General features: G+C 69.7%; 48 protein-coding genes, 1 tRNA gene, 1 pseudogene and 1 riboswitch (2 of these 51 only partly in view). Of the genes and pseudogenes, 24 read left to right on the top strand and 26 right to left on the bottom strand.

The window, feature by feature from the left end:
- Both ACGFH6_RS12960 and ACGFH6_RS12955 read left to right on the top strand, forming a co-directional pair.
- On the top strand, positions 1-1,451 hold the 3' portion of the coding sequence (locus ACGFH6_RS12960; protein WP_393383203.1) for a S10 family peptidase. It extends 37 nt beyond the left edge of the window; 1,451 of the gene's 1,488 nt are visible here — the last part of the coding sequence; its start codon lies off the left edge, out of view; it ends in the stop codon at positions 1,449-1,451.
- Positions 1,452-1,459: 8 nt separating this feature from the next.
- Positions 1,460-1,918 (top strand): GNAT family N-acetyltransferase, encoded by a 459-nt coding sequence (locus tag ACGFH6_RS12955; protein WP_393383201.1) that lies wholly within the window; start codon positions 1,460-1,462, stop codon positions 1,916-1,918.
- Here the strand turns inward: ACGFH6_RS12955 and ACGFH6_RS12950 are convergent.
- Together ACGFH6_RS12950 and map are read right to left on the bottom strand one after the other, a co-directional pair.
- Positions 1,906-2,289, bottom strand: a complete 384-nt coding sequence (locus tag ACGFH6_RS12950) for a GNAT family N-acetyltransferase (protein WP_393383199.1) — start codon at positions 2,287-2,289, stop codon at positions 1,906-1,908. The genes ACGFH6_RS12955 and ACGFH6_RS12950 overlap by 13 nt on opposite strands.
- A complete protein-coding gene (gene map, locus ACGFH6_RS12945) occupies positions 2,286-3,134 on the bottom strand; it encodes a type I methionyl aminopeptidase (RefSeq protein ID WP_393383197.1) in 849 nt (282 codons plus the stop codon). The genes ACGFH6_RS12950 and map overlap by 4 nt, the downstream gene beginning before the upstream one ends.
- A 53-nt stretch (positions 3,135-3,187) precedes the next feature.
- On the opposite strand from map, the gene ACGFH6_RS12940 reads away from it, so the two are divergent.
- On the top strand, positions 3,188-3,376 hold the full coding sequence (locus ACGFH6_RS12940; protein ID WP_360447853.1) for a hypothetical protein: 189 nt from the start codon (positions 3,188-3,190) through the stop codon (positions 3,374-3,376).
- A gap of 130 nt (positions 3,377-3,506) precedes the next feature.
- On the opposite strand, the gene ACGFH6_RS12935 is transcribed toward ACGFH6_RS12940, so the two are convergent.
- Positions 3,507-4,079 (bottom strand): histone H1-like repetitive region-containing protein, encoded by a 573-nt coding sequence (locus tag ACGFH6_RS12935; RefSeq protein WP_393383195.1) that lies wholly within the window; start codon positions 4,077-4,079, stop codon positions 3,507-3,509.
- A 292-nt stretch (positions 4,080-4,371) separates the two neighbouring features.
- Here ACGFH6_RS12935 and ACGFH6_RS12930 point away from each other — a divergent pair, with 292 nt between their 5' ends.
- Positions 4,372-5,121: a helical backbone metal receptor gene (locus tag ACGFH6_RS12930; protein ID WP_393383193.1), complete on the top strand. Its 750-nt coding sequence runs from the start codon at positions 4,372-4,374 to the stop codon at positions 5,119-5,121.
- Between the two features lie 63 nt (positions 5,122-5,184).
- Complete coding sequence (locus ACGFH6_RS12925) at positions 5,185-5,361, top strand: hypothetical protein (protein WP_393384846.1); 177 nt, start codon at positions 5,185-5,187, stop codon at positions 5,359-5,361.
- Positions 5,362-5,368: 7 nt separating this feature from the next.
- On the opposite strand, the gene ACGFH6_RS12920 is transcribed toward ACGFH6_RS12925, so the two are convergent.
- A complete protein-coding gene (locus ACGFH6_RS12920; protein ID WP_393383191.1) occupies positions 5,369-5,866 on the bottom strand; it encodes an NUDIX hydrolase in 498 nt (165 codons plus the stop codon).
- 157 nt (positions 5,867-6,023) lie between these two features.
- Here ACGFH6_RS12920 and ACGFH6_RS12915 point away from each other — a divergent pair, with 157 nt between their 5' ends.
- Positions 6,024-6,926, top strand: coding sequence for an aldo/keto reductase (locus ACGFH6_RS12915; protein ID WP_393383189.1), 903 nt, complete (start codon positions 6,024-6,026; stop codon positions 6,924-6,926).
- Here the strand turns inward: ACGFH6_RS12915 and ACGFH6_RS12910 are convergent.
- A pseudogene (locus ACGFH6_RS12910) lies at positions 6,923-7,600 on the bottom strand (DUF899 domain-containing protein). The gene ACGFH6_RS12915 and the pseudogene ACGFH6_RS12910 sit on opposite strands and share 4 nt — an antisense overlap.
- 112 nt (positions 7,601-7,712) lie before the next feature.
- Here ACGFH6_RS12910 and ACGFH6_RS12905 point away from each other — a divergent pair.
- Positions 7,713-8,846, top strand: a complete 1,134-nt coding sequence (locus ACGFH6_RS12905; RefSeq protein ID WP_393383187.1) for a hypothetical protein — start codon at positions 7,713-7,715, stop codon at positions 8,844-8,846.
- 2 nt (positions 8,847-8,848) lie between these two features.
- On the opposite strand, the gene ACGFH6_RS12900 is transcribed toward ACGFH6_RS12905, so the two are convergent.
- Complete coding sequence (locus ACGFH6_RS12900; RefSeq protein WP_393383185.1) at positions 8,849-9,343, bottom strand: GNAT family N-acetyltransferase; 495 nt, start codon at positions 9,341-9,343, stop codon at positions 8,849-8,851.
- 52 nt (positions 9,344-9,395) lie between these two features.
- Between ACGFH6_RS12900 and ACGFH6_RS12895 the strand changes: the two genes are divergently transcribed.
- On the top strand, positions 9,396-9,962 hold the full coding sequence (locus ACGFH6_RS12895; RefSeq protein WP_393383183.1) for a TetR/AcrR family transcriptional regulator: 567 nt from the start codon (positions 9,396-9,398) through the stop codon (positions 9,960-9,962).
- Here ACGFH6_RS12895 and ACGFH6_RS12890 read toward each other — a convergent pair.
- The 5 genes from ACGFH6_RS12890 to ACGFH6_RS12870 all read right to left on the bottom strand — a co-directional run bounded on the left by ACGFH6_RS12890 (position 9,951) and on the right by ACGFH6_RS12870 (position 16,121).
- A complete protein-coding gene (locus ACGFH6_RS12890; RefSeq protein ID WP_393383181.1) occupies positions 9,951-11,387 on the bottom strand; it encodes an RNB domain-containing ribonuclease in 1,437 nt (478 codons plus the stop codon). The genes ACGFH6_RS12895 and ACGFH6_RS12890 overlap by 12 nt on opposite strands.
- Before the next feature lie 42 nt (positions 11,388-11,429).
- Positions 11,430-12,554, bottom strand: coding sequence for a bifunctional RNase H/acid phosphatase (locus ACGFH6_RS12885; protein WP_393383179.1), 1,125 nt, complete (start codon positions 12,552-12,554; stop codon positions 11,430-11,432).
- A complete protein-coding gene (locus tag ACGFH6_RS12880) occupies positions 12,551-13,264 on the bottom strand; it encodes a zinc ribbon domain-containing protein (RefSeq protein WP_393383177.1) in 714 nt (237 codons plus the stop codon). The genes ACGFH6_RS12885 and ACGFH6_RS12880 overlap by 4 nt, the downstream gene beginning before the upstream one ends.
- Positions 13,265-13,326: 62 nt before the next feature.
- Positions 13,327-14,460 (bottom strand): Nif3-like dinuclear metal center hexameric protein, encoded by a 1,134-nt coding sequence (locus tag ACGFH6_RS12875; RefSeq protein ID WP_393383176.1) that lies wholly within the window; start codon positions 14,458-14,460, stop codon positions 13,327-13,329.
- Positions 14,461-14,489: 29 nt separating this feature from the next.
- Positions 14,490-16,121, bottom strand: coding sequence for a glycoside hydrolase family 13 protein (locus ACGFH6_RS12870; RefSeq protein WP_393383174.1), 1,632 nt, complete (start codon positions 16,119-16,121; stop codon positions 14,490-14,492).
- 112 nt (positions 16,122-16,233) lie between these two features.
- Here ACGFH6_RS12870 and ACGFH6_RS12865 point away from each other — a divergent pair, with 112 nt between their 5' ends.
- Positions 16,234-17,433 (top strand): ROK family protein, encoded by a 1,200-nt coding sequence (locus ACGFH6_RS12865; protein WP_393383172.1) that lies wholly within the window; start codon positions 16,234-16,236, stop codon positions 17,431-17,433.
- Here the strand turns inward: ACGFH6_RS12865 and nagZ are convergent.
- Complete coding sequence (gene nagZ, locus ACGFH6_RS12860; RefSeq protein WP_393383170.1) at positions 17,420-18,901, bottom strand: beta-N-acetylhexosaminidase; 1,482 nt, start codon at positions 18,899-18,901, stop codon at positions 17,420-17,422. The genes ACGFH6_RS12865 and nagZ overlap by 14 nt on opposite strands.
- 258 nt (positions 18,902-19,159) lie before the next feature.
- Here nagZ and ACGFH6_RS12855 point away from each other — a divergent pair, with 258 nt between their 5' ends.
- Both ACGFH6_RS12855 and ACGFH6_RS12850 read left to right on the top strand, forming a co-directional pair.
- Entirely contained in the window at positions 19,160-20,086 is a 927-nt protein-coding gene (locus ACGFH6_RS12855; protein ID WP_393383168.1) for an ROK family protein, read from the top strand.
- A gap of 346 nt (positions 20,087-20,432) precedes the next feature.
- Positions 20,433-21,053 carry a hypothetical protein gene (locus tag ACGFH6_RS12850; protein WP_393383166.1) on the top strand — a complete coding sequence of 207 codons (621 nt, stop codon included), beginning with the start codon at positions 20,433-20,435 and terminating at the stop codon, positions 21,051-21,053.
- A 91-nt stretch (positions 21,054-21,144) separates the two neighbouring features.
- Here the strand turns inward: ACGFH6_RS12850 and ACGFH6_RS12845 are convergent, their stop codons facing one another.
- From ACGFH6_RS12845 to ACGFH6_RS12825, 5 genes are all read right to left on the bottom strand, one after another.
- Positions 21,145-31,338, bottom strand: a complete 10,194-nt coding sequence (locus ACGFH6_RS12845) for an amino acid adenylation domain-containing protein (RefSeq protein ID WP_393383164.1) — start codon at positions 31,336-31,338, stop codon at positions 21,145-21,147.
- Between the two features lie 451 nt (positions 31,339-31,789).
- Positions 31,790-32,560, bottom strand: a complete 771-nt coding sequence (locus ACGFH6_RS12840) for a hypothetical protein (protein WP_393383162.1) — start codon at positions 32,558-32,560, stop codon at positions 31,790-31,792.
- Positions 32,561-32,660: 100 nt separating this feature from the next.
- Positions 32,661-32,732: transfer RNA gene (locus ACGFH6_RS12835), tRNA-Val, on the bottom strand.
- 26 nt (positions 32,733-32,758) lie between these two features.
- Entirely contained in the window at positions 32,759-33,226 is a 468-nt protein-coding gene (locus ACGFH6_RS12830; protein WP_393383160.1) for a peroxiredoxin, read from the bottom strand.
- Between the two features lie 7 nt (positions 33,227-33,233).
- Positions 33,234-33,677 carry a DUF3052 domain-containing protein gene (locus ACGFH6_RS12825; protein WP_393383159.1) on the bottom strand — a complete coding sequence of 148 codons (444 nt, stop codon included), beginning with the start codon at positions 33,675-33,677 and terminating at the stop codon, positions 33,234-33,236.
- 296 nt (positions 33,678-33,973) lie between these two features.
- Between ACGFH6_RS12825 and aceE the strand changes: the two genes are divergently transcribed.
- The 6 genes from aceE (at position 33,974) to ACGFH6_RS12795 (ending at position 41,094) form a co-directional block, all read left to right on the top strand.
- Complete coding sequence (gene aceE, locus ACGFH6_RS12820) at positions 33,974-36,703, top strand: pyruvate dehydrogenase (acetyl-transferring), homodimeric type (protein WP_393384814.1); 2,730 nt, start codon at positions 33,974-33,976, stop codon at positions 36,701-36,703.
- A 78-nt stretch (positions 36,704-36,781) separates the two neighbouring features.
- A complete protein-coding gene (locus ACGFH6_RS12815) occupies positions 36,782-37,303 on the top strand; it encodes a GNAT family N-acetyltransferase (RefSeq protein ID WP_393383157.1) in 522 nt (173 codons plus the stop codon).
- A gap of 108 nt (positions 37,304-37,411) precedes the next feature.
- Positions 37,412-37,732 (top strand): hypothetical protein, encoded by a 321-nt coding sequence (locus tag ACGFH6_RS12810; RefSeq protein ID WP_393383155.1) that lies wholly within the window; start codon positions 37,412-37,414, stop codon positions 37,730-37,732.
- On the top strand, positions 37,729-38,826 hold the full coding sequence (locus ACGFH6_RS12805) for a flavin-containing monooxygenase (RefSeq protein WP_393383153.1): 1,098 nt from the start codon (positions 37,729-37,731) through the stop codon (positions 38,824-38,826). The genes ACGFH6_RS12810 and ACGFH6_RS12805 overlap by 4 nt, the downstream gene beginning before the upstream one ends.
- Positions 38,827-38,860: 34 nt before the next feature.
- Positions 38,861-40,477 carry a LuxR C-terminal-related transcriptional regulator gene (locus ACGFH6_RS12800; RefSeq protein ID WP_393383151.1) on the top strand — a complete coding sequence of 539 codons (1,617 nt, stop codon included), beginning with the start codon at positions 38,861-38,863 and terminating at the stop codon, positions 40,475-40,477.
- A 74-nt stretch (positions 40,478-40,551) separates the two neighbouring features.
- Positions 40,552-41,094, top strand: coding sequence for a hypothetical protein (locus ACGFH6_RS12795; RefSeq protein WP_393383149.1), 543 nt, complete (start codon positions 40,552-40,554; stop codon positions 41,092-41,094).
- On the opposite strand, the gene ACGFH6_RS12790 is transcribed toward ACGFH6_RS12795, so the two are convergent.
- Positions 41,060-42,067: a pirin family protein gene (locus ACGFH6_RS12790; RefSeq protein ID WP_393383147.1), complete on the bottom strand. Its 1,008-nt coding sequence runs from the start codon at positions 42,065-42,067 to the stop codon at positions 41,060-41,062. The genes ACGFH6_RS12795 and ACGFH6_RS12790 overlap by 35 nt on opposite strands.
- Positions 42,068-42,097: 30 nt before the next feature.
- On the bottom strand, positions 42,098-43,141 hold the full coding sequence (locus tag ACGFH6_RS12785) for a PHP domain-containing protein (protein WP_393383145.1): 1,044 nt from the start codon (positions 43,139-43,141) through the stop codon (positions 42,098-42,100).
- A 40-nt stretch (positions 43,142-43,181) separates the two neighbouring features.
- On the opposite strand from ACGFH6_RS12785, the gene ACGFH6_RS12780 reads away from it, so the two are divergent.
- From ACGFH6_RS12780 to ACGFH6_RS12755, 6 genes are all read left to right on the top strand, one after another.
- A complete protein-coding gene (locus ACGFH6_RS12780; protein ID WP_393383143.1) occupies positions 43,182-44,387 on the top strand; it encodes a PucR family transcriptional regulator in 1,206 nt (401 codons plus the stop codon).
- Between the two features lie 78 nt (positions 44,388-44,465).
- Positions 44,466-45,659, top strand: a complete 1,194-nt coding sequence (locus ACGFH6_RS12775; protein WP_393383141.1) for an acyltransferase domain-containing protein — start codon at positions 44,466-44,468, stop codon at positions 45,657-45,659.
- The gene (locus ACGFH6_RS12770) at positions 45,656-46,651 is read left to right on the top strand and encodes a beta-ketoacyl-ACP synthase III (RefSeq protein WP_393383139.1); all 996 of its coding nucleotides are present in this window, start codon (positions 45,656-45,658) and stop codon (positions 46,649-46,651) included. Before ACGFH6_RS12775 ends, ACGFH6_RS12770 begins: the two co-directional genes overlap by 4 nt.
- Before the next feature lie 80 nt (positions 46,652-46,731).
- A complete protein-coding gene (locus tag ACGFH6_RS12765; RefSeq protein ID WP_130446978.1) occupies positions 46,732-46,980 on the top strand; it encodes an acyl carrier protein in 249 nt (82 codons plus the stop codon).
- A 126-nt stretch (positions 46,981-47,106) separates the two neighbouring features.
- A complete protein-coding gene (gene fabF, locus ACGFH6_RS12760; RefSeq protein ID WP_393383137.1) occupies positions 47,107-48,342 on the top strand; it encodes a beta-ketoacyl-ACP synthase II in 1,236 nt (411 codons plus the stop codon).
- A 78-nt stretch (positions 48,343-48,420) separates the two neighbouring features.
- Positions 48,421-49,851 carry an acyl-CoA carboxylase subunit beta gene (locus ACGFH6_RS12755; RefSeq protein WP_393383135.1) on the top strand — a complete coding sequence of 477 codons (1,431 nt, stop codon included), beginning with the start codon at positions 48,421-48,423 and terminating at the stop codon, positions 49,849-49,851.
- A 205-nt stretch (positions 49,852-50,056) separates the two neighbouring features.
- Here the strand turns inward: ACGFH6_RS12755 and ACGFH6_RS12750 are convergent, their stop codons facing one another.
- The 4 genes from ACGFH6_RS12750 to ACGFH6_RS12735 all read right to left on the bottom strand — a co-directional run bounded on the left by ACGFH6_RS12750 (position 50,057) and on the right by ACGFH6_RS12735 (position 53,688).
- On the bottom strand, positions 50,057-50,554 hold the full coding sequence (locus tag ACGFH6_RS12750; RefSeq protein WP_131350428.1) for a DUF3145 domain-containing protein: 498 nt from the start codon (positions 50,552-50,554) through the stop codon (positions 50,057-50,059).
- Positions 50,555-50,711: 157 nt separating this feature from the next.
- Positions 50,712-51,665: a VWA domain-containing protein gene (locus ACGFH6_RS12745; RefSeq protein WP_131350426.1), complete on the bottom strand. Its 954-nt coding sequence runs from the start codon at positions 51,663-51,665 to the stop codon at positions 50,712-50,714.
- A complete protein-coding gene (locus tag ACGFH6_RS12740) occupies positions 51,665-52,624 on the bottom strand; it encodes a DUF58 domain-containing protein (protein WP_393383133.1) in 960 nt (319 codons plus the stop codon). The genes ACGFH6_RS12745 and ACGFH6_RS12740 overlap by 1 nt, the downstream gene beginning before the upstream one ends.
- Positions 52,625-52,653: 29 nt before the next feature.
- The gene (locus tag ACGFH6_RS12735; RefSeq protein ID WP_131350422.1) at positions 52,654-53,688 is read right to left on the bottom strand and encodes a MoxR family ATPase; all 1,035 of its coding nucleotides are present in this window, start codon (positions 53,686-53,688) and stop codon (positions 52,654-52,656) included.
- 241 nt (positions 53,689-53,929) lie between these two features.
- On the opposite strand from ACGFH6_RS12735, the gene ACGFH6_RS12730 reads away from it, so the two are divergent.
- Positions 53,930-54,775, top strand: a complete 846-nt coding sequence (locus tag ACGFH6_RS12730; RefSeq protein WP_393383131.1) for a hypothetical protein — start codon at positions 53,930-53,932, stop codon at positions 54,773-54,775.
- Positions 54,776-54,811: 36 nt separating this feature from the next.
- Here ACGFH6_RS12730 and ACGFH6_RS12725 read toward each other — a convergent pair whose 3' ends face one another.
- The 3 genes from ACGFH6_RS12725 to ACGFH6_RS12715 form a co-directional block, all read right to left on the bottom strand.
- Positions 54,812-55,066: a hypothetical protein gene (locus tag ACGFH6_RS12725; protein WP_393383130.1), complete on the bottom strand. Its 255-nt coding sequence runs from the start codon at positions 55,064-55,066 to the stop codon at positions 54,812-54,814.
- Between the two features lie 20 nt (positions 55,067-55,086).
- Positions 55,087-55,154: riboswitch (guanidine-III (ykkC-III) riboswitch) on the bottom strand.
- A gap of 3 nt (positions 55,155-55,157) precedes the next feature.
- Entirely contained in the window at positions 55,158-55,994 is an 837-nt protein-coding gene (locus tag ACGFH6_RS12720; protein WP_393383128.1) for an aldo/keto reductase, read from the bottom strand.
- A gap of 184 nt (positions 55,995-56,178) precedes the next feature.
- Positions 56,179-57,187 carry the 3' portion of an alpha/beta fold hydrolase gene (locus ACGFH6_RS12715; RefSeq protein ID WP_393383126.1) on the bottom strand. 587 nt of this gene lie beyond the right edge of the window, so 1,009 of the gene's 1,596 nt are visible here — the last part of the coding sequence; the start codon falls outside the window, past its right edge; its stop codon occupies positions 56,179-56,181.

Genomic DNA, 57,187 nt, shown 5'->3' with positions numbered 1-57,187 from the left:
CGAGCGCGGAGAAGAAGCCGGCCACGCCGGTGGACGACCTGGTCACGTCGCAGCACACGCTGACCATCGAGGGGCGCGAGCTGCCGTACACCGCGACGACCGGGCGGATCGTGCTCAAGCAGGAGGTGCTGACCGACGGCAAGTTCGACGGGCATCAGGCGAAGGCCGAGGTCTTCCTGACCGCGTACACGCTGGACGGCGCGGATGCGGCCGAGCGGCCGGTGACGTTCGCGTTCAACGGTGGGCCGGGTTCGTCGAGCATCTGGCTGCATCTCGGACTGCTGGGTCCGCGCCGCGTGGTCTCCGGTGACGCGGGTGAGCTCGCGCCCCCGCCGTACGGGCTGGTGGACAACGCGGAGACCCTGCTGCAGCACAGCGATCTCGTCTTCATCGACCCGGTGTCGACGGGCTACTCGCGCGCGGTCGAGGGCGAGAAGCCGGGCGACTACCACGGCTTCACCCGCGACCTGGAGTCGGTCGGCGAGGTGATCCGGTTGTGGACGTCGCGCAACGGACGCTGGATGTCGCCGAAGTTCCTGGCCGGCGAGTCCTACGGTACGACGCGCGCCGCCGGACTCGCGTCGCATCTGCAGGAGCGCTACGGCATGTACCTGAACGGCGTGATGCTGATCTCCGCCGTGCTCGAGTTCGGCACACTCGACTTCACGCCGGGCAACGACCTGCCGTACACGCTCTACCTGCCGACGTACGCCGCGATCGCGCACTACCACGGCCTGATGCCGGACCGGACGCTCGAGGAGGTGCTCGCGGACGCGGAGCGGTTCGCGGCCGGGCGCTACCCGAATGCGCTTGCCCAGGGCAACCGGATCCCCGAGGACTTCCGGGCCGAGGTGGTCGGCCGGATCGCGGCGCTGACCGGACTGACCGAGGACTACATCGACCGGGTCAACCTGCGGATCGAGCACATGCGGTTCTTCGGCGAGGTACTGCGGTCCCGTCGGCAGACCGTCGGCCGGCTGGACGGCCGCTTCACCGGCTGGGAGGCGGACTACGCCGGTGAGACGCCGGCCAAGGATCCGTCGTTCAGCGCGATCATCGGGCCGTACACGGCGGCGCTGAACCACTACGTGCGGGTGGAGCTCGGCTACCAGAACGACCTGCCGTACGAGATCCTCAGCATGGACGCGGCGAAGAACTGGTCCTACAAGGAGTTCGAGGGTCAGCAGATCACCGTCGCGGAGAAGCTCGCTGAGGCGATGCGGGTCAACCCACATCTCAAGGTGCACGTCGCCTGCGGCCACTACGACGGCGCGACGCCGTACTTCGCCACCGAACACACCCTTGGTCGCCTGCAACTCCCGGCCGAGCTGCTCGGCAACATCGAGACGAAGTACTACCCGGCCGGTCACATGATGTACGTCCACGACCCGTCGCGCGTCCAGCAGTCCGAAGACATCGCGACGTTCATCCGGGGCGCCTCCAACCGATGACGCCACCGATGCTGACCCTCGTCCGTCCGGCCAGTCCGGTCGAGGCGCCGCCGGTCGAGGGTGTTGTACTGCGTCCGCCCGTGGTGGCGGACACGCTGGCGTTGGGCCGGTTGTACTTCGAGTCCTATCCGCCCGGCGCGGCGTCGGCGTCCGAACAGGAGGCGATCGAGGACATCGCGCTGACCTTCGAGAACGCCTACGGGGTGCTCGATCCGCGACTGAGCCGGCTGGCTCTGGTCGGTGATCGCATGGTCGGCGCGATCCTGGTGGTCCAGCGTGCACCGTGGCCGGACACCCCGGACTGCGCCTTCGTCATCGAGTTGTTCACCGCGCCGACGCATCGGCGGCTGGGCATCGCCCGACTGCTGTTGAGCGGCTGCTCCGCGGACACAGTGGCGCTCCGCGTCGACGACGACAACACCGCTGCGCTCAGGCTCTACCGCACGTTCGGCTTTCAGGACGGGTAGATCCGGAAGCCCTCGAACGTGCGATGCGGGAGCGAAGCGTAGAAGTCCGAAGCCTCATCGGTGACGAGGTCGATGCGTTGCGCGCCGGTGAGCGGACCGGCGTACTCGAGCATCGCCCGTCCGATGCCTTTGCGGCGATGGTCGCGATGAACTGCCATCTGGGAGAGATGCGCCTGGATGTGGCCGTCGCTCTGCAGATACGCGAAGCCGACCACCAGCTCGCCGTCCACAGCGACCACTGTCGTCACGCCGGGAGCAGTGAGGACCTTGTGAGCGCGATCGGGGTCGGCCGGCAGACTCGGCCAGCCCTCGGCCTCGCACAGCGCGAGCACGCCCGGAAGATGAGCGTGCTCGTACTGCGTGACGGTCACGGGAGGGTCAGGACTTCGGCGCCGGTGTCGGTGACCACGAGGGTGTGTTCGAACTGGGCGGTGCGGGACTTGTCCTTGGTGGTGGCGGTCCAGCCGTCGTCCCAGAGGTCGTAGTCGTAGGTGCCAAGAGTGAGCATCGGCTCGATCGTGAACGTCATACCGGGCTCGATCACGTCGTCGAAACGCTCGTCGTCGTAGTGCGGGATGATCAGGCCGGAGTGGAACGCAGTGGCGATCCCGTGGCCGGTGAAGTCGCGGACGACGCCGTACCCGAAGCGCTTGGCGTAGGACTCGATCACCCGCCCGATGATGCTGACCTTCCGGCCCGGCCTGACCGCCTTGATGCCGCGGTTCAGCGCCTCCCGCGTGCGCTCGACCAGCAGCCGGCTCTCCTCGCCGACGTCGCCGACCAGGAACGTCCCGTTGGTGTCGCCGTGCACACCGTCGAGGAACGCCGTGATGTCGACGTTGACGATGTCGCCGTCCTCGAGCGGACGGTCGTCCGGGATGCCGTGGCAGATCACCTCGTTCACCGACGTACACAGCGACTTCGGATAACCGCGGTAGCCGAGCGTCGACGGGTACGCACCGCGCTCGACCAGGTACTCGTGGCCGATGGCGTCCAACTCGTCCGTGGTCACACCAGGCTTCGCCGCCGCACCGACCGCCTGCAAGGCCTGCGCGGCCAGCTTGCTGGCGACGCGCATCCTGTCCACCACCTCCGGCGCGGTCACGTACGAACCGTCGTACGGTGTCGGAGACGGCTTGCCGACGTATTCGGGGCGCGGGATGGACGCGGGTACTTCGCGGCGCGGCGAGATGATGCCGGGAGTGATAGTCGACATGGTGAGATCATTCTAGTGAGCTGCGACAAGACTCCCAGGAGGTGGTCATCCAGATGAGCGACGATCACAGCAACGAGTGGTACTACAACGTCAAGACCGGCAAGGTCGAGCCGTACCAAGGGGAGAAGGCCGGCGACCGGCTCGGCCCGTACAACTCCCCCGAGGAAGCTGCTCGGGCACTGGAGAAGGTCCAGGAACGCAACGAGGCCTGGGACAACGACCCCAAGTGGGACGACGACTGACACCGCGCAACTGACGACGCGGCTCCTGAAACGGCGCTGCGCAGTGAACGCGCACCAAGGGGCACCACCGATCTCGGTGGTGCCCCTCGGTCTTGGTTGCGTCGACGTCGCGCGAGTGCGGACGCCGGGCTCAGCGGGTGACCCGCCGCGCGGTGGTCTTGCGGGCCGGAGCCTTGCGGGCCGGGGCCTTCTTCGCCGCGACCTTGCGGGCGGGCGCCTTCTTGGCGGCGGTCCGCTTCGCCGGGGCCTTCTTGGCTGCGACCTTCTTGGCCGGAGCCTTCTTCGCCGCGGTCTTGCGAGCCGGAGCCTTCTTCGCGACGGTCTTCTTCGCCGTCGTCTTGCGGGCCACGGTCTTCTTCGCGGTCGTCGTCTTGCGGGCCGTGGTCTTCTTCGCCGGCGCCTTCTTCGCGACGGTCTTCTTCGCGGTCGTCTTCCTTGCGGCGACCTTCTTGGCCGGAGCCTTCTTCGCCGTCGTCTTCCGCGCTGCGGTCGTCTTCTTCGCAGCAGTGGTCTTCTTCGCGGCGGTCTTCTTGGCTGGCGCCTTCTTTGCCGCACTCACCTTCTTCGTCACTGTCTTCTTCGCTGCGCTGACCTTGCGCGCGGACGTCGTCCTCGCGGCGCTGGCCTTCTTCGCGACAGTCTTCTTGGCGGGAGAAGCCTTTTTGGCTGTCGCCTTCCCTGCGGCTGCCTTCTTGGCTGGCACTCTGCCTCCTTGGTGCGGCTGAGGAAAACCACGGTGGATTCCTCGTCGTCACGATGATGACAACACTTGGTGCGTACGTAAAGCACCCGAAACGTCCGCAGGTTAAGGCGTCCTGGTCGCAAAGCGGCACACAAATGCCGAAAATCCTTGTGCAGAAGGGATTCCGCCGCGCTATGAGGATGCCCGAGGGTCCGGATAATTTCTTGGCGACACGCGCACAAAGTTCGTGTCGAAGCACGCAATCGGCGAGTGTTGTCGTCGGCAACGGCCTTCGCGAAGTGAGGTGAGAGACGTGCGGGACAAGCCGCGAGACGACCTCGGAGACGTCGTGGAGACGCCGTCCGAAGTGCTGCGCGTGGTCAGCATCGTGCCCTCGTTGACGGAGTCGATCGCAGCAACGCACGCGCACCTGATCGTTGGTGCGACCGACTGGTGTACGCATCCCGCGGACCTCGACGTGACGCGCGTTCGCGGCACCAAGAATCCCGACGTAGAGCTCATCGCCGCACTCGCACCGGACGTCGTGATCGCGAACGCCGAAGAGAATCGCGCCGTCGATCTCGACGCGTTGCGCGGTCGCGGAATCGCGGTGTGGGTGACCGCACCGACGACCGTCGCCGAATCACTCGACTCACTCGATCGCATGCTGTCCGCGATCATCGGCGACGTACCCGACTGGTTGACCAGCGCTCGCGCGGTGTGGAGTTCGCCGTACGACGGAATGCGCCGGCGCGCGGTGATACCGATCTGGCGGCGGCCGTGGATGGCGTTGGGACGCGACACGTTCGCGGGTGATCTGCTCGCCCGGATCGGTATCGACAACGTGCTGCGAGATTCCGGCGAACGTTATCCGCGGTTCGATCCGGACGCGTTACCCGACCACGATCTCGTCGTACTGCCGGACGAGCCTTATGCGTTTTCCCCGGGCGACGGACCGGAGGCGTTCGTGCAGCCCGCGCGCTGTGTCTCGGGCCGGCACCTGACTTGGTACGGCCCGTCGTTGCTGGAAGCACGCGAAGTGCTCGGCGGGCAACTGGAGTGACGTCCGCCACGATCACTGCCCGCTCAGCTAGACGGTTAGGTATGCCTCACCTACACTCGCTGCGTGCCGTCGATGACCGCGAAGAAGAAGTGCTGCAAGGACAAGCCGAGGTGCAAGAAGTGCCCGGTCGTCCTGCTGCGGCTGTCGAAGGCCGGCTGTGCGGAACGGCTCGATCGCGTGCGCTACGAGGTCGACAAGAAGGTCCCGAAGAAGGTGCTGAAACAGGCCCGTAAGCGCTGATTGGGGATCAGGACGCGCGGCGCAGGGTGATCGCGTCGACGGCCCGGCGCAGCAGTCCCGGAATGGTGACGTGCGCGGCGCGGCCGGTCGCCTCCAGCTCGTCCGCGTGCCACCAGCCGTGTGCACTGATCGTCTCCAGTTCGAGCTCTTCCTGGTTGGCGAACGTCACCTCGACGCCGTCCACCCCGATCGCGAAGAACGTCTGCCGCTGGATGATCGGGCAACCGCCCCACTCGAACTCGATCGTGTTCGTCGCGACCGGATCGCCGAGGGAGTCCGGCGACAGTACGATGCCGACCTCCTCGCGAAGTTCGCGCGTGCCGGCTTCGGCGAGCGTTTCCCCGTCGTTCACCGCGCCGCCGATGGTGAACCAGTACGGCGTCTGCGGTTTCAGCGGATCCCAGCCGTGCAGCAGCAACACCTTGCCGTCCGGACGCACCGGCAATACGCGCGCCGTCGTCCGGCGGACGACGGCGCCTGGTGGTGGCAGACGTGGATCGCTCACATGACAAAACGCTAGACGACACAGGACATCCGCCGCCGTGCGATGCGGCGAGTCTCACACTGGTTGCCTCGTGCCCCGTAAGGAAGTTGGTCGGCTGACAGCTTGCTGCCCCTTGAGGGAAGAAGGAAAGAGGGGGTGAGGTGGGAAGATCGAACCCATGACAGCGAGTGTTGGTTTGGGCCTGGCGGCGTTGGGGCGGCCCGGGTACATCAATCTCGGGCACGACGAGGACCTTCCGCCGGCGCGTGCGGTCGAGGACCTTCGCCGGCGGACGCACGATCTGCTCGACCAGGCGTGGCACGCCGGCGTCCGGTACTTCGACGCCGCGCGGTCGTACGGACTCGCCGAGACGTTCCTCGGTGAGTGGCTGACGCCGCAACGCCGTACCGAACTCACCATCGGCTCCAAGTGGGGCTACACGTACGTCGCCGACTGGCGGACCGATGCCGCGACGCACGAGGTGAAGGACCACTCGCTCGCGACGTTCGAACGGCAGTGGCCGGAGACCCTTCAAGCGCTTGGTGGACCGCCGGACTTCTACCTCGTCCACAGCCTCACGCCGGACAGCCCGGCACTCGGCGACAAGCAACTGCTCGACCGGCTGCAGGAACTCGCGGACAGCGGCGTACGCGTCGGATTGTCGACCAGTGGACCGCACCAGGCCGAGACGCTGCGCACGGCGATCGAGCTCGACGGACCGTTCAGTGCGGTCCAGTCCACCTGGAACGTGCTGGAGACGTCCGCCGGCGCCGCGCTGGCCGAAGCGCACGACGCCGGCTGGTTCGTCGTCGTCAAGGAAGTCGTAGCGAACGGGCGCCTGACCGCGAAGGCGGGCGAGACGCCGTTCAACGCGTTCGCCCGCCAGCACGGCGTCGCACCGGACTCGCTCGCGATCGGCGCCGCCGTCGCGCAGCCGTGGGCGGACGTCGTCCTCAGCGGCGCGATCACCGCCGAGCAACTCGCCAGCAACCTCGCCTTCCACGTCGACGGCCCGCTCGTCGAGTTCGTCCAGCAAGCCGACGAGTACTGGACCGAACGCTCGGCCCTCCCCTGGATCTAGTCTTGCCGACCCAACGCGGTCAGGTCGAGCGCGGTGACGGTGAACGTCATCGCGTCCGGGCCGCGACCGTAGGTGGAGTACGTGTGATGGACGTCGTCACCGACCTTCAGGAAGCAGCTCAGACCATGCAGGTCGAACGGCTGCTCGCTCTGCACGTGCTCGTTGTTCGGCAGCAGGTCTCACTCCGCCTTGGTACGGTAGTTGTACTCGAACGGCACCACCGAGTCGTCCAGCGTCACGTGGTAGTCGTAGTTGAAGTCGCTCCCGTACGACGAGTACCACGGGAAGGCCCAACCGTGCTCGGCCTTGTACGCGGCCAGCTTCTCGTACGGCGCCCGGGACACCAGCGCGAACGTCGTGTTCAGCCGGTGCAGGTTGTCGAGGGAACCGATGTCGTCGACGAAACCGGTGCAGTTCCGGCAGCCGCCCTCCCACTCGGGCTGGAACATGAAGTGGTACACGACCAACTGCGGCCGGCCCTCGAACAACTCCCCCAGCCCGAGTTCGCCGTCCGGCCCGGTGAAGACGTACGGCTTGTCCACCAGCACCATCGGCAACTGCCGACGTCGCGAGTTCACCACGTCCCGCTGCCGGGTGAACTCCTTCTCCTCCGCCAGCAGCGCCTTGCGCGCGACCAGCCACTCGTCCCGGGACGCGACATCCGGAAGGTTCATCGCCACTCCTCGATCGATCAGCACTGATATCGGTCACGTCGGAGCGGATCTGCGGGGTTCGACACCGTCGTGGTGAGACGCTTGGGGTATGGCGCGCAGAGGGATGCGACGGATGCGCACGGGGATCGTGATCCTCGTGCTGTTCGCCCTGCTCGGCGGCAGCGGGTACGTCGGCTGGGTGCTGGTGAAACGGTCTGAACCGGTGTCCCTGCCCGACCCGACCGGGACCTTCCAGGTCGGTCGCCGCACGTTCGAATGGACCGACACGGTCCGGCGCGATCCGTACGGCGAAGGCCCGCGGAAGCTCTCGGTGTGGCTCTGGTACCCGGTGCTCAAGGGCACCACCGGACGCCACGTGGAGTACGCGCCGGGCCTGTGGAACGGTCTGCACCTGAAGTCACCGATCGCCGTGTTCCAGGGCCCGTTCAACGGCCTGCAGGACCACGCACTGGACCGCGCGAGCATCGCCCCCGGCCGCTTTCCGGTCGTCGTGCTGATGCCGGGCATGGGCCTGTCCGCACCGATGTACGCCAGCCTCGCCGAGGAACTCGCCAGCCACGGCTACCTGGTCGCCGGCGTGACTCCGACGTACAGCGCGAACCTGACCGTCCTCGACGGCCAGACGGTCAAGAGCACCGCAGCCGCCAACCCACCGAATCTGGGCGAGACCTCGAGCGGCGCGCTCGAGGCCGGCGACCACCTCGTCACCACCTGGGCCGCCGACGCCCGCTTCGCCGCCACCACCCTCGGCAAACAGCTGCCGAACAGCGTCGAGACCGGGCTCGGTACGGCGTACGTCGGCCACTCGTTCGGCGGCGCGGCCTCACTGGAGGCGTGCCGGACCGACCAGCGGTGTGGCGCCGCGGTCGACCTGGACGGACTCCAGTTCGGCGAGGTGGTGACGAAGGGCGTGCACGCGCCGATCATGTTGCTCGGCGCGGACGACTCCTGCATCACCAGCGTCTGCGGCCCGGACGCGAAGAACGACGACGGCCGGGACCGTGCCCTGTCATTGCTCAAGGCAAGCACAGGGACGGCGTGGTGCGCGACCATCCCGGGGACGCGGCACTTCAACTTCACCGACTACGGCGCCTACTACCTGGCGCTGCCGCTGCGGAAGTTCCTGCCGCTGGGCAGCGTAGGCCCGCGTCACGCCCTGACCGTGACGAACGGCTACGTCACGACGTTCCTCTCGCATGCCCTCTACCGAGCCCCGGCGCCCGGCGCGCCGACCTGCGCGGACTGAGCTCAGCCCAGGTCCAGCTCGTAGGTCTGGCCAACGAGCTCCAGACCCCAGGAGTCATGCGGCTCGGAGCCGGTGAGGCGGAAGCCGCGGGCCAGGTAGATGTGACGCGCCGCCACCAACGGATCGTTGGTCCACAGCACCATTCGCTTGTAGCCGGCCGCGCGCGCGAAGGCGAGACACGTGTCGACCAGTTCGGTGCCCAGCTTGAGACCGCGGGCGTCCGGCGTGACCAGGAGCAGCCGGAGTTGGGCGGTGGCCTCGTCCGGCCCACGGACACAGAAGATGCTGCCGGCCCGTTCCCCATCCACCTCGGCGATCCACGCGGCCTCGCGATCGTCGTCGTGCTCGCTCGCGTACGCCGCCACGATCCGCGTGATCAGCGCCTCGTACTCCAGACCCCAGCCGTACTCCGCCGCATAGATCTCCGCATGCGCCTGCACCACCCAACCGAGATCTCCCGGCTTGCCCAGCTTCCTGATCGCCTTCGTCCGGCTCATCCAGTCCACCCAATCTACTGACACGACTGTTTCAGTAGGTGATACTAGCTCCGTGCCGTCGACGAAGCCAGCCCCCTCCGCGCGTCAGCAGGAACTGCTGGAGCGCGCCTACGCCTACTCGCTCAGCCACGGCCTGGCCGATCTGTCCCTGCGCCCGCTGGCCACCGCGATCGAGTCCAGCCCGCGGGTGCTGCTGTTCCTGTTCGGCAGCAAGGACGGCCTGATCCGCGCTCTGCTCGCCCGAGCCCGCGTCGACGAACTCGAACTACTCCGCCAGATCGAGGCCAGGTACGACGAACCGCCCGGCCTGACCGTGGTCGCGCGAGAGCTGTGGACGTGGCTGGCCGAGCCCGAGCGCCGTCCGTTGATGAAGTTCTGGGTGGAGGCGTACGGGCGTTCGCTGGTCGCGCCGGACGGCCCGTGGGCGGACTACGGCCGCTCGACCGTCGACGACTGGCTCGACCTGCTCAAGGGGAGCCAGCCCGATCCCGGCAGCCCGGCCGCGGAGGCACGCCGTACCGGCGTACTGGCGATGCTGCGCGGCGCGCTCATCGACCTGCTCGCGACCGAGGACCTGGACCGGACGACAGCGGCCGTCGAGGACTACCTACGGGGCTAGCTCGAACGCGACCGTGCGCTTGGCGATATCGGCCTCGACCAGTTTCACGCGGATCGCCTGACCGAGCGGCAGTGGCGCGGTACCGGTGACGCGGCCTTCGATCGCGACCGTGGAGAGGGCGACGATGCCGCGGGTGGTGTCGCGCTCGTCCACGTCGGTGATCACGCCGTCGAACTCCGTCCCGATCCGGTCGGCCACCAGACCGGCCTCGACCATGCTGACGATCGAGCGTTCGTACGCGTTCGCCCGGCGGTCCGCCTCGTCCATCGTCTTCGGGATCTCGTCCATCGACTCGCGCACCCAGGCCGGCACCTCGGTGCCCGCGGACAGTGCCACACAGATCTCGCCGGTCCACCGGTCCACCAGCCGGCGCAGCGGCGCGGTGACGTGCGCGTACTCCGCCTTCATCGCGGCATGCTCCGGCCGCTCCGGCACGCTCCCCGCGAACGCGGAGTACCCGGCGCCCCGGAACAGCACGGTGCAGGCAGCCAGCATGGCCGCGTGCGCCGGCACCTTCGGCTCCAGCCCATGAATGAACTGCGCGTACGACGTCCCGTCCGGCCAGGTGATCCCGAGCGCTTTGGCGGTGTGCTCGAGCTTGTGGCGCAGGCTGTCGTGCGATTCAGGCAGCGTCCGCAGGATGCCGATCTTGCCCTTCATCATCAGCTCGGCCGCGGCCATCCCGGTGAGCAGCGAGATCTGCGCGTTCCAGCCCTCGACCGGCAGCGGTGCGCGGAACTCCAGACCCCAACCGTGGTTGGAGGTGACGACCTCCTGGTCCGGGATGGGCAGGTTGACTCCGCCGCGCTCGAGCTCACGCTGCTCACGCAGTTTGCCGACCTCGCGAAGCAGTTGCAGCGACTCCGACGCATTGCCGGCGTCGAGGTCCTTCTGCACGCCGGCGTAGTTCAGCTTGGCCCGGGACTTCACCAGCGCGCGCTCGCAGGTGACACCGGTCCCCTCGCCCGTCGCGTCGACCGTGATCGTCCACAGCAGCGCGGGACGCACTCCGTCCGGCAGCAGCGAGGCCGCGCCCTCGGACAGCTCCGGCGGGTGCAGCGGGGTCCGCTTGTCCGGCGCGTAGAGCGTCTCGCCGCGGCGGCGTGCTTCGAGGTCGATCGGGTCGCCGGGCTGGACGAAGGCGGCGACGTCGGCGATCGCGTAGTGGACCGTGTAGCCGTCGCCGGTGCGCTCGATGTGCAGGGCCTGGTCGAGGTCCATCGAGTCCGGCGGGTCGATCGTGACGAACTCGAGGTCGGTCCGGTCCAGCTCGGGCAGCCGCGGGTTCTTCGCCGCGTGCAGTGCCGCCGCGACCACCTCGTCCGGGAACTCCGCCGGCACCTCGAGCTCACGCCGGATGTCCTGCAGCGACGCCCGGAACACCTCGGGCACGTCCTCGGCAAAGTGAACCCTCTGAAGCGGCACGTGAGCCCTCCGTCCTTCTCAGCGCACGACGTGTGCGTGGGGTCAGACTAACGAGGGTTGCACATTGAAGGAGCGGAGTGAGGCGAGCCCGTCGGCGTACCAGTGGATCTCGGTAATGGTCGCGGGGCGCAACTCCATCCGGAACACCGACGCCATCGGTGCCTGCAGCACCGACCGGACCATCAGTTTGATCGGCGTGACATGGGTGACGACGACAACGGTCTTGCCCGGGTAGCGGCTCAGCAACCCGTCCCGCGCCGACCGGGCCCGGCGCGCGCACGCGTCGAACGACTCGCCACCGGGCGGCGCGACGCTGGTCGAGCCCAGCCACGCGTTCATCGCGTCCGGCCACTTCTGCTGCACCTCGGCGAACGTGTGCCCGTCCCAGTCGCCGAACGAGCACTCCACCCAGCCGTTGTCCACCGCCGGTTCGAGGCCGAGCTTGCCGGCGACCGCTTCGGCCGTCTGCCGCGCCCGCACCATCGGCGACGTCACGAGCGCGTCGACACCACCGATCCGGGACAGGTACTCGGCGGCCGCCTGGGCCTGCGCCCGGCCGGTGTCACTGAGCGCGGGGTCGTCGCCCCCGGATCCCGAGAACCGCTTCTCGACGGTGTGCGGCGTCTCGCCGTGCCGCAGGAAGATGAGCTGCGTCGGTGGCTCGGCCTGCGGACCCCAACCCTGCAAGGCCTTCTGGAGATCCGACGGTTCCTTGACTGCCGCCGGACCGGGTCCGCCGGCCTCCGGCTTCAGCGGGATCGGTACGCCGTCCAGCGCGTTGTTCGCCAGCGCGTCGGCGGCGGAGTTCTGGGCCCGCGGCACCCAGGTCCACTCGGTCCCGAACGGCGCCAGGCCTTGCGCCTTGATCGCCAGCGGCTGCAGGTCCGGGTGCTTGACCTTCCACCGGCCGGCCATCTGCTCGATCACCAGCTTGGAGTCCATCCGCACCTCGATCGAGGCGTCCGGCGCGTACTCCGCGGCCAGCTGGAGCCCCGCGATCAGTCCGGAGTACTCGGCGACGTTGTTGGTCGCGATCCCCAGCGTCTTGCCGTCCTGCGCGATCACCTCGCCGGTCGCCGGGTCGCGGACCAGCGCGCCGTACGCGGCCGGTCCCGGGTTGCCGCGCGAGCCACCGTCGGCTTCGACAATGACGTGCTGGTAACTCATACGCTGCTCTCCGCGGTCCGGACCAGGATCCGTCCGCACTCCTCACAGCGCAGTACGGCGTCCGCCGGGGCGGTCTTGATGCGGTTCAGGTCGGACGGCGCCAGCTCCATCCGGCAGCCCATGCAGCGCTTGCCGACCAGCGGCGCGGCGCCGATCCCGCCGTTGTGCTCGCGGAGCCGCTGGTACTGCGTGATCAGGGCATCCGGAAGCTCGGCCGCCACCCCGGCCCGCTTGTCGCCGAGCCCGGCACGCTGCTCGTCGAGCTCCTTCAGCGCGGCGTCGCGGCTGGTCTCCAGCTCTGACTGCCGGCCGGCGAACGCCTCGGCGCGGGTGCGCAGATCGAGCTGGACCGCCTCGGCGGCCTCCAGCTTCTCCATCACCTCGAGCTCGGCGTCCTCCAGGTCGGAGATCCGGCGGTCCAGCGACCCGATCTCGTGCTGCAGGTTCTCCAGGTCCTTGGCCGACGTGACCTGACCGGAGTCCAGCCGCTGCTGGTTGCGGGCCTTGCGCTGCCGCACCTGGTCGACGTCGCTGTCGGCCTTCTTCTGCTCGCGCTGCAGGTCGCTGACCTCGGTGTCGGCGGTGACCAGGTCGCGGTCGACCACGGACTTCTCCGCGGTCAGGTCGGCAAGGGCCTGGTGCTCGGGCAGCGATTTGCGCTTGTGCGCGACCTGATCCAGCTGCAGGTCGAGATCCTGCAGGTCCAGCAACCGGCGTTGGACGGCGGGCTCGGCGTTCAGAGTCGGCTCCTTCAGTTGTGTTTCAGCTGCACTCAGAACCGCAGGGTCCAGGCGTCCGTGCAGAGCGTCGAGATGTGAGTGTCCACGGTACTGCCTTGTGCTGCCAACCCTTCGAGGAGGAGTCGTTCGGCGTCCCCCAGCCAGGGCCACTCGCTGGCCCAGTGCGCGACATCGACCAGCGCCGGGCCTTCGTCGTACGCCTGTGCCTCGGTCGCGGGGTGATGCCGGAGGTCGGCGGTCACGTACGCGTCGACGCCGGCAGCCCGGACTCGCTCGAACTCCGAGTCCCCCGCTCCCCCGACGACGGCGACCGTCTCGATCGTCCGCTCCGGGTCCCCCGACACCCGGATGCCGTGCTCGGTGCGCGGGAGGTGATCGGCGACCAGCCGGGCGAAGTCCCTCAGTGGCAGTGGTGCCGAGAGCGCGCCGACGCGGCCGCCACCGCGCTCGCTCGGTAGTGCTGCCAGCTCGTAGATGTCGAAGGCCGGCTCCTCGTAGGAGTGCGCTGCCTTCAGCGCCTCGACGACAGCCCGCCGCTTGTGTCGCGGCAGAATCAGCTCGAGCCGGTTCTCCGGCACGACCTCGATGTCGCCGACCTGCCCGATCGTGGGGTTCGCGCCTTCGAGCGGGCGGAAGGTTCCTTCGCCGGTGCCACTCCACGCGGCGCGCTCGTAGTCGCCGATCTGGCCGGCGCCCGCCTTCGCCAGCGCGTCGAGCATGGTCTGCGTCTCGTCGACCGGCACGAACACGACCAGCTTGTCCATCGGGTCGGACGGCATCGCCTTGAGCGGACGCGTGTCCTGTAGGCCCAGGGCCGCGGCCAGTGCGTCGCTCACGCCCGGGTTCGCGTTGTCCGCGTTGGTGTGGCAGACATGCAGCGCCGTACCGCTCCGGATCAGGTCGTGCACGACCCGGCCCTTCGGCGTCGTCGCCGCCACGCTGTTCACGCCGCGCAACAGCAGCGGGTGGTGCGTGATGAGGAGATCGAAGTCGCCCGCGATCGCCTCGTCCACCACCACCCGCATCGGGTCGACGGCGAACAGGATCCGTCGTACCTGCTGTTCCGGATCGCCGGTCACCAGACCGACCGCGTCCCAGGACTCCGCCCAGGCAGGGTTGTAGAGCCGATCGAGTACGGCGATCACGTCAGCAAGCGTCGGAGTCACGGCCCCATCCTGCCGCACCGTACGCCGTACTAGATCAGCCAGGCAGTCGTGTCACTCGGGAGCTTGTCGCCCTCCAGTGGGCCGCTGGACAGGACCACCGCGGCGTCCGGCAGCTCGACCGGCGCGGCACCGAAGTTGGTGATCGACTGCCAGCCGCCGGGACGGGTGAAGTGGAGGACCCAGTCGGTGCCGTCGACCCAGGTCAGCGAGTTGCCCGTCTGCAGTCCCCGGCGTACTGCGAGGGCCTTGCGGTAGAGGCTCAGCGTCGAACTGACGTCGCCCTCCTGCGCCTCGACGGAGTACCCACCGAACCACTTCGGCTGCAGCAGGTGCGACCCACCCGAGCCGAAGCCGAACGACAGCCCACCGACGGTCCACGGGATCGGCACCCGGCACCCGTCACGGCCCTTCTCCGCACCCTTGGAGCGGAAGTACGCCGGGTCCTGCAGGTTCGCCGCCGGCAGCTCGCCGACCTCCTGCAGCCCGAGCTCCTCCCCCTGATACAGGTACGCCGATCCCGGCAGCGCCAGCATCAGCAGCACCGCGGCGCGGGCCCGGCGCAAGCCCAGCTCCACGTCGACGGTCGGCTCGGTACCGTTGCTCAGCAGCCAGGCCTTGCCGTCCTGCCACAGCCCGGACGGGTCCTTCGGCAGGCCGTAGCGGGTCGCGTGCCGGACGACGTCGTGGTTCGAGAACACCCAGGTCGAGGACGAGCCGTTCTGGTCGGCCAGTGCGAGGTTCTCCTCGATCACCTGGCGGAACTTGTCGTACTCCCAGTCGGCCTGCAGCAGGTCGAAGTTGAAGGCCTGCCCGAGCCCGTCAGCACTCGCGTACCGCGCGCGGCGCGACGCCGGGACGAACGCCTCGGCCACGGCGGACCGGGGCGGGTCGTACTCGTTCAGGACCTGCCGCCACTCGCGGTAGATGTCATGCACGCCGTCGCGGTCCCACAGCGGGTGCAGACCGTACGACTCTGACACTCGAGGCAGCGTGGCCTGCGACGGCATCGGCTCCGACAGGTCCTTCATCAGCGCGTGCGCGACGTCCACCCGGAAGCCGTCGACACCACGGTCCGACCAGAACCTCAGCGTCTGGAGGAAGTCCGCCCGAACCTCCGGGTGCTTCCAGTTCAGATCGGGTTGCTCGGCCGCGAACATGTGCAGGTACCACTGGCCGTCGTCGGTCCGCGCCCAGGCGGAGCCGCCGAACACCGAATCCCAGTCCGACGGAGGCTGGTCGCCGTCGCCCTCCCGGAAGATGTACCGCTCCCGGGCCGGCGAGCCCTTCGGCGCGGCCAGCGCCTCGGTGAACCAGGCATGCCGGTCCGAGGTGTGGTTCGGCACGATGTCGACGATCAGCTTGATGTTCACCGCGTGCAGCGCGTCGACCAGTTGGTCGAAGTCCGCCAGGGTGCCGAGCCGCGGGTCCACGGCGCGGTAGTCGTCGACGTCGTACCCGCCGTCGGCCAGCGCGGACGGGTAGAACGGGCTCAGCCAGACCGCGTCGATGCCGAGGGTCTCGAGGTACGGCACGCGGCTGACGATGCCCTGCAGGTCGCCGAGACCGTCGCCGTCGGAGTCGGCGAAGCTCCGCGGATAGATCTGGTAGACGACCGCCTGCCGCCACCAGTCGGCATCGTTCGTCAACTGCTTGCTCGTCATCAGCGCCTCACTGAAGTCGTCTGCAGAGTGTTGTCACTGGTTAATATAGAGTCTAAATTTAGATCCTGCAGTATTCTGCGCCGGGATGTTCGAGCTGGTCAAGGGGCTTTGAATGGCAGTGACTCAAGCCACGGCGACGCCGCCGCTGTTGCGCCGCGTGAACGCGGGCAAGCTGCTCGGCGTGCTCTCGAACGCGGGGGTGATGACGGGAACCGGTCTGATCCAGGCCACCGGCCTGACCCGGGCGACCGTGCACGCGGTCTGCAACGACCTCATCTCGATGGGCTGGGTGGTCGAGCTCGACCCCGGCCGCGACGACACCGCCGTGGGCCGGCCGTCACGGCGGTTCGAGTTCAACAGCCGGGGCGGGTACGTGCTCGGGATCGACATCGGCGACGCCAAGACCACGGTGCTGCTCGCGGACCTGCGCGGCGAGACGGTCGCCAAGGCGGGTCGCTCGGTGTCCGCCGTGAAGACGCCGGGCGAGCGGACCGAGATCGTGCACGAGACGATCGTCGAAGCCCTGGCGAGCGCGGGAGTCTGCGACACCCACGTGCTCGCTGCGGGAGTCGGAGTCGCGGCGCCGGTCGACCGCGACGGGAACATCCTGGTCGACGACGAGTTCTGGCGGCGGTTCGACGCCGGCCTGGCGAAGCGGCTGACGGAGTTGCACGGCTGGCCGGTGCTGCTCGAGAACGACGCCAACCTCGCCGCGCTGGCCGAACAGTGGCGCGGCGAAGGGCGGGACGTCGACGACCTCGCCGTACTGCTCGCCGGTGAGCGGTTCGGCTCCGGCCTGATGGATTCGGGCCGGCTGCTGCACGGCAGCCGTGGTGGCGCGGGCGAGATGGTCTACCTCAAGCTCGTCGAGGGCGTCGGCGACACCCACGGCATCGCCCGGATCGCGCGCGATCGGGGCGCCGCGGCGGTCGCCGACCCGGCCGTCGACACCGTACTGCGGACGCTCGGCGGCGACGGCCCGATCACCGCGGAACAGGTCTTCACCGCCGCCGGCTCCGGCGATGAAGTTGCCCTGGGCATCCTTCAGCACGTGGCCGGCCGGACTGCCCGGGTGGTGGCGACGCTCGGGATCCTGTTCAACCCCGAGCTCGTCGTCCTCGGCGGCGCGGTCGCCCAGGCCGCCGCGGCGTTGCTGCCCGACATCGAGCGGCACCTGGCCGGCTTCACCAGTACGCCGCCTCGCGTCGCCGTCTCGTCCCTCGGCGACGCGATCGTCTCCGTCGGCGCCGTCCGCCACGCCCTCAACTACGTCGAACAACACGCCCTGGATCTGAACCTCAAGCCTGCGTGAGCGCCTTCGCGACTGCTTCCAGGACGATGACATTGCGGCCTGAGGTGGTGGCGGAGCGGATGCCTGCGGGGACGAGTGCGCGGTCCTCGGGGATGCCGGTGCAGAGCACGAAGACGTCGTCCTGGTGTCCTTCCACCAAGTGGGTCAGCGCATCGCGCATCCACGGCGTACGCCCGGCATCCTGGACGGCGATGACGAGCGGACGGCCCGCGGCGGCCGCGGCCGCCGTCTTGATCGCGTCGCCGGCCGGCGAGTCGGCGTCGGTGAGCCGGTGCTCGCCCCGGAGTACGACGCCGTCCGAGCCCGGCGCGACACGGCCGAAGACCTCGGGAAGCCCACTGAAATAAGGATTCCAGGCCGGATGGAGCCCCTGCGTCAGATCAACGACGTACGGCGCGGAGCCGAGTACCGGGATGTTCTGGCCGGCCACCACGCGGGCCGCGACCTCGCGGATCGGGGCACCGTCGAGACCGGGCTGCCGAGTGCGCTGGGCCAGACTTGCCGCCAGCGCACGGCTCCGGGCGGCCGCGTCGGCGACGCGCCCGGCGTCCAGCGTTCCGTTGCCAATGGCATCGACCACGCGGGCGGTCAGCGCTCGCGGGTCCGCGGAGCCGACGGCGATCATGGCCAGGTCGGCGCCGGCGCCGATCGACGCGACCGCGGCGTCCTCGATCGACCGGGTCCTGGTGATCGCCTGCATCTCCAGTGCGTCGGTGGTGATCACGCCGGTGAACCCGAGTTCCTCCCGCAGCAGGCCGGTCAGCAGTCGGCGCGACAGGGTGGCCGGCTGGTCGTCGTACGCGGAGAAGACGATGTGGGCGCTCATCACCACGTCGGCGCCGGCCGCGATCGTCGCCCGGAACGGCGCGAGCTCGACGGCGTTGACCTCCTCGATCGAGCGGTCGACGCTGGGCAGGCCGACGTGGGAGTCGACCGCGACGTCGCCGTGGCCCGGGAAGTGCTTCGGGCAGGCGGCGATGCCGGCCTCGTGGACGCCCTCGACGAAAGCGACGCCGTGCCGGGAGACCACATCAGCCGTCGTGCCGAACGAGCGGGTGGAGATGATCGGGTTCGCCGGGTTGCTGTTCACGTCGACCGACGGCGCCAGCATCAGGTCGATGCCGAGGCTCGCCAGCGTCGCCGCGGCGTCCCGGGCGGATGCACGGGTCAGGTCGACGTCGTCGAGATCGCCGAGCAGGCGCGGTGAGGCCAGCGGCCAGGGGTTGGCCGGCGCGAGGTGGCTGAACTCGCCGCCCTCGTGATCGATCGCGATGATCAGGTCGGGCCGCTCGGCCCGCAGCGACGCGGTCAGGGCGGCCACCTGGTCGGCGCCCTCGACGTTGCGGGTGAACAGGATGACGCCGCCGAGACCGGCGGCGACCGCGCGGCGCAACTCGTCGGGGGCGGTGGTCCCGCTGAAGCCGACGATCAGCGCGCCGGCAGCATCACGATCCAGTTGATCACTCATCCCCCTACCCTCTCCTCCGCGAGGTCCGCGCCGCCACCCCTGGCCGCCGGAGCCCGGCCGCTGCCGTCACGGACAGCTAATAATTGGCGCCTTCTCGGCGGTCTAGGGCGATCGTTGTCAGGCTATGTCAAGGCATTCACCCGGCGTCTTCCTGCGGGTTTGAGGGGATTCCTGCAATTGACCCCTGTCTGTCCGGGCCGACTACGGATAACGTTGTCTCCCGACCTGACCACCTGCATCGGCACTGACGGGGGGACCATGAGTGACGAACCAATGAAGCAGGACACCGTCCTGGGCATCGACATCGGCGGCACGAAGATGGCCGCCGCACTCGTGTCCGCGGACGGTGAGATCATCATCGAGGACCGGATTCCGACTCCGTCAGGCGACGCGGACGTGGTGTTCGCGGCGCTCGGCGAGCTGATCGAGAGGGTTCGCGGTGACGCGACGCCGGTCGCGGTCGGGATCGGTTCGGCCGGGCCACTGGACCAGGCCCACGGGCTGGTGTCACCGGTCAACATCACCGGCTGGCGGAACTTCCCGCTGGTCGAGCGGGTCCGGGAGCTGGTCGGCGACGTACCCGTGACGCTCGGGGTCGACGGGCACTGCTTCGCACTGGGTGAGTTCTGGACGGGCGCCGGACGCGACGCCGACACACTCCTGGGGATCGTCGTGTCGACCGGTGTCGGCGGCGGACTGGTTGTCGACGGCAAGCCTGTCATCGGCCAGTCGGGCAACGCCGCGCACATCGGTCACGTGGTCGTGGACCTGGACGGTGAGGCGTGCGCGTGCGGGTCGTACGGCTGCGTGGAGGCGTACGCGAGCGGTCCGCGGATGGTTGCCCGGGCCAAGCGTCGCGGCTGGCGGATCGAGGAGGACGCGGATGCCGCCGTACTCGCCGTCGACGCGGCCGCCGGGGACGAGCTCGCGCTGGCCGCGTTCGACGACGGGGCTCAGGCGCTGGCGGCGGGGATCGTCGCGACGGCGGTGACGGTCGATCTGACCACGGTGGTCATCGGGGGCGGGGTGTCGAAGGCGGGGCCGGTGCTGTTCGACCCGGTGCAGGCCTGGGTGAAGCGGCTGGCGCAGCTCCCGTTCATCACCGACCTGGCGGTCGAGCCCGCCCAACTCGACAACGCCGGCCTCCTCGGTGCCGCACATCAGGCCTGGGCCGCCGTCGGCTGACCGCCGTACCCCTCTCCCGCGTTACGCACACATCTACACGCGCGGAACAGGGTCTCATGCGCACCTTTGCGCAGTTTTAACCCAATTGCCCGAATCTGTGTAACGACTGGGCCGTCCCACGCGATGCAACGGATGGATGGGGTGGGGGCACGTCATCCAAGACTGGTCAGGGGGGCCTGGACCGGTCGGCAACGGTTGGTCGATGGGGGGCCAGGGCCAGCCGAACGCGTGAGCGGCGGAGAGGAGACTCTCCGCCGCCCTCGCGAACAGCACGGCGTCAGGTCAGGTCAGCAACGCCCGCCAGCGTTGTCCAGGGCAACGCTCGACCAGAGAGACTCGGTCCCCGATGGACGTCGCGGTACTCCTGCTCTTCGCTCTCTTCTTCACCGCGCTGTTGGTCCGGACCACTTCCAGGTACGACGTCCTGCGGGCAACTGTCGGACGGCCGCGACTGTTCCAGGTCGCCGCTGTCCTGGCCGCCGCTGTCACTGTGCCGGTCGACGTGTACGCGATCGTGTACGGCACGGTCGGTCCGGGGGCCGTGGCGCTCGAGGACGTCGCCGGACGCTTGCTACTGATGAACGTCGCCGCCGCGTGCGGCGTCGCTGCCCTGCACGGCTCGCTGCGCGGACGGGCCCTCGCCGGCCCGGGGACCGCCGCAGCCGTGGCAGGGTCGGCTCCATCCATCGGGGCGCGGGCCGACGACGGCCACGCGCTCCGGATGGGTGTGCTCGGCTGGTCCGGACCACTGATCGCTCTGATCGTGGTCACCGCCGTGGTGGCGGTCGGGTCCGGCGGAGACGGTACGGGTTCCGGTGGGAACGGAACCGGTGCCGGCAGCGTCGGACCGACGACCGGAAGCGTCGGGTCCGCGCTGGCGGTCTACTCCCTGCTCGTCTGCGCGATCAGTGCCTCATCGCTGTTCCGCCGCCGGGCGAGGAGTGCGATCGATCCTCAGGAGGGATGAGGATCGTCGCGGGTTCTGCACCGCGGACGGAGGCCGGTGGCTGCGGGAGGGCTGCCCCCGACAACCCCCGTCCACGGTGCAGAACAGTCCCCTACGGCGTGAGCCACTCGGGTTCGGGAAGCTGGGTCCGGTCCAGACGGCCGTTGTCGTCGAGCGGGAGCTCCTCGATCGGGATCAGGTCGGCCGGGACCAGGTAGATCGGGAGTTCCTTGGCCAGGTCGAGCATCAGGCGGGCCAGGACTGCCGGGTCACTGTCCTCGAGAACGACGTACCCGAGGAGGCAGGTGTCGCCGGCCGGGTCCGCACAGGCGACCACGACGGCGTCGACCACGCCCGGCTGATCCGCCAGGACGTGTTCGGTTTCGCCGGGTTCGACGCGGTGGCCGCGGATCTTGACCTGGTCGTCGGCGCGGCCGAGGTACTCCAACGTCCCGTCCGGCCGCCAGCGACCCAGGTCCCGGCTGCGGTACAGCCGCGCCCCCGGATGACCCGGATCCGGCACGAACGCGTGCTCGGTCTCCTCCGCCCGCCCGATGTAGCCCTGGGCAACGGCCGGGCCGCCGAGGTGGATCTCGCCGACCGCACCGACCGGCACCGGCCGCAGCACCTGGTCCAGCAGGCGTACGACGACGCCCTCGACCGGACGCCCGATCGACGGCCGGTCCACAGCCGGGTCGACCTCGTGGATCGTGGTCACGATCGACGCCTCGACCGGGCCGTACTCGTTGAAGAGCCGGCACTCCGGATGCGCCTCGAGGAAGTCGCGCACCTTGTGGGTCAGCACCATCGCCTCGCCGCCCGCGACGATCTCCCGCAGCGCGGGCAACTCGGGCAGCCGCCGCATGGTCGCGAGCAACGCCGTCAACGGGCTGAACGCCATGAACAGCCGCTCGACGTCGTGGTCCCGCAGCGCCGCGATCACCGCGTCCGGGTCGTACCGGTCGTCCTCGCCGATCAGCACCAGCGCCGAGCCGGACGCGAGCGCGGTGAACATCTCCTGCACGTGAACGTCGAAACCGAACGAGGTCCACTGCAGCGTCCGCAGCGAACTCCGGGTCCGCAGGTAGTGCCGGATCAGGTTGACCGGGCCGCGATGCGGGACGACGACGCCCTTCGGGTTCCCGGTCGAGCCGGACGTGTAGATGCAGTAGGCAACATCATCCGCGGCGGCCCGCACCGGCGGCGCCTGCCGCGCCCGCGCATCGCCGTCCGACGTGGCGACCGGGATCAGCCGCAGGCCGAGCCGGTCCGCCAGCGCTGCGTCGTCACCTACCAGCGCGACCGCCGACGAGTCCGCGACCATGAATGCCCAGCGCGACTCGGGTACGCCGGGATCCAGCGGCAGGTACGCCGCGCCGGACTTCAGGACGGCGAGCACCGCGACGACCAGTTCGGTGCCTCGGGCAACACGTACGGCGACCAGTTGGCCGGGCTTCACGCCGAGGTCGACGAGCCGCCACGCCAGCGCGTTGGCCCGGCGATCGAGCTCGGCGTACGTCAGTTCGCGCTCGCCCTGGATCAGCGCGGTCGCGTCCGGGGTCCGGGCGACCTGCTGCTCGAAGAGGGTGTGCAGTCCGCTGAGCTCGCCGGCGACCACGGCGTCCCGTCGTACCCGACCGATCGGGCCGGCCGGAGCGGTGTCGCCTTCCAGCTCGCGCAGGGCCTCGAGGTCGGACTCGATCGGGAACATCAGGTCGGGCAGGCGCAGGTTCGGCTGGGCGGTGGCGCGACGCAGGACCGCTTCCAGGTACGCGACCAGGCGATCGATGGTGCGCTGCTCGAAGAGTCCGGAGCGGTAGTCCGCCGTACACGTGATGCCGGCGCCGTGGTGGGTCAGCCGCAGGCGGAGGTCGAGCGGTTCGGGCAGCTCCTCGTCGCCGTCCTCGAACTCGACCAGGACCTGGAAGAGCGGGTCACGCTCGAGTACGGCGAGGTCCGTGCCGGCGTGGTCGAACGCGCCGGCCGTCACGTCGCGCACCCGATGCGCGAGCTCGCCGAGGTCGGGTTCACCGGACAGGTCGATCCGGATCGGGAGCGCGCGCCGGGCCGCCGTCGAGGTGTCGCCCTGGGGCCGGATCAGCGCGGTCCCGATCGTGACGTCGTCCTGCGCCGCGAAGCGCCCGAGCACCGTCCCGACGGCCGCCAGCATCGTCATCAGCGGGGAGACCTTCCGGCCGCGGCTGAACACGAACACCGCGTCCCCGAGTTCCTCCTCGAACTCCTTCTTCACCGATCCAACAGCGCCAGAGCCGGCCGGCCGGACGCCGTCCGCAACCAGCACCAGCGGCTCAGCGCCCGCCAGCGCCATCTCCCAGTACCCGAGGTCCCGTCGCAACCGCTCAAGGTCCTCGCCCGTGCGAGGCTCGGCCTGCGGTTCCGCGGTTGCTTCTGCATCCTTGGGGTCCGCCGCGGGTGCATCAGCCTGCACACCGTCGACTACGGCCTCGGCGCCGTCCGCCACGTCCAGCGCGCCGTTCGGCTCGTCAGGCGTTGATGGGTCGGAGTGGGGGACGTGTTCGGAGGTGGTTGGGTCTTCTGAGGTTGCGGCTTCGAGGAGGGCGAGCTGTTCGCGCATCAGCTTGGTGACGCCGTCCACCAACTGACCGGCCACGCGGAGCTGCTGCGACATCAGCACGGCCATGCCGTTGCCTGGCAGCTCAGCCTCACTGGTGGCCGCCGCGGCCTCGTCGACCTTCGCCGCCAACTCCGCCAGCCCAGAGCCCAGATCAGCCAGAGCCGAACGCGCATCGCGAACCGGCGCAACCTCCACCGACTCCGCCTCAGCCGTCTCCTCAGACTCTTCCGCAGGAGGCTCGACCTCGGCCTCCTCGGCGGGCGGCTGGGCCTCGGCTTCCTCGGCAGAAGACTTCGCCGTGACATCCTCGACCGCATCTTCGACTGCGGTCTCCGGCGGGGCCGCCTGCTCCGCCTCCGGGGCTTCCGGCGCCTGCGTGGCGACGGCTGTGGCGAGCTTGTGCGGAGTGGTGTAGGCGCTGAACAGGTCCTCGGGGGTGAGCGTCACCTCGAAGCGCGAGTTGATCGCGGTGATGACCGGCGCCATCGAGTCCGGCCTGGCGCCGAGCTCGGCGAACGTGTGGTCGACGGTCAAGTCGTACGGATCGAGGTTCAGCGCTTCACAGGTCAGATCCAGGATCAGGTCCAGCGAGTCGCGGTACCGCTCGGCCGACACCTCGTCACCGGACAGCACCCCGGCCTGCGCCAGGTAGTCCGCGTCGATCTGATGCGTCTCGGCGGGCAACGCGAACGGCGACTGCTCCTCCACCGGCTCGTTGCTCTCAGCAACCTCCGGCTCGACCGGCGGATCCAGCGGGATCCGCTTCACCGCAGCACTCGACGGCTCGAAGACAACTGCCTGCGCGCGAGCCGCCCGCTCGAACGGACTCGGCTGCACTCGCGCCGCCCGACCGGCACCGTCACCAGCGAGCCCGGTCGCGGAAGTGTCGACCGGGTGATGCACGCGCCGGAACGGGTACGTCGGCAACGGCACGCGACCGCCGTCGGAGTACACCTTCGACCACGCGATCTCGGTGCCCTGCTCGTACAGCTCGGCCAGCCCGTTCATCGTCGCGAGGACGGGATCCTGCCCCAACCGCTGCGCGGGGATCCACGTGCTGTTCGGCGCGATCCGGCGTCCGGCCGGACTCAGTACGGCGTCGGGCCCGAGCTCCAGGAAGCGCCGGCAACCGGCGGCCGTGACCGCCTCGACCGCGTCACCGAACAGCACCGGCTGCCGCAACTGCCCGACCAGGTAGTCGCCGTCCAGCACCGTCCCGGACTCGAGCAGATCGCCGGACCAGCTCGACACCATCGGCGTCCGCAGCGGCTTCAGCGTGATCTCCCGGACGATCGCCGCGAAGTCCTTCAGGATCGGGTCGACCAACGAACTGTGGAACGCCCGATCCACGTCCAGCCGCTGGTACGCGACCTCCAGCCGGTCCAGCTGCTCCGCGAGCTGCCCGACGATCACCTCGGACCCGGTCAGCACGAACGACTGCGGACCGTTGCCTGCGGCAATCTCCACGCCCGGCGTCTGCGTCAGCTCGCGAACCCGGTCCGCGTCCGCACGCACGGCGACCATCGCGCCGGGCACGGTGCCGCGCTGCATGAGCTCGCCGCGCTTGGCAGTCAGCCGTACGCCGTCCGCCAGCGACAGGGCACCGGCCACGCACAGGGCGGCGTACTCCCCCACGCTGTGACCGACCACCAACGCGGGCTGCACACCGAACGACTGCCAGAGCCGCGCAAGGGCAAGCTCGAACGCGAACAAGGCGGGCTGCGCGGTCTCTGTCGGCCAGACGCCCTCAGAGGCGCCGGCAGGTGTCAGCAACAGCTCCAGCAGGCTGCCACCGGTCTCCTCGGCGTACACGCGGTCGCACTCGTCCAGTACCGAGCGGAAGACCGGGAAGCGAGCGGCAAGCGCAGCAGCCATCCCACGCCGCGCAGCGCCCTGGCCGGTGAACGCGTAGCCAAGTGGACCCGGTCCGCCGCGTGGGACCTCGGTTGCCTGGGCTGAGCCGAGTGCGTCGACCAGCTCAGCCTCCGACGCGCCCGCCACCGCGATGCGGTACCGGTGTGGCGGTCGGCCGAGGGCCGCCGTACCAGCTAGGTCGATCAGGCGGTGTCCGGTGCCGTGGCCGAGGTCGGTGCAGAACAGTTCGACCAGATCCGCCAGAGCGTCCGGGTCGGGCGCGGAGAGCGGCAGCACGACCGGTCCGTCGTCGCCGCGACGGATCTGCCGCGGCGCTTCCTCCAGGATGACTTGCGCGTTGGTACCGCCGGCGTCGAGAGCGCTGACGCCGGCGCGCAACGTCGTACCGGCCTCCCAGTCGCGTGCGTCGGTGCCGATGACGAACGGGCTGCCGTCGAGGCCAAGGTCCGCGTTCGGCTCGGTGTAGTTGATCGTCGGGACCAGCATCCGGTGCTGCAGCATCAGGATGGTCTTGATCAGGCCGGCCATGCCCGAGGCACTGTCGAGGTGGCCGATGTTCGGCTTCACCGAGCCGATGGTGCAGAAGCCGACCTTGTCTGTGTGCCTGCGCAGCGCCGTCGTCAGCGACTTCACCTCGGCTGAGTCCGCGGCGGCGCTGCCGATCGCGTTCGCCTCGATATAGCTGAGCGAGTCCGCCGCGAACCCGGACCGCTCCAGCGCACGTTCGATCAGCTCGACCTGGTTGCCCGAAGGCGCGTCCTCGTTGCTGACCGCGGTGCCGCGGATCACGGCGTACACGGTGTCCCCGTCGGCGACGGCCTGGTCGAGCCGCTTCAGCAGTACGGCGGCGACGCCGTTCCCACCGACCGTGCCGTCGGCGGCCGCATCGAACGCACGGACCTGACCGCGCGGCGACAGGATCGACTCCGGTGCCGGGTGGTAGCCCGTTGCCTGAGGCACCTGTACGGCGGCTGCACCGGCGAGTGCGAGGTCCGCGTCGCCGGAGCGCAACGCCTGGCAGGCCAGGTGCACCGCGACGAGGGACGAGGACCAGGCGGACTGTACGCCGATGGCCGGACCGGTGAGTCCGAGGCGGTAGGCGACGCGGGTCGCGAGGGAATCGCGGGACTGGTGCTGCTGGGTGTACAGGTTCATGCCGGAGCCCGCGAACACGCCGACGCGGCCGGTGGTCCCGGCGTACCCGCCGTGCTCGAGCGCCTGGTAGCAGACCTCGAGGAACAACCGCTGGGCCGGATCCATCAACTCGGCCTCACGGTCGCTGAGGCCGAAGAACTTCGCGTCGAACGACTCCACGTGGTCGAGCACACCGCTGACGGCGACCAGCTCGTCGTCCACATGCCCGCCGGCCTGGCTCACCTCCTCGTTCGTGAACCGCCGGAGGCTCTCCACCCCACCCACAAGGTTGTCCCAGAACTGCTCCAGCGTCTCCGCCCCCGGAAACCGCCCCGCCAACCCAACCACAGCCACCGGCTCCACAACCCGCCGCAAACCCCCGTCCTGCACCCCCCGCCGCGCCCCCTCAACCACCACCACCGCCGGCTCAGGCTCCTGCCCGGCCTCGGACCGCGGCCCAGCTTCTCCGTGAGCCTGCACAGTCGCGCCCTCGGGTCCGTGCTCAGCGGACGCAACCACCTCAGCCCCAGCGTCCGACTCCTGCCCGACCTCAGACTGCGGCGCGGGTTCTCCGTCAGCCTGCGCAACCGCGTCTTCGGGCCCCTGCTCAGCGGACGCAGCCAGCTCAGGCGCAGCGTCCGACTCCTGCCCGACCTCCGCGACCTGATCGGTAGCTCCGTCCACAACCGGCTGTTCCACAGAGACAGCCTCGACAGCTGCCACCGCGACGGCTTCCGCCGGCGCAACCACCGCGGACTGCTCCCCGGCAGCCTCCTGCTCCTGTGCAGCCTCCGCAGATACTTCCTCGACCGGCTCAGCTTCGGCGGCTAGCTCCCCCGTGGACTCAGCCTGCGCGATCTCCTCGGAGGTCGCATCGGCGGCCGGCTGCTCAACGGTCTCGCTCGACTCGGCCTCAGGCTCCTGCTCGTCACCGCCGGACTCGGCCTCGGCGGCCGGCTCCAGCTCGGCCCCAGGCTCCTGCTCGCCGGCGGCGGCCTCAGACTCGGCTTCGGCGACTGACTCGGCCTCAGGCTCCAGCTCGTCGGCGACGGCCTCGGACCCGGCTTCGGCGCCCGGCTCCAGCTCCGCCCCAGCCACCTGCTCGTCTGCGACGGCCTCAGACTCGGCTTCGGCGACTGGCTCCAGCTCGGCCTCAGGCTCCTGCTCGTCGGGAGTGGCCTCCTCGGCTGGCTCGGTTTCGGCGGCTGGCTCAGGCCGGGCCTCGGGCTGCTGCTCGTCGGCGGCGACTTCGGCGGCGGGCTGGGGTTGTTCGGGGTCGGTTGCCTTGGCGACTGGTTCACGGGTGGGGTCTTCGGCTGGTACGTCGAGGGCCGGGGCCTGCGTGATCGTGTACTGCGCGATGAACCGCGCCGCCGGGAGCTCAGACCGAGCCTGTACTTCGGCCGCAGGCTCCTTAGGTGCTTCCGTGGAAGGCTCGGCCGGCTCTGTGCCGTCCGCGGACTCCAGCGGTACTACGAGGGCCGCCGACTCGTCCGCTGCCTCAACAGCCTCGGTCGGCCCAACCTCCCCGGACGACTCCGGCTCCGGCTGTGCTTCGGCCGCAGGCTCGTCAGCTGCTTCGTCGGCGGGCCCGGTCGGCTCGGTCTCCGCGGAGGGCTCCGGCTGCGGCTGCGCTTCGGCCGAAAGCTCCTCACCCGTTCTCTCGACGGGCTCGGTCGGCTCGGTGTCGGCGGCCAGATCCGGGCGCGCTTCGGCTGCAGGCTCCTCAGCCGTTCCCTCGACCGGCTCGGCCGGGTCGGCCTCCGCGGAGGACTCCGGCTGCGGCTGTGCTTCGGCCGCGGGCTCGTCGGCTGCTTCTTCGGCGGGCTCGGTCGACTCGGACTGTGCGGTCAGCTCCGGGGCCGCTTCCGCGGCAGGCTCCTCGGCCGCTTCCGCGGCAGACTCCTCGGCCGCGTCCGCTGTGGGCTCGGCTGCCTCGGACTCTGCGGTGGGGTCCGGGTGCGGATTTGCTTCCGCCGCAGGCTCGTCAGGTGCTTGCTCGACGGGGTGCGTCGGCTCGACGGCGGCGACGGAGTCCGGCTGCGGTTCGGCCGGGTGCTGGGACGCTTCCTCGGCGGGGTCGAGCTCGGCGGTGGGCTCCGGCTGGGAATGTGCTTCCGCCGCAGGCTTGTCGGGTGTTTCCTCGACGGGGTGCGTCGGCTCGACGGCGGCGACGGAGTCCGGCTGCTTGGACGCTTCCTCGGCGGGGTCGAGGTCGGCGGTGGGGTTCGGGTGCGGATGTGCTTCCGCCGCAGGCTCGTCGGGTGTTTCCTCGACGGGGTGCGTCGGCTCGACGGCGGCGACGGACTCCGGCTGCTTGGACGCTTCCTCGGCGAGGTCGAGCTCGGCGGTGGGGTTCGGGTGTGGATGTGCTTCCGCCGCAGGCTCGTCGGGTGTTTCCTCGACGGGGTGCGTCGGCTCGACGGCGGCGACGGACTCCGGCTGGGCCTCGGTCGGGCTCTCGGCGGGCTCGCGCTCGGTGGTGGCCGGCTGGGGCTGTGGTTCCGCCGCGTGCGCCTCGGCCGGGTCAGCGGCGGGCTTGGACTCCGCGGTGGGCTTCGGCTGGGGGTGTGCTTCAGCTGCGGGCGGCTCGGCTGGGGTCTCGGTGCGGTTGGGCGACTTGGCGTCTGCCAGCGGAGTGGGTTCGTCGGGGGCGGGGATTCGTTGGAGTTCTGTGGTTTGTTCGGTGTCGGGGATCGGGGCGGGCTCGGCGGTGGTCGGTGGGGTGGGGGTGCCGAGGGTTGGGCGTTGGGGTGGGGTGGGGATGGATTGCTGGAGGGTGCGTTTCCAGGCGAGGCGGACTACCGGGAGTTCGGTGGTGCGTTCGGCTGGGTCCTCTTCGGCTGAGATGAGGGTGTCGGCGGCGTTGGCGTGCGGGCCTTCGCCTGCGGGGCCGGAGTACGAGTTGGCGCCGGCTGGTTCGACGTACGGGTGGGGCGGGGTTTCCAGGGTGCCGTCGATCCAGCGTTGCTTGAGCAGTGGGCGCAGGATCTTGCCGCCGGGCGTGGTCGGGAAGTCCCGCCGCGGTACGCCGACCACCTCGGCCTCGAGTCCCAGCCGGGCCAGGACGAGACTCCGGATTGCCTGATCCATCCCCGGGATCGACTCCGGCGTGAGCGCGTAGAACACGACCAGCCGGTCGGTCCCACTCTGCCCGTCCGCGATCCCACACGCCGCGACGAGCCCCTGCTCGGCACCGACCACCGTCGCAGCGACCGACTCGATGTCGTGCGCGTAGTAGAGCTTCCCGGACATGATGATGCGTTCGCTGTCCCGGCCGGTGATGACCACCTGCCCGCCGGTGATGAACGCCTGGTCCCCGGTCGCCAGCCACTTCCGCGCCGGCCAGTTGCCGATCGGGAACGCCGCCCGGTCCGCCTCCAGGTTGCCCAGGTACCCCGGCGTCACCCGCGCGGACGCGACCTGCAGCTGACCGATCCGGCCCTCCGGCAGCACCGCACCGTTGGGTGCCACGATCCGCACCGTCGTCCCCGGAGCCGGCGCACCCACCGACACCAGGCTCAGCACGCCCGGTGCCTCGGCTCGCGTCTTACCCGGCCGGGCGACCGCAACCTTCCCGGTCGCGGGCCGCTGGTCGACCCACTCGATCACGCCGGTCGGTGGGATCCGGACGCGATGCACGTTCGGTGTCAGCCCAGGCCGCGCGAACGTGATCCCGGTGACCGTCTCGGTCATCCCCCACGCTGCCACGAAGGTCTCCGGTACGACGCCGAACCGGTTCGTCAGCCGCAGGAACTCCGACATCACCGGCACGGTGATCTGCTCGCCACCGCTGACCAGACTGCGCAGTGCGGACAGGTCCCAGTGCCGGTCCGGCTCGCCCGCGATCGCCTGCGTGGCCAGGCGATACCCGAAGTTCGGCGACCAGGAGTGGTTGACCCGGTGCTGATCCATCAGGTCCAGCCAGCGCAGCGGATCGGCCAGCACCCAGTCGGTGTTCACGTGCACGTTGGTGCAGCCGGTGAACACGGGAAGCAGGTGGTACAGGAGGAACGCACCGCTCTGGGTCAGCGGCAGCCAGTTCAGCGTCGTCTGTCCGGGCCGCACCGGCAGCATCGCCGGCGTACCGGCGGCGAACTCGACCAGCCCGCGGTGCGTCAACTGCACGATCTTCGGCGCACCGGTGCTGGTGCCGGACGACATCATCAGTACGGCGACGTCGTCCGCGGCCGGCCGGTGGAACTCCGACGTCGGCTCATGGCCGGCCAGCGCATCCGGGTCGAGCACCGGCAGGCCGAGGTCGTTCGGGAGGTCGGACGGGCGGCCGATCAGCACGGTCCAGCCGAGCAGGTCGGTCAGCTTGCGGAGCCTCTCGCGGCCCTCCTCGGACCGGTCGCCCTCAGGACTCGGGGCCATCAGCAACGGACGGATGCCGCCCAGTGTGCAGGCCCAGAACGCCGCGAAGAAGCCGACCGGTTCGGTGCAGTGCACGACCGCCGGGTCGCCGGCGCGTACGCCGTTCGCGCGCAGGCCGGCCAGGATGCGGGCGGCGAGTTCGAGCAGGGTCGGGAAGTCGAGCTTGGTCTCGCGACCGTCGGGGCCGATCTCGACCACGCCCGCGCCGCCGAAGTCGCGGGCCGCGCGGAGCAGCGCGCTGGGCAGGTCTCTGGGGTATCCGGCCGGGATCATCAGGGCCGGTCCGGTGCTGATCGCCGGCCGGTCCACACCGCTTCTCACCACGCGCGTGCCACCACCTGCACGGGGTGGGTCGGGAGGGGATCGGCGAGTGCGCGGGCAGGCCGGGAAACACCGGTGGTGCCAGCCAGTTGGCGACCCACGGACACGTGCCTCCCCAACTGGACGGAGCCGGGCTCAGGGCAGACCCGTCTCGCTCTCACCGACAGAAAGCCCCGTTTTCCGCCTGCCGGAACGAAGCCGTGACCGGGCACACCCGGTGCGTCATCGCGCCGACCGACAGCCGTGAACCCTACCAGTCGAGACCGGCCCTGGAGGAGTCCGTTCCGGCGATCGAAGAGTTAAGAAATCCCGCCGACCGCCGCCACCCAGGACAACGACCCTCGCTGCCTGCGGATACGCCGTTTCGGCAGAGTGTCCGATCACCGGAAACAGGTCGTCCCCGGCCCGCGGAGCGGACCGGGGACGCCCGGTGGAACGTTCGCTGAGCGAAAGCTCAGCCGATGCGAACCGCAACCACGTCAGCGGTCACGGTGATCTGACCACCACCGGCGGCGCTGCCGTCGTCGTTGTAGCCGAACCCGAAGACCTCGACCTTGGTGGCCTCGGACACCTTCACGACCTTCACGGTGGAACCGGTCAGCTCACGGTCCTTGGCCGGCGAGATCTCCGCACCCAGGATCGTGCCGTAGTCGTCACCGAACGCCGTCTCCGAAGCGCCCACGCGCAGCGCCAGTTGCGGCCTGGTGCCGGCGACGCCGGCCTCCGTGCGCGCGAAGAACGCCGACGCGTTCAGCAGCCACTTCCCCGGCTGCAGCGTGATCTCGCCGACCTTCGTCTTCTGCGTCTTGAACGAGCCGCCGATGTTCGCGATGACCTTCGGGCCGAGGGTGTCCGAGACACCTTCCTTGCCGAGAACGTCGGTCGCCGGGTCGCCCTTCTCGCCCTTGGCGCCGGTGTCCCCCTTCGGACCGGTCTCGCCCTTCGGGCCTTGGGTGCCGCCGGCCTTGGCGATCTTCTGCCGGATGTCCCATCCGAGCTTGGACTCGGCAATGGTGTTGTCGTGGATGTCGCCACCCCAGACGCCGCCGTTGACGATCTGCGCCGAGCCCACGCTGTTGGCCGGCACCGTCGACGCGGCGGTCGCCGACGGGATCACGGCGACCCCGATCAGCGCCGCCGTGAGCACCGCGGGTGCGGCGTAGCGACGGACCGTGCGGTTCTGCGCAAGCTTCCGGACACGGCTGACGTGCGAGTGCTGAGACATGTATTCCCCTCCAGTTGTCCCCGAGCCCCCCTCGGGATCCAGCCGCACGTTACTGGTCTGGAGCGGAATACGAAAGATAACGGAGCGTAAAGAATTGGGGTGGGCGAAGAGGGGATCGAACCCCCGACATCTTCCTTGTAAGGGAAGCGCTCTACCGCTGAGCTATCCGCCCGATGTGGATCAAACGACCGGCGCAGTCTACCCGAGGTCGTGGCCCAGAGTTGCCAACGCCCGGGCGTAGTCGTCGAGGTCGCGGGCCTGCGGGATCGGGTTCACGACCGACCACCGGACGATCCCTGCCCGGTCCACCACGAACGTGCCCCGCAGGGCACAACCACGCTCGGCATCGAAGACGCCGTACGACGAGGCGATCGCGCCGTGCGGCCAGAAGTCGGTGAGCAGACCGAACTCGAGTTTCTGGGCGTCGGCGTACGCCCGCAAGGTGAACATCGGGTCGCACGAGATCGCCAGGAACTCCGCCGCCGACAGCAGGTCCGGCCGGTCACGCAGCGCAGCCAACTCGCTGGTGCAGACCCCACTGAAGGCGTACGGATAGAAGACCAGGACGACGTCGCTCCGGCCGGCGTAGTCGCTCAGCCGGACCTGTTCGCCGTGCTGGTTGCGGGCTGTGAAGTCCGGTGCCCGGCTGCCGACGGCAGGGGTCACCCTCGCGTCATCCCCGGCGGCCGGATTTCGGCACCACGAGCTTGGTGGCCGACCAGTCGTCGGTCACGCTCAGGGTGCTGGTGGTGGACAGCCCGGCGACCGGAGCCGCCTCGGCGATGTCACTGGTCTCGACGTACCCGTCGCGGCCGACCTTCGGCGTCAGCAGCCACACGACTCCGCCGGCCTTCAGGTCGGTGAGGATGTCGAAGAACGCGTCGACCAGGTCGCCGTCCTCCTCGCGGAACCAGAGCAGTACGACGTCCACGACCTCGTCGGTGTCCTCGTCGACGAACTCCTCGCCGGTGATCGCTTTGATCGCGTCGCGGAACTCGTCGTCGCAGTCCTCGTCGTACCCGATCTCCTGCACGACCCAGCCGGCCTCGAGGCCGAGCCGGGACGCCATGTTCGGCACACCGCTGTTGCCGTCCGCGTGGTCCGCGGTCGCGCTCACGTGTCCTCCTCCGTGGTCCCCGCTTGCCCGGGGGTAGGCGTCAGTAGCGATAGTCCATCGTGACGTACCGCGTCGCGCAAGTATGCACGAGGGTTCCGTGACGTGTCCGGTATCCGCGTGGTGGGTACAGTCCGTGTCCGCTCAGATCACGCGTGCACGACCGGAATCGGGCGCCTGTGGAAGGCGAAGTAGAACGCATTCCGAACAGGTGACAGGATTGCGGTGAAGACAACCAGAGAGAACGGCAGGACACCGTGGCTTCCGGACACGAACCACCAGCCATCATCACCGAGGGGATGCCCACCCAGCTCCCCGACATCGACCCCGACGAGACACGCGAGTGGGTCGAATCGCTCGACGCCGTCCTGGACGAACGGGGCAAGGCGCGAGCACGCTACCTCATGCTCAAGCTGATCGAGCGGGCCCGGGAGCGACAGGTGGGGGTGCCCGCACTGCGGAGCACCGACTACATCAACTCGATCCCGCCCGAGCGGGAGCCGTGGTTCCCCGGCGACGAGCACATCGAACGCCGGATCCGGGCCTTCATCCGCTGGAACGCCGCGGTGATGGTGAGCAAGGCCAACCGCAAGGGCCTCGAGGTCGGCGGCCACATCGCCACCTACCAGTCCGCGGCCAGCCTGTACGAGGTCGGTTTCAACCACTTCTTCCGCGGCAAGGACCACCCCGGCGGCGGTGACCAGATCTTCATCCAGGGCCACGCCTCCCCCGGGATGTACGCGCGCGCCTTCCTCGAGGGCCGGTTGAGCGCCGACCAGCTGGACGGCTTCCGCCAGGAGGTCTCCCGCGGTCCGCACAACGGCCTGTCGTCGTACCCGCACCCCCGGTTGATGCCGGACTTCTGGGAGTTCCCCACCGTCTCGATGGGGCTGGCCGCGCTGAACTCGATCTACCAGGCCCGCTTCAACCGGTACCTGCACCACCGCGGCATCAAGGACACCAGTCAGCAGCACGTCTGGACCTTCCTCGGTGACGGCGAGATGGGTGAGCCGGAGTCGCTCGGCGCGATCGGCCTGGCCGCCCGCGAGGAGCTGGACAACCTCACCTTCGTGATCAACTGCAACCTGCAGCAGCTGGACGGACCGGTCCGCGGCAACGGCAAGGTCATCCAGGAGCTGGAGGCGTTCTTCCGCGGAGCCGGCTGGAACGTGATCAAGGTGATCTGGGGCCGCGAGTGGGACGCGCTGCTGGCGCAGGACCACGACGGCGCGCTGGTGAACAAGATGAACACCACGCCGGACGGCCAGTTCCAGACCTACTCGGTCGAGTCCGGTGAGTACATCCGGAACAACTTCTTCGGCGGCGACCAGCGGCTGCAGCAGATGGTCAGCACGCTGTCCGACGACGACCTGCGCAAGCTCCCCCGCGGTGGCCACGACTACCGCAAGGTGTACGCCGCGTTCAAGAGCGCCACCGAGCACGTCGGGCAGCCGACGGTGATCCTGGCCCAGACCATCAAGGGCTGGACGATCGAGGCGCTGGAGGGCCGCAACGCGACCCACCAGATGAAGAAGCTGACCTCGGACGACCTGAAGGCGTTCCGCGACCGGCTGTACCTGCCGATCGAGGACAAGGACCTCGAGGACGCGTACAACCCGCCGTACTTCCACCCCGGCACCGACTCGCCGGAGTACCAGTACATGATGGAGCGGCGCAAGCAGCTCGGCGGTTCGCTGCCGCAGCGGCGGGTGGCGCCGAAGACCTCGCTGAAGCTGCCGGCCGACGACGTGTACAAGCCGCTCAGCAAGGGCAACAACGCCCCCATCGCCACCACGATGGCGCTGGTCCGGCTGTTCCGGGACCTGATGAAGGACCCGGAGATCGGGCACCGGATCGTCCCGATCGCCCCGGACGAGTACCGCACGTTCGGCATGGACTCGATGTTCCCGACGGCCAAGATCTACTCGCCGCACGGGCAGAACTACGAGGCCGTCGACCGCAACCTGCTGCTGTCGTGGAAGGAGTCCGAGCAGGGTCAGCTGCTGCACGAGGGCATCAGCGAGGCCGGCGCGATGGGCTCGGTGATCGCGGCCGGTACGGCGTATGCGACGCACGGCGAACCGATGATCCCGTTCTACATCTTCTACTCGATGTTCGGGTTCCAGCGGACCGGCGACTTCCAGTGGGCCTTCGGCGACCAGCTCGGCCGGGGCTTCCTGATCGGCGCCACGGCCGGGCGTACGACGCTGACCGGTGAGGGGCTGCAGCACGCGGACGGTCACTCGCCGCTGCTCGCGTCGACCAACCCGGCGGCGGTGCACTACGACCCGGGCTTCGCCTACGAGGTCGCGCACATCGTCAAGGACGGGCTGCGCCGGATGTACGGCTACGGCCTGGACAAGGACAAGCCGTTCGGTGAGGACGTCTTCTACTACCTCACCGTGTACAACGAGCCGGTCCCGCAGCCGGCCGAGCCGGAGAACCTCGACGTCGCGGCACTGCTGAAGGGCATGTACCGCTTCCACGAGTACGAGACCGCCGAGGGCGACGACGTACCGCGGGTGCAACTGCTCGCGTCCGGCGTCGCGCTGCCGTGGGTTCGCAAGGCCCAGGACATCCTGGCCGAGCAGTACTCCGTGGCTGCCGACATCTGGTCGGTGACGTCGTGGAACGAACTGCGCCGGGACGCCGTCGCCGCCGAGGAGCACAACCTGCTCCACCCGGAGGAGCCGGAGCGGGTGCCGTTCATCACCGAGCAGTTGAAGGACACCAAGGGCCCGGTGGTCGCGGTCAGCGACTACATGCGCGCGGTGCAGGACCAGATCTCCCGCTGGGTCCCGAACGACTACACCTCGCTCGGCACCGACGGCTGGGGTCTGGCCGACACCCGGGCGGCGGCCAGGCGCCACTTCCAGGTGGACGCCGAGTCGATCGTCGTGGCCGCACTGGAGATCCTGGCCAAGCGGGGCGACGTGAAGCCGGAGGTCGCCGCCGAGGCGGCCCGCAAGTACCGGATCGACGACCCGACCGCGGTCGCCGGCGTGAAGCAGGAGGGCGCCGGCGCCTGACGCCGGGCTCAGTCCACCAGAGCCGCCTCTCCCGAAATTCCCGGGAGAGGCGGCTCTCGTTGTCCTACCCTCGGAGCCATGCCTGAACTGATCGAGCCGACCGTCGACCTCCGCGACTCCTGGCTGGAGTCGTCGCGCGAATGGGGTACGGAGCACCAGGACGGCACCGGCGTAGGGGAGGCCGACGATCTCACCACGGTCGAGGGGTTCGTCGCCTGGACCGAGCGGCTGCGGGAGCAGAGCGACGACTCCCGCCCGATCGCGCCGGACCGGGTGCACGCGACGTACTGGTGGATCGTTGAGGACGGCAACTACCTTGGTGCGATCACACTCCGGCACGCGCTGAACGCCAAGCTGCTCGAGGGCGGTGGGCACATCGGATACGGCATCCGGCCGTCGGCCCGGCGTCGCGGTCTGGCCTCGTGGGCGCTGGGTCAGGTGCTCGACGTGGCCCGCGAGCGCGGGATGGACCGGGTGCTGATCACCTGCGACGAGGACAACACCGCATCGGCGAAGACGATCGAGCGCAACGGCGGCGAGTTGGAGGACATCCGCGAGACCTGGCTGGGCACCGCCCGCCGCTACTGGATCAAGCTCTGATCCGGGGGTCACTGTCCGGCGTACGACAAACGTCGTACGCCGGACCGCGCGCGAGTTGCGTATTCCGTCCGACGCGGTGGATGAGGCTCGATCCCTACCGTCGGTGACATGACTGGCGCAAGCATTGCTCTTCTCGCGGGGACGGTGTCCACGATCCTCTTCGCGTCGAGCGTGCTGCCGATGGTGGTCAAGGCGCTCCGGACCCGCGACCTGGAGTCGTACAGTCCGGCGAACCTCGTCCTGGCCAACGTCGGCAACGCCGTCCACAGCATCTACGTGGTGCATCTGCCGGCGGGTCCGATCTGGGCCCTGCACGGCTTCTACGTCGTGACGTCCGCGCTGATGCTGCTGTGGTGGCTGCGCTTCCGCCCGCTTCGGCGCGGCGTCGTCCCGACAGCGTCGTTGGAGAACGAGCGGAGACTCGCATGAACAGCACGATCGAAACAGTTGTCATCGGCGCCGGGCAGGCCGGCCTCGCGACCGGGTACCACCTGCAGAAACTCGGCCGGTCCTTCGTCATCCTGGACGGCAACGCCCGGGTCGGCGACCAGTGGCGGGCCCAGTGGGACACCCTCCGGCTCTACACACCGACCAAGTACGACGGTCTGCCCGGGCTCCCGTTCCCGGGCAAGCCCTGGTCGTATCCAGGCAAGGACGAGGTCGCCGACTACCTCGAGTCGTACGCCGCTCACTTCTCGCTGCCGGTCCGGAGCAGCACCCGGGTGGACCGGCTCGAACGCCACGACGGCCGCTGGACCGTGGTGATCGGCGACGAGCGGATCGTGGCCGACAACGTCGTCGTGGCGACCGGCACGTTCGGACGGACGCCCAGCCTGCCGGACTTCGCCGTCGACCTGGACCCGGCGATCCGGCAACTGCACTCCAGCGAGTACCGCCGGCCGGGACAACTGAAGCCAGGACCGGTCCTGGTGGTCGGCGGATCACACTCGGGCACCGACATCGCGTACGAGGTGGCGCAGACCCACCGGACCGTTCTGGTCGGGCGCGACCCCGGTCAGCTCCCGGTCAAGCCGGGCAAGCCGGGTGAGCGGCTGTTCTGGCCGGTCTTCCTGTTCGTCGGGCGGCACCTGGTCACCCGCCGGCTGCCGAACTCCGACGCGATCATGCAGCACGGACGCTTCCACGGAGGCCCGATGATCCGGGTCAAGCGGGCCGACCTGCTCGCGCGAGGGGTCGAGCGGGTCCACGACAAGGTCACCGGTGTCGAGGCCGGGCTGCCGGTGCTGGGCGACGGCCGGGCACTGGGCGTGACGAACGTGATCTGGTGCACCGGCTTCCGGCAGGTGTTCGACTGGATCGACGGAGCCGTGATCGGTGCCGACGGCTGGCCCCGGGAACTGCGCGGGGTCGCCGCGGACGCACCCGGCCTGTTCTTCTGCGGTCTGTGCTTCCAGTACGCGTTCGCGTCCATGACCCTGCCGGGTGTCGGGCGGGACGCGGCGTACCTGGCCAAACGGATCGCGGCGCGGGCCGGCTCGGACCGGAGTCTTGCCCCAGCGTGATCGGAGGGTTCATCCTCGCGGGGAGGGGACTGCGATGGGCATAGTCGAGGATCTGGAGCGCGCCCGGGCGGCGTTCGACCGGCGGGACTGGGCGACGGCGTACGACCAACTGTCGTCCGCCGCCGACCTGGGCCCCGGCGATCTGCTCACGCTGGCCACCGCCGCGTACCTGGTCGGGGACGACGATGCCTGTGTCCGCTCGCTGCAGCGCGCGTACCGGCGGGAAGTTGACGACGGCAACGTCCTGGGCGCGGTCCGGCTCGCCTTCTGGCTGGCGCTGGTGCTGAACATCCGCGGCGAGGTCGCGATCGGACGCGGCTGGGCCGCGCGGGGGGAGCGGCTGCTCGCGGACCAGGGTGACGTGGTCGAGCGCGGCTACCTCCTCGTCCACGACTTCTACCGCCGCCTCGATCAGGGCGACTTCGGGGGCGCGATGCGCGTCGGAGCCGAGATCACCGAGGTGGCCCGCCGGTTCGGCGAACCCGATCTGCTCGCCCAGGGCCTCGTCTGCCAGGGCCGGATGCTGATGTACTCCGGTCGCGTGCCGGAGGGCCTCGCCATGCTCGACGAAGCAATGGTGGGGGTCGCGGCCGGTGAGCTGTCGCCGATCCTCGCGGGCAACGTGTACTGCGCGATGATCGAAGGCTGTCAGGAGGTGCAGGACTACTCCCGCGCGGCCGCGTGGACAGCCGCACTCACCCGGTGGTGCGACACCCAGCCGGATCTGGTGCCGTTCACCGGCCAATGCGCCGTCCATCGGGGGCAGATCCTGCGGTTGCACAGCGCCTACGGCGAGGCGGTGCAGGAGTTCGACGACGCGTGCCGGCGCTATGCGTCGTCGGGCGCCCAGGCCGCGGCCGGACTCGCGCTGAGCGAGCGTGGAGACGTCTACCGGATTCTCGGCGACCTGGCCGCCGCGGAGAGCTCCTACGACGAGGCGGCCGGATTCGGTTACGACCCTCAGCCGGGCCGGTCGCTGCTGCTGCTCGCCCGTGGCCGCACCTCCGCGGCTGTCGCGGCGGTACGGCGGTTGCTCGCGGAGACCATGGGGCCGGTGTACCGATCGCGCCTGCTCGCACCAGCGGTCGAGGTGCTGGTGGCCGGTGGAGCCGTCGACGAAGCCGACTCGGCCGCGGATGAACTGGCCGGGATCGCCGCCGGTTTCGGGTGCGGCGGGTTGCGCGCGGCGGCGGCGTACTCCCTGGCTCTGGTCGCACTGGAGCGCGGGGACCCGGATCGGGCGCTGCCGCAGGCCCGGGAGGCGTTGCGGTTGTGGAGCACGCTTCAGGCGCCGTACGAGATCGCACGGACGAAGGTGCTGATCGGGCGGTCGTTCCGGCTCCTCGAGGACGAGGAGTCGGCACTGACGGAGCTCACGTCCGCGCACCGCAGCCTCGGTGAGCTCGGCGCGGTCCCGACCCGGCAGGAGGTCGAGAGGCTGCTGCACCGCGACGGCGCGGGCGGTCTGACTGCCCGCGAGCTCGAGGTACTGCGCTTGGTCACGGCCGGGCGTAGCAACGCGGAGATCGCGCAGCAACTGGTGCTCAGCGACAAGACTGTCGCACGGCATCTGACCAACATCTTCACCAAGCTCGACGTACCGTCCCGGACCGCCGCGGCGGCGTACGCCCGCGACCACGATCTGCTCTGAAAGGTTCTCCGGAGGGAGCCGGTTCACTCCCGCGGGTGAGGTCCCGGCACGGCCCGCGGCCGGATGCTCGTAGCGTGAAGCAAACAACCGAGCGACCCGTTCCCCGCTGGGCGTACGGCCTGGCCCACGCGATCCCGTTCATGACACTGCCGTCCGGGCTGTGGCGTCTCGGTCTGGTCGCCGGCTCGTCGATGGGGATGCTCGACGACTCCGGCCAGCCGGCCCATCTGCACGGCTTCGGGGAGCACCTGTACGTCGTCTGCCTGACCATCTTCGCCGAGGGAGTCGCGCTGATCACCTTCGGTCTGGTGAAGCGGTGGGGCGAGGTCGCGCCGGCCTGGATCCCGTTCATCGGCGGTCGCCGGGTCGCGCCGTACGCCGCGATCATCCCGGCGATCCTCGGCGGGCTCGCGCTGATCGCGATCTGGACCTACGGATTCCGGGACGTCTTCAGCGACAGCTTCATCCCGTTCGGCAGCACCGGAGCGGCCGTGCTGATGATCAGCTGCTACGCACCGTTGCAGCTGTGGGGTCCGTCGGTCCTGCTCCTGACCTGGGCGTACTACCGCCGCCGTCGTCAGGTCAGCGCGCCCGCGGCCTTGGTTTCAGCGCGATAGCCGGCAACGCCGGGGCCGGCAGCGGATCGCCGTCGTACCCGGGCACCATCGGGAAGCGGTCGTTGCCGCCGGCCCCGATCGCGGCCTGCCAGGCGTCCCGGGCGGCGACGATCTCCTCGTGCGAGCGGCCGATGAAGTTCCACCACATCACCAGGTGCTCCTCGAACGGCTCGCCGCCGAGCAGCAGGAAGCGAACACCGTTGTCGGAGGCAACCACGTTGACCGACTCCCGGCCGGCACCGAGGTAGGCCATCTCGCCGAAGCCGGGCGTCAGGTCCCCGACCGTCAGCGATCCGTCCACGATCAGTACGGCGTACTCGTTGGAAGGTGTGAGCGGCAGGGTCAGCGTGCGACCCGGCTCGACGGTGACGTCCGCGCCGACGAGCGGGGTGTACGCCGGCGCCGGCGAGGTGACACCGGCGACGGTGCCGATCATCACGGTGACCCGGGCGCCGTCCAGCTCGAGCTCGGGTAGGTCGGCGTACGCGTTGAACGCCGCTGGGGTCGTGGAACGCACCGAGTCTGGCAGCGCGACCCACAGCTGCGCGCCGTGCAGGGTGGGCGGCGCGGTCGGCGTCGACACCTCGGAGTGTGCGATGCCGTTGCCGGCGGTCATGATGTTGAGCTCACCGGGCCGGACGTACGCATGCGATCCGACGCTGTCGCGGTGCTCGATCTCCCCCTCGAACAGCCAGCTGACCGTCTGCAGACTCGTGTGCGGATGCGGCGGGACCAGCATCCCCCGCTCCCCCGGCACGTCGTACGAGTCGACCCGGTGGGTGATGTCGTCCGGCCCGTAGTGGTCCACGAAGCACCACGCACCCACCATCCGGCGGTTCTTGTTAGGCAGCAGTCGCCGTACCTTCGTCGACCGGCCCAGCACCACCTCGCGGCCCTCGAGCAACTCGACCACAGGCCCCTCGCCGTCCCCGGTCGAAAGCACCTCCGCCGGGTCTTTCTCCAGATCGCTCATACCCAGCAATCTACGCCGGATGCCCGTCGGTCAGGAGTGAGTCCAGTCCAGGAGGGTGGGTTGGTCCCAGGTGTTGATGACCCGGTCGGCGGGTACGCCGCATTCCTCGGCGCGCTCGCAGCCGTAGGGTTGCCAGTCGAGCTGGCCGGGGGCGTGCGCGTCGGTGTCGACGGAGAAGACGCAGTCCATCTCGACCGCCAGGGTCAGCAGGCGTTTGGGTGGGTCGAGGCGTTCGGGGCGGGAGTTGATCTCGACCGCCGTACCGAACTGACGGCAGGCCTCGAAGACCACCTCGGCGTCGAACTCGGACTCCGGCCGGGTGCCGCGGCCGCCGGTGACCAGGCGGCCGGTGCAGTGGCCGAGGATGTCGACGTGCGGGTTGGCGACCGCGCGGACCATCCGCTCGGTCATCGGCTCGGATGCCATCCGCAGCTTGGAATGCACGCTCGCGACGACCACGTCGAGCCGGGCCAGGATCTCGCTGTCGCAGTCCAGCGAGCCGTCCTCGTTGATGTCCACCTCGATCCCGTTCAGGATCGTGAACCCATCCAGCTCGTCCTTCAGCTTCTTGTTGAGCTCGGCAACGACCTCGATCTGCTCCAGCCGCCGTTCCCGTGACAGCCCGTTCGCGACCGTGAGCCGTGGCGAGTGATCTGTCAGCGCCATGTACTTGTGCCCGAGGCGGTGCGCGGTCCGCGCCATCTCCTCGATCGGGCTGCCGCCGTCGGACCACTCCGAGTGCAGGTGCAGGTCCGCTTTCAGCTCCGCGCGCAGCGCCCGGCCGGCGGTCGTCAGGTCACCGGCCGCCTCCTCGAGCTTGACCAGGTACGACGGTGTGGCGCCGTCCATCGCCTCCACGATCACGGCCTCGGTCTTCGGCCCGATCCCGGCCAGCTCGGTCAGCGTGCCGGCCCGGCGACGGGCGCGAACCTCGGCGGGCGGCAACGCGGCGATCGTGTCCGCCGCCCGCCGGTACGCCTTGACCCGATGGGTCGGCTGCTGGTCGCGCTCCAGGTAGTACCCGATCGCCCGCAGCGCCGCGACCGCATCCGCCACACCCGCGTTGTCCGTCATAGGCCCATCATGCCGAAGACATGGGAGCTATGGTCTGGACGTGGCGAAGCGAGCGAGCAAGGCGCATCTCGCGAGAGCGGACCGGTTGCAGAACCAGACCGGCGCGCTCGCCACCGCGGCGATGGCGGCAATGGACGAGCAACTGCCGTGGTTCGGCACGCTGTCGGCGCAGGACAGGTCGTGGATCGGGCTGGTCGCGCAGTCCGGCATCACGGCGTTCGTCGACTGGTTCCGCGATCCCGAGGCGCACCCCTCGATGCCGACCCGGATCTTCGGCTCCGCGCCGAGGGAGTTCACCCGGGTCATCTCACTGCACCAGACCGTCGACCTGGTCCGCACCACGATCGAGATGATCGAGACCACCATCGGCGACCTGCTGCCGCCCGACGACGTACCGGTGGTGCGCGAGGCGATGCAGCGCTACGCCCGCGAGGTCGCGTTCGCGGCCGCCACCGTCTACGCGCAGGCCGCGGAGTTGCGCGGCGCCTGGGACGACCGGCTGGAGGCGCTGGTCGTCGACGCGGTGATCCGCGGCGAGGCCGACGACTCGGTCCGCTCCCGCGCCTCCGCCCTCGGCTGGAGCGGATCGTCCGGTACGCCGGGATCCGCCGAGATCGCCGTGGTCGTCGGCCGCGCTCCGGCCAGCGAGGGGAACGCCAACGTCGCCGACGCGGTCCGGTTCGCCGCCCGCGAGGCCGGCGCTGACGCTCTGTGTGCGATGCAGGGCGACCGGCTGGTGGTGGTACTCGGTGGTACGAGCAAACCTGTGGAGATCGTACAAAGGCTGGCCCACTGGTTCGGACCCGGACCGATCGTCGTCGGGCCGGTCGTGAAAGACCTGATGGCGGCCGTGACGTCGGCCCGCGCGGCCGTCGCCGGACTCCGGGCGGCGCCCGCCTGGCCGGCCGCGCCACGCCCGGTCCTGGCCGACGAACTGCTCCCCGAACGGTCACTCTCCGGAGACGGCCATGCCCGCCGGCAACTGGCCACCGACGTCTACGGCCCGCTCACAGTAGGGGATGGTGTACTCCTCGACACCGTTTCGACGTACCTGGACTCGGGTGGTTCGATCGAGGCGACCGCCCGGGCGATGTTCATCCACGCCAATACCGTCCGGTACCGGCTGAAGCGTGTGGCAGAGCTCACGGGCTACCACCCGCTGAACCCGCGAGACGCTTTCACACTTCGTGTCGCACTGGCCTTGGGCCGCCTGCTCAATCCCGAGCCTGGAAGCTACGTTTTGTAGGATCCCTACAAAGTCGGCCCGGTAGAATTCGTGCCCCTTCCAGGGACACGGACGGCCCGGCTCAGGGAGAGTTGTCACGTGCTCGTCATCGTCGCGCCCGGTCAGGGTGCCCAGACCCCAGGTTTCCTCGAGCCGTGGCTGGCCGATCCGGTGTTCGAGAGCCGGCTCCATTGGCTTTCCGCGGTAGCCGGCCTCGACCTCGCCCACTACGGCACGCAGGCCGATGCCGACACGATCCGGGACACCGCCATCGCGCAGCCGCTGCTGGTCGCGTCCAGCCTGCTGGCCGCGCTGGCCGTGTTCCCGCAACCCGCCGACGCCTTCACCAAGGTCGGCGCCGTCGCCGGGCACAGTGTCGGCGAGATCGCGGCGGCGGCCGGCACCGGCGTCCTCACGGCGGAGCAGGCGATGGTCCTGGTCCGTGAGCGCGGCAAGGCGATGGCCGCCGCGGCCGCACAGACCGCCACCTCGATGACCGCCGTCCTGGGTGGCGACCGCGACGAGGTCCTGGCCAAGCTGGCCGAGCACGGCCTGACCCCCGCGAACGACAACGGCCCCGGCCAGATCGTCGCCGCCGGCACGGTCGAGGAGCTGGCCGCGCTCGCCGCGGACCCGCCGGCCAAGACCCGGCTGATCCCGCTGTCGGTGGCCGGTGCGTTCCACACCAAGCACATGGAGCCCGCGGTGCACACCCTGGCCGGGTATGCGACCGCGATCAGCACCCACGACCCGCGGACCCGCCTGATCTCGAACCGCGACGGCCAGGTCGTGCACGACGGCCAGGACGTCCTGCGGCGTCTCGTCACCCAGGTCAACGCGCCGGTCCGCTGGGACCTGTGCATGCAGACGATGGCCGACCTCGAGGTGACCGGGATCCTGGAGCTGCCGCCGGCCGGCACGCTGACCGGTATCGCGAGGCGGGCGCTGAAGGGCGTCGAGACGTTCGCGCTGAAGACCCCGGACCAGCTCGACGACGCCCGCGCGTTCGTGGACAAGCACGGCAGCCCGTCCGAGATCGACGCGTCGCCGACCTGGAGACTGTTGGTCGCCCCAATGAAGGGCACGTTCACCCGCTCCGAGCAGGTACGCCGGGAGTCCGGTGACACGGTCGAAGCCGGCGAGGTCGTCGCGAAGGTGAAGAGCCTGCGCGACGAGCTCGACGTCAAGGCGCCGCACGGCGGCATCGTGGTCGAGTGGCTCGTCGAAGAAGGCGACCCGGTCGCCCCCGGGCAGCCGCTGGTCCGTCTCCACCCGAACGGAGCGTCCTCATGACCACGATCACGCCGTCGACAGGTTCGGCGTACGCCGGTGTTCTCGGCATCGGCTCGTATCGCCCGCGCCGGGTCGTACCGAACTCCGAGATCCTGGAGCAGATCGACTCCAGTGACGAGTGGATCCAGACCCGGTCCGGGATCAAGGAACGCCGCTGGGCCAGCGACGACGAGACCGTCCTGATGATGTCGGTCAACGCCGCCAAGGACGCGCTGAAGGACGCCGGGATCGAGCCGGCGCAGATCGGCTGCGTCATCGTCGCGACCGTCACGCACCTGTACCAGACCCCGGCGATCGCGACCCAGATCGCGGTGGAGGTGGGCGCGCCGACCGCGGCCGCGTTCGACATCTCCGCCGCCTGCGCGGGCTTCTGCTACGGCATCGCGATGGCCAACGACCTGGTCCGCGGTGGCAGCGCGAAGTACGTGCTGGCGATCGGGGTCGAGCGACTCAGCGACATCACCGACCGGACCGACCGCGGTACGGCGTTCATCTTCGCCGACGGGGCTGGTGCCGCGGTGGTCGGACCTACCGACGAGGCGGGGATCGGGCCGGTCGTGTGGGGATCCGACGGGACCCAGCACGAGGTGATCAGCCAGAAGGAGTCCTGGCCGGAGGCGGTCAGCAGTTCCAACTGGCCGCACCTCACGATGGACGGCAACCCGGTGTTCCGGTGGGCGTCGTTCGAGATGGCGAAGACGGCACAGCAGGCGCTCGACGCGGCCGGCGTGAAGGCCGAGGACCTCGACCTGTTCGTGCCGCACCAGGCGAACATGCGGATCACCGACGCGATGCGGCGGGCGCTGAAGCTGCCCGCGCACGTGAAGGTTGCCCGCGACATCGAACGGCAGGGCAACACCTCGGCCGCGTCGATCCCGCTGGCGATCACCGCGATGCGCGAGTCCGGCGAGGCCAGGAGCGGCGACCTCGCGCTCGTCATCGGCTTCGGCGCCGGCCTGGTGTACGCCGGCCAGGTCATCCGGGTGCCGTAGTACTCCCATAGTTGTCCGGGCGGCTCAGGTGGCCGGCCCGGCTGAAGTAGCCCAGCAGATCCGAAAGGGAAACCGAGAAGATGGCCAGCACCGAAGAGATCCGTTCCAACCTCGCCGAGATCGTGAACGAGATCGCCGGCATCCCGGTCGAGGACGTCCAGCTGGACAAGTCCTTCACCGACGACCTCGACGTCGACTCGCTCTCCATGGTGGAGGTCGTGGTGGCCGCCGAGGAGAAGTTCGACGTGAAGATCCCCGACGACGAGGTCAAGAACCTCAAGACCGTCGGCGACGCGGTCGCGTTCATCGAGCGCGCCCAGAACGGCTGACCACCCGCCGTTCCCGTGTGCTGGCCGGTGCTCATCGGACCACCTGTCCGATGAGCACCACACACCGGCACCGCACCACCCACCCCTCGCTCCTGTCCCCCAGATCTCGCAAAGGATGAGGTAAAGATGTCGAAGACCCGAGTCGTGATCACCGGGCTCGGAGCCACCACGCCGCTCGGCGGCGACGTGTCCGGTACCTGGGAAGGCCTGCTGGCCGGTCGCTCCGGAGCGCGCCGGCTCACCGACGAGTGGGTGCAGAACCTCGCGGTCCAGATCGCGGCCCCGGCCGCGGTCGAGCCCACCGAGGTGCTCGAGCGGGTGAAGGCCCGCCGCCTGGACCGGAACGCGCAGTTCGCGGTGGTCGCCGCCCGTGAGGCGTGGGCCGACGCCGGCCTGGAGGACTCCGGGCTGGACAAGGAGCGGCTGGGGGTCGCGGTCGCATCGGGTATCGGCGGCCTGCACACCACGCTGTCGAACTACGACGCCCTGCGGTCCAACCCGCGCCGGGTGTCGCCGCTGGCGATCCCGATGCTGATGCCGAACTCGTCCGCGGCGTACGTGAGCCTGGAGTTCGGCGCCAAGGCCGGCGTACACACCCCGGTCTCGGCCTGTGCCTCCGGCAACGAAGCGATCGCGCTCGGCCTTGACCAGATCCGGCTCGGCCGCGCGGACGTCGTCCTGGCCGGTGGGACCGAGGGCGCGATCATGGCCCTGCCGCTGGCGGCGTTCGGCCAGATGATGGCGTTGAGCAAGCGCAACGACGAGCCGGAGAAGGCCTCGCGCCCGTGGGACGTCGACCGCGACGGATTCCTGCTCGGCGAGGGCGCCGGGATCCTGGTGCTGGAGTCGTACGAGCACGCCAAGGCGCGCGGCGCCAAGATCTACGCCGAGCTGGCCGGCGCGGGCATCTCCGCGGACGGCCACGACATCGCGCAGCCCGACCCGACCGGGTCCGGCGCGCGGCGGGCGATGGAGCGGGCGCTGGTCGAGGGCGACCTGACCCCGGCCGACATCGCCCACATCAACGCGCACGCCACTTCGACCCCACAGGGCGACATCGCGGAGTCGCTGGCGATCCGGCTGGCGCTCGGCAAGGACGCCGACCACGCGGTGGCGACCGCGCCGAAGTCGATGATCGGTCACCTGCTCGGCGCGGCTGGTGCGGTCGAGTCGATCGCGACCGTGCTCGCGCTGCACCACCGGCTGGTGCCGCCGACCATCAACGTGGACAAGCTCGACGACCAGATCGAGCTGGACGTCGCGACCGAACAGCGCAAGCTGGCCGACGGGGACCTCGCGGCGCTGAACAACTCGTTCGGCTTCGGCGGTCACAACGCCGCCATCGCCTTCAAGACGGTGTAGCCCAGCCGCCAGTCGCCCGGCGAACGGTACGCCGTACGCCGGGCGACGCCGCAGTTTCCTTCTCACCCCGGAGGACCTATGACCACCGCCCCCGCAGTACCCAAGCCCGTCAAGCTGCCCCGCGAAGAGGACCCGCGCAACCCGGTCACCCGACTGACCGCCCTGCTCGACCCGGGCAGCCTGGAGCTGATCACCCCGGACAACCTGTCCGGGATGGTCGCGGCGCGTGGGACCGTCGAGGGCGCACCCGTGATCGCCTTCTGCTCCGACGCCACCGTGATGGGTGGCGCGATGGGCGACGAGGGCTGTGACGTCGTGGTCCGGGCGTACGAGGTCGCCCGGCAGGAGCAGGTGCCGATCATCGGCCTGTGGCACTCCGGCGGCGCGCGACTGGCCGAAGGCGTGCTCAGCCTGCACGCGGTCGGGAAGATCTTCTACGCGATGACACAGGCGTCGGGGAAGATCCCGCAGATCTCCGTCGTCCTCGGTCCGGCCGCGGGCGGAGCGGCGTACGGGCCGGCGCTGACGGACATCGTGATCCTCGGTCCGGAGGGCCGGATCTTCGTGACCGGGCCGGACGTGGTTCGTTCCGTCACCGGTGAGGACGTGGACATGCTCCGCCTCGGCGGGCCCGAGCCGCACGGCCGGCGGTCCGGCGTCGTCCACATCACCACCGACTCCGAGGCCGCGGCGATCGAGCGGGCCCGCCGGGTCACCGACCTGCTCGCGAACCAAGGCACGGTGACGCCCAGCGTTCCCGAGATCGATCTGTCCGGGCTGCTGCCGGAGTCGGCCAAGCGGGCGTACGACGTCCATCCGCTGGTCGGAGGGGTGCTCGACGAGGACTCCTCGGTCGAACTGCACCAGCGGTGGGCGCCGAACATCGTCACCACACTTGGTCGTCTCGGCGGTCGCACAGTCGGCGTGATCGCGAACAACCCGCTCCGGCTGGGTGGTTGCCTCGACGCGCTATCGGCGGAGAAGGCGGCTCGGTTCGTCCGGATGTGCGACGCGTTCGGCGTACCGCTGGTGGTCCTGGTCGACGTGCCCGGGTACCTGCCCGGTGTCGGTCAGGAGTGGGACGGCGTCGTACGGCGTGGTGCGAAGCTCCTGCATGCGTTCGCAGAGGCCGTCGTACCGCGGGTGACGCTGGTGACCCGGAAGACGTACGGCGGCGCCTACATCGCGATGAACGCGCGATCGCTGGGCGCCACGCGAGTGTTCGCGTGGCCGCGGGCGGAGGTGGCCGTGATGGGCGCGGTCGCCGCGATCCGGGTGCTGCACCGGCGCAAGCTCGCCGAGGTCGTCCCTGAACTGCGTCCGCAGGTCGAGGCCGAGCTCGCCGCCGAACACGAGAAGCTGGCCGGAGGCATCGACCGAGCCCGCGAGATCGGCGTCGTCGACGAGGTCGTCGACCCCGCCAAGACCCGCACCGCCCTGGCCACCGCGATCGCCGACGCCGAAGCCACCGGCCGCACTCGCGGTGCCCACGGCAACATCCCGCTGTAACACGTAGGAAGGGCGCGGACCCTGAGGTCCGCGCCCTTCACGTGGTGCGGCCGCTGTTGTTCGACAACCGGGGGTGTCCCGACACCCGGTGGCCCAGCGGCCACGGCCCCTCCCACCCTGGTGAGATGTCTGATGCTCAGTCTCATCGAAAAGTTCGGGGATGTCCTGCCGTTCATGGCTTTCTTCTGAAGTTCTCAGGTTCCGTTCAGACGACCTGATGGAGCCATCGGACCGGTGCCCCGTCGCCGGCGTACCGGAACGGTTCGAGCTCGTCGTCCCAGGGGCGACCGAGCAAGCGTTCGACCTCCTCGGTCAGGTCGGCCTCACCGCTGGCGGCCTTCAGCATCGCGGCCTTCAGCCGCTCCTCCGGCACCATGATGTCGCCGTGGACGCCGGTCGTCGCGTGGAAGACACCGAGGTCGGGCGTGAACGAGTACCGCTCGCCCTCGACGCCGTTGCTGGGCTCCTCGGTCACCTCGAACCGGAGCTTCTGCCATCCGCGCAGCGCGGAAGCCAGCTTGGCCGCCGTCCCTGCCTCGGCCTGCCATGACAGCTCGGCCCGATAGGTGCCCTGAGCTGCTGGCTGCGGCGTCCAGTCAAGTTTCACAGGCACGCCGAGTACGCCGCCCGCGGCCCACTCGACATGCGGGCACAACGCTGACGGCACCGTGTGGACGTAAAGAACGCCACGAGTCGTCGCCACCGGGACCTCCTGTGCTCGAGGGGCGCCTTCCCCAGCGTTCTCGAACAACTACTCGATCCCAGCACCAACTGCGTACATCTTGCACCACCGACCCCACCAACACCAGCAACCTCGCCGTGTCAACTACATCACGGCCGTGTCGCGCTTCTGGTCGGGGTTAGGGGAATCGCGAGGCCAGGGCGATGCAGGCACCGGCGGCGGCCAGGGTGAAGAGCATGGCGATGCCGGCGAAGCGGGCAGTGACTTCCTTGTCCACCTCGTCGTACCCGACCGAGGAACCGATGTCCTTGTAGACGTCCTCGAGCTCACCCGCGGACTCCGCGGTGTACGCCTCGCCGCCGCTGATCTCGGCGACGCTGCGCAGCTCGGCCCGGTCCGGTGGGACCCGCTGGCGGATGCCGTCCATCTCGATGAAGCCGGAGTCGGTGCCGAAGCAGATCGTGTAGACCGGGGTGTTCTTCGCCTTCGCGGCCTGCGCACCCTCCTGCGCCGTCCGGCCGACTGTCCGCTTCCCGTCGGACAGCAGCACGATCCGGGCCGGGGCCGGGTCGTTCGGGTGGTCAGGGTCCGGCGGGACCTGGGTGAGTGCCTGCAGTGAGGTGAAGATGCCCTCGCCGGTCGCCGTCGACTCGGCCAGCTCCAGGCCGTCGACGGAACGCAGTACGGTCGCCCGGTCGGTGGTCGGCGGCACGATGATGGACGCCGTACCGGCGAAGTTGACCAGCGCCACGTTGAACTTGCCCGGCAACTGGTTGATGAAGTTCTTCGCCGACTTCTTCGCCGCCTCGAGCCGGTTCGGCTCGATGTCGGTGGCCATCATCGACAGCGACACGTCGATCGCGACCACGATGGTGGCCCGTTCGCGCGGCACCTTGACCTTGTCCTTGGGCTGCGCGAACGCCACGATGCACGACAGCGCGGACAGCAGCGCGAGGCCCACGGCCAGGTGCCGCCGCCACTGCGGCCGCCTCGGCGCGACCCGGTCCAGCAGGGCGATGTTGGTGAAGCGCAGCGCGTACTGCGACCGGCGGTGCTGCAGGAAGATGTACGCCGCGAGCACGACCGGGATGATCAGCAGGAACCACAGTCTGGCCGGAGACAGGAACTCCATCAGCGAGCCACTCCCTTCGGCGGTTGGTGCAGGCGGGGCGCCACTCGCCGGTAGGCGAGCACGAACCGCACGGTGTCGGCGACCCAGTCCCGATCGGTCCGCAGGACCAGATGCCCCGCACCTACCCTACGCAGGGCGATCCGGGTTCGTTCCCGTTGCGCGAGTGCGGCCAGTCCGAACGCCTCCCGGACCTTGCGCCGGCGGGTGTCGATCTCCCGCACCTCGCCCGTCTCGGGGTCACCGATCGTGACCACGCCGATGTTCGGCAGTTCGAGCTCGCGCGGGTCGACGATCTCCACCGCGAGCACCTGGTGCTGCGCGGTGAGCTTGCGCATGGCGCGCTCCCAGGACGGCTCCAGCCGGCTGTCGACTTCACCGTCCTGAGGGGTCAGGAAGTCGGACACGACCACCCGCAGGCCCCTCTTGCGCTGGGTCCGGGCCATCGACTCGAGGGCTGCGGCCAGGTCGCTGCGGTGCGCCTCCTGGTCGCCCATCTGCTCGGCCAGCAGCGCTCGGAGCAGGCCGTACAGAGCCAGACGCCCGGACCGGGCCGGCCAGCGCCGCAGCGCCGAGTCGCGCAGCATCAGGCCGCCGAACCGGTCACCCAGCCGGTGGGTGAGGAACCCGACCGTGGCGACGGCCGCGACAGCCAGCTCCCGCTTCTCCAGCTGCGACGTCCCGAAGTCCATCGACCCGGACAGGTCCACCAGGGCCCACGTCTCCAGCTCCCGGTCCGCGATCAGGTCCCGCACGTGCGGAACCGTCGTACGGGCGGTGACGGCCCAGTCCATCCGTCGTACGTCGTCCCCGACCTGGTACTCCCGGGCCTCGGCCAGCTCGGTGCCGGGCCCGGGCAGCAGGCCCAGGTGCTCACCGTGCAGGAACCCCTCGAGCCGCCGTACGACGGTCAGCTCCAGCCGCCGGAGTGCACGCTCGGGAGCGAGCTGCGAGATCGTCATCGCAGCCCGCGGATCCGGACGGTTGGCCACTACACGAACTCCGGGCGGCCGGTGCCGTCGTTGCCGTCGCGCCAGACCGGCTGGGGCGGCGGGACGGTGGCCAGGATGCGCTCGATCACGGCGCGCGGGTCGATGTTGTCCGCGACCGCGTCGAAGGTCAGGCCGAGCCGGTGACCCATCACGTCCAGCGCGACGGTCTGGATGTCGCTCGGCAGCAGGTAGTCGCGGCCGTGGATCAGTGCGAGTCCCCGCCCGGCCGCGATCATGCCGAGGGTGGCTCGCGGGCTGACGCCGAGCTCGATGATCGGCTCGAGGTCGGGCAGGTGGAAGTCGGACGGTGTCCGGGTCGCCATCACCAGGCGGACGGCGTACTCCGCCACCAGGTTGTGGACGAAGACCTGCTCCGCGGACCGCTGCAGCTCCAGGATCGTCTCCGGCTTGAGCACCTGCCGTGGCTCCGGCGGGTCGACGCTCATCCGGCGCAGGATCTCGAACTCCTCGTGCCCGCGCGGGTGCGGTACGTCGATCTTGACCAGGAACCGGTCCCGCTGCGCCTCGGGCAGCGGGTAGACGCCCTCGGACTCGATCGGGTTCTGGGTGGCGATCACGATGAACGGCTTCGGCATCGGGAAGGTCTGGCCGCCGATCGACACCTGCCGCTCGGCCATCAGCTCCAGCATCGCGGACTGCACCTTGGCCGGGGCCCGGTTCACCTCGTCGGCGAGCACGAAGTTCACGAACGTCGGGCCGAGTTCGATGTCGAACGCTTCCCGGGTCTGCCGGTAGATCCGGGTGCCGACGATGTCGGACGGGACCAGGTCGGGGGTGAACTGGATCCGGGCGAACGTGCCGCCGACCACCGACGCGAAGGTCCGCACCGCCAGCGTCTTGGCGACGCCGGGCACGCCCTCGAGCAGGCAGTGGCCCTTGGCGAGCAGCGAGACCATCAGCGTCTCGACCATGTGCTCCTGGCCCACGATCACCCGCTTGACCTCGGTGACGGCCTCGCCGATCAGCCGGGACTGCTGGGCCACCGATCCAGCTGGCACAGTGGTTTCGGTCATGCCTGTCCTTCCGGGGTCCGCGCTCGGACCTTGGTCATCTCCGCGCCGCGCCGCTGCTGTGGCGCACTCACAACTCCGGCCATTCCATCAGATCCCCGGGTCCGCCGGGCCGACGGCCCACCAGGTCCTTTCCCCATCCTCCCCATCGACCCAAATTCACACGCCTCGACCAGAGCCGTCACACCGGGTGAGTTCTCCCGGTGGCGACAGTGCTACCAGGGATGTGGTGGGATTGGAGGTGATGACTGCGACGGAATCACAGGCTGAGGTGCGTACGGCGGACACGCCGTTGGACGCGCCTGCGCGGGTGATCCCGGAAGCTTTGCCGCTGCTGCCCGAGGATCCGCCGCGGGTCGGCGAGTACTGGCTGCGCGGCCGCCTCGGCGCGAACGCGGCCGGCTACCTGTACACCGCCAGCGCCGACGACGGCCGCAGCGCGGTGGTCGCGATGATGACCGAGGGCTCCGCGGACGACGCGGCCGCCCGGGACCGGTTCGTGAACGCCGTCGACGAGTTGCCGGACGACGCCGTACTGGCGCACAACGACTCGGACGACGACGACCTGGCGCTGTGGGTCGCGCTCGGCCCGATCCGGACCGACGACGGGACCAGCGCGGCGTCGGACGAGCGGCTGATCGCGGAGCGCCGCGGCGAGGACGTGCTGTCCGCCGTACTGATGGACCGGGTCCCGCAGAACGGACGGGTCCGTGGACCGGACTTCCGGCACTACTGGGAGGGCCGCCGCCGGCCGGGCCTGTTCCGGATCTGGCCGCTGCCGTGGCCGAGCATCCTGCGCCCGGCGTCGCGCTGGGCGCTGATCTTCGCGCTGGTGACGATGGCGCTCATCATGGCGCTGGCCGTGTTCCTTGCCTGGCTGCTGTTCCGCAACGCCGAGCCACTGGAGCCGGAGCCGGTCATCCCGACGCCGAGCAACACGGTGACGGTGACGGTCACCCCGACCACTCCGCCGCCGAACACCGGATCGACCGGACCGACGCCGCCCACGAGCCAGACTCCGACGAGCGGAACCCCCACGGGTACACCGACTCCGGGGACGCCGCCGACCAACCCCGGCGACAAGTTCTGACCCTGCATTTCAGTGGCCGGCGTCGGTGTGGGCGGCTCAGTGCGTGGCCGGCTCGCGGCCTCGGTTGAGGGTGAGCAGGCCGATCAGGCTGATCACGGCCCAGCTGCCCTCGAGCAGCAGGAAGCCCCACGAGGACTCGACCGCGGCGATCACCGCGAGCACCCCTGAGCCGAGCAGGTTGAGCAGTTGGTACGTGAGCGTGCGCTGACGGAGTTTGCCCGCCTGGGCGGCCGCGAAGGCGGCCAGAATGGTGACCGCGCCGGCGATTTCGAGAATGTCGATGGCATGCATCGGAGTGGCCCCTCCTGGGGCGGGCGCCGTCTTGTCATGGACCGGGTACGACGCCACTCGACCGGGGCCCCGCAGACCGCGGAACCTCCCGTCAGGATACCAATCGCAGCAATTCCGGATCCCGCCACAAGGTGACCGGCACCGGCTGCCGCACCAGGGCCGCGTCGGCGCGGATCTCGGCCGGGCTGGCCGCCGCGATCAGCACGGACGTGACCGCGGAATGCCTTGCCGGGAAGGCGAGTGCTGCCTGCGGCAACGAAACGCCGTACCGCTCGCAAACATCGGAGATCCGCCGGGCCCGGATCGCGACGGGATCGCTGGACTTTTCGCTCTGCAGGATCGGCCGGGTCAGGATGCCGGACACGACCACCGAGATACCGCGCGCCAGGCAACGATCCAGGAGCGGCGCCGCCGACTGATCGAGGAGCGAGTACTGCCCGGCCAGCAACACGCAGTCCAGGTCCACATCGCGCACGAGCCGATCGAGCAGCCGCCAGTCCCCCGAGGCCACTCCGATTGCCTTGATCTCGCCCCTGCGCCGCAACTCGTCCAGCACCGGGTACGCCACCTCGATCGCGGCCTCGTCGGGGTCGCTGACGAGCACCAGGTCGACCGCGAGCCCGAGCCGTTGCACACTCGCCCGCACCGACGCACCGGCGTCCTGACCCGCCACCTTGGTGGACACGAGGAACTCACTACGCGGCCGCCGTCGCAGCGCCGTACCAAGACGTCGTTCCGAGTCTCCGTACGCCGGGGAGGTGTCGAAGAACCGGATGCCGGCCTGGTACGCCGCGTCCACAGTGGCGACCGCGGCCTCGTCACCGTCCGGCCCCGGCGGTTCACCGAGACGCGAACCGCTGAGCCCGAAGCGGGGTGGTCGGAAGCTGCTCACCGAGGTGGGCGCGAGTGCACGGCTAGGAGCGGCCATCGCACTGTCACCTCCCATGGTCGGCAGTACCTACCAGGATCGGTGAGACGCGACGACTTCGCATCCCGAACCCGCCGCCGTCAGCCCGGACTCCGGGGCGAGTTGGCAGTCGTCGTAGCAGCGGCAGGGCGCGGATCCCTTGTTGGGTTGACGATCAGCACTCTGAGCTTGCCCGGTCAGAGCGTCACGAGATGCTGATCCAGGACGGGTCGCTCGCCGGGGAACTGAAGGTGACCGACGTACCGAGAGTGCTCCGGCCGAGGTAGCGAGGGTCGACCGTGTCCACCACGAGAACCAGGTGATTGCCGGCCGGGACCTCCCAACTGGTCGCCTCGAGTCGCACGTCGATCGGCACCGCCTTGCCTGGGGCCACGCCGCGCAGGGTGAACGGCTTGTGCGCGATCAGTGAGCCGACGCCGAGCGCGTTGACGTCGTACAGGTAGGCGAAGAGCGAGGTGTTCGGACCGGACGACGTGACAGTCAGATGCAGCTTCGGCGTGCCGTTGACGACCGCACCGCTGGTGTAGACCGGGCCGGACCACACACCCGCGAACGACCTGTCCACGAGCGGGGTCGCGACCGCGGTCGGGATCGACAGAAGCCCCTGCAACGCGCCAGAAACGAGCGCAACCCCGCTGTCCGCCAGGGTCGGCACACCAGCGGCGACGCTACTGGTCCAGCCCGTCGAGGCCTTCGACTGGAGACTGCCGGTGCGCGACAACCCGGTCGGCTTGGTGAGGTACGCCGTACGCGGCTGCCCGACGGCAGCCCAGTTCGGGTAGCCACGCCAGACGCCGCGTTGCGACTTCAGCTGAACCGGTGCCTCGGCGTCGGCGCCGTTGTCCGCGCCGGCGATGTAGTGCCGCAGCCAGGCCGCGAGCTCGTCCCAGGTCTCGTTGGGCAGGCCGATCGCGCCGGGCACCTCAGGGGTCGCATGGTCGCCGTGCGCGAGCAGCAGCCGCTTCGGGCCGGTCAGCCGGGTGAAGAAGTCGGTGTACTGCGAGGGCGGGAAGATCGAGTCCTCGAACGCGTTGGCCAGGAATACCGCCGGGGCGTTCGCGTTGATCCGGTCGACCATCGTCGCGGCGGACCTGACCGGTGCCAACTGCTTGGCCTCGGCGATCGCGCCGTCGAAGTTCCCGGTGACGAACTTGGTCTGCAGCGACGCCATCTCCGGACCCGGACGGCCGGTG

This window comes from Kribbella sp. NPDC049227, from assembly GCF_043197265.1.
Lineage (GTDB): Bacteria > Actinomycetota > Actinomycetes > Propionibacteriales > Kribbellaceae > Kribbella.
This window is presented reverse-complemented; position numbering and strand designations above follow the sequence as displayed.

What these genes read in the sequence shown, in the direction of transcription:
- ACGFH6_RS12850 (WP_393383166.1), top strand. Translation starts at nt 20,433, where the DNA reads ATGGACGTCGCGGTACTCCTGCTCTTCGCTCTCTTCTTCACCGCGCTG.
- ACGFH6_RS12740 (WP_393383133.1), bottom strand. Translation starts at nt 52,624, where the DNA reads ATGACGATCTCGCAGCTCGCTCCCGAGCGTGCACTCCGGCGGCTGGAG.
- ACGFH6_RS12915 (WP_393383189.1), top strand. Translation starts at nt 6,024, where the DNA reads ATGACAGCGAGTGTTGGTTTGGGCCTGGCGGCGTTGGGGCGGCCCGGG.
- ACGFH6_RS12800 (WP_393383151.1), top strand. Translation starts at nt 38,861, where the DNA reads ATGGGCATAGTCGAGGATCTGGAGCGCGCCCGGGCGGCGTTCGACCGG.
- ACGFH6_RS12810 (WP_393383155.1), top strand. Translation starts at nt 37,412, where the DNA reads ATGACTGGCGCAAGCATTGCTCTTCTCGCGGGGACGGTGTCCACGATC.
- ACGFH6_RS12815 (WP_393383157.1), top strand. Translation starts at nt 36,782, where the DNA reads ATGCCTGAACTGATCGAGCCGACCGTCGACCTCCGCGACTCCTGGCTG.
- aceE (WP_393384814.1), top strand. Translation starts at nt 33,974, where the DNA reads ATGCCCACCCAGCTCCCCGACATCGACCCCGACGAGACACGCGAGTGG.
- ACGFH6_RS12720 (WP_393383128.1), bottom strand. Translation starts at nt 55,994, where the DNA reads ATGGCCGCTCCTAGCCGTGCACTCGCGCCCACCTCGGTGAGCAGCTTC.
- ACGFH6_RS12840 (WP_393383162.1), bottom strand. Translation starts at nt 32,560, where the DNA reads ATGTCTCAGCACTCGCACGTCAGCCGTGTCCGGAAGCTTGCGCAGAAC.
- map (WP_393383197.1), bottom strand. Translation starts at nt 3,134, where the DNA reads ATGTCGACTATCACTCCCGGCATCATCTCGCCGCGCCGCGAAGTACCC.
- ACGFH6_RS12755 (WP_393383135.1), top strand. Translation starts at nt 48,421, where the DNA reads ATGACCACCGCCCCCGCAGTACCCAAGCCCGTCAAGCTGCCCCGCGAA.
- ACGFH6_RS12725 (WP_393383130.1), bottom strand. Translation starts at nt 55,066, where the DNA reads ATGCATGCCATCGACATTCTCGAAATCGCCGGCGCGGTCACCATTCTG.
- ACGFH6_RS12745 (WP_131350426.1), bottom strand. Translation starts at nt 51,665, where the DNA reads ATGGAGTTCCTGTCTCCGGCCAGACTGTGGTTCCTGCTGATCATCCCG.
- ACGFH6_RS12905 (WP_393383187.1), top strand. Translation starts at nt 7,713, where the DNA reads ATGCGCACGGGGATCGTGATCCTCGTGCTGTTCGCCCTGCTCGGCGGC.
- ACGFH6_RS12940 (WP_360447853.1), top strand. Translation starts at nt 3,188, where the DNA reads ATGAGCGACGATCACAGCAACGAGTGGTACTACAACGTCAAGACCGGC.
- ACGFH6_RS12855 (WP_393383168.1), top strand. Translation starts at nt 19,160, where the DNA reads ATGAGTGACGAACCAATGAAGCAGGACACCGTCCTGGGCATCGACATC.
- ACGFH6_RS12770 (WP_393383139.1), top strand. Translation starts at nt 45,656, where the DNA reads ATGACCACGATCACGCCGTCGACAGGTTCGGCGTACGCCGGTGTTCTC.
- ACGFH6_RS12865 (WP_393383172.1), top strand. Translation starts at nt 16,234, where the DNA reads ATGGCAGTGACTCAAGCCACGGCGACGCCGCCGCTGTTGCGCCGCGTG.
- ACGFH6_RS12735 (WP_131350422.1), bottom strand. Translation starts at nt 53,688, where the DNA reads ATGACCGAAACCACTGTGCCAGCTGGATCGGTGGCCCAGCAGTCCCGG.
- ACGFH6_RS12790 (WP_393383147.1), bottom strand. Translation starts at nt 42,067, where the DNA reads ATGAGCGATCTGGAGAAAGACCCGGCGGAGGTGCTTTCGACCGGGGAC.
- ACGFH6_RS12955 (WP_393383201.1), top strand. Translation starts at nt 1,460, where the DNA reads ATGCTGACCCTCGTCCGTCCGGCCAGTCCGGTCGAGGCGCCGCCGGTC.
- ACGFH6_RS12885 (WP_393383179.1), bottom strand. Translation starts at nt 12,554, where the DNA reads ATGAGTTACCAGCACGTCATTGTCGAAGCCGACGGTGGCTCGCGCGGC.
- ACGFH6_RS12730 (WP_393383131.1), top strand. Translation starts at nt 53,930, where the DNA reads ATGACTGCGACGGAATCACAGGCTGAGGTGCGTACGGCGGACACGCCG.
- nagZ (WP_393383170.1), bottom strand. Translation starts at nt 18,901, where the DNA reads ATGAGTGATCAACTGGATCGTGATGCTGCCGGCGCGCTGATCGTCGGC.
- ACGFH6_RS12870 (WP_393383174.1), bottom strand. Translation starts at nt 16,121, where the DNA reads ATGACGAGCAAGCAGTTGACGAACGATGCCGACTGGTGGCGGCAGGCG.
- ACGFH6_RS12765 (WP_130446978.1), top strand. Translation starts at nt 46,732, where the DNA reads ATGGCCAGCACCGAAGAGATCCGTTCCAACCTCGCCGAGATCGTGAAC.
- ACGFH6_RS12805 (WP_393383153.1), top strand. Translation starts at nt 37,729, where the DNA reads ATGAACAGCACGATCGAAACAGTTGTCATCGGCGCCGGGCAGGCCGGC.
- ACGFH6_RS12900 (WP_393383185.1), bottom strand. Translation starts at nt 9,343, where the DNA reads ATGAGCCGGACGAAGGCGATCAGGAAGCTGGGCAAGCCGGGAGATCTC.
- ACGFH6_RS12785 (WP_393383145.1), bottom strand. Translation starts at nt 43,141, where the DNA reads ATGACGGACAACGCGGGTGTGGCGGATGCGGTCGCGGCGCTGCGGGCG.
- fabF (WP_393383137.1), top strand. Translation starts at nt 47,107, where the DNA reads ATGTCGAAGACCCGAGTCGTGATCACCGGGCTCGGAGCCACCACGCCG.